Annotated in this window: 46 protein-coding genes; 33 read left to right on the top strand and 13 right to left on the bottom strand. The window is 60.7% G+C overall.

Annotation, left to right across the window (positions count from 1 at the left end; translation table 11 throughout):
- Positions 1–2 precede the first annotated feature (2 nt).
- The 4 genes from soxY to ABJP42_RS16695 form a co-directional block, all read right to left on the bottom strand.
- Positions 3–419 carry a thiosulfate oxidation carrier protein SoxY gene (gene soxY, locus ABJP42_RS16680; RefSeq protein ID WP_348342348.1) on the bottom strand — a complete coding sequence of 139 codons (417 nt, stop codon included), beginning with the start codon at positions 417–419 and terminating at the stop codon, positions 3–5.
- A gap of 49 nt (positions 420–468) precedes the next feature.
- Positions 469–945 carry a sulfur oxidation c-type cytochrome SoxX gene (gene soxX / locus ABJP42_RS16685; protein WP_348342350.1) on the bottom strand — a complete coding sequence of 159 codons (477 nt, stop codon included), beginning with the start codon at positions 943–945 and terminating at the stop codon, positions 469–471.
- A gap of 124 nt (positions 946–1,069) precedes the next feature.
- On the bottom strand, positions 1,070–1,663 hold the full coding sequence (locus tag ABJP42_RS16690) for a thioredoxin family protein (RefSeq protein ID WP_348342352.1): 594 nt from the start codon (positions 1,661–1,663) through the stop codon (positions 1,070–1,072).
- Between the two features lie 41 nt (positions 1,664–1,704).
- Complete coding sequence (locus ABJP42_RS16695; protein WP_348342354.1) at positions 1,705–2,442, bottom strand: cytochrome c biogenesis CcdA family protein; 738 nt, start codon at positions 2,440–2,442, stop codon at positions 1,705–1,707.
- 117 nt (positions 2,443–2,559) lie between these two features.
- On the opposite strand from ABJP42_RS16695, the gene ABJP42_RS16700 reads away from it, so the two are divergent.
- The 11 genes from ABJP42_RS16700 (at position 2,560) to mdoH (ending at position 17,022) form a co-directional block, all read left to right on the top strand.
- On the top strand, positions 2,560–3,006 hold the full coding sequence (locus tag ABJP42_RS16700) for a hypothetical protein (RefSeq protein ID WP_348342356.1): 447 nt from the start codon (positions 2,560–2,562) through the stop codon (positions 3,004–3,006).
- A 64-nt stretch (positions 3,007–3,070) separates the two neighbouring features.
- Positions 3,071–3,412 (top strand): ArsR/SmtB family transcription factor, encoded by a 342-nt coding sequence (locus ABJP42_RS16705; protein ID WP_348342358.1) that lies wholly within the window; start codon positions 3,071–3,073, stop codon positions 3,410–3,412.
- A gap of 189 nt (positions 3,413–3,601) precedes the next feature.
- Positions 3,602–4,660 (top strand): YeeE/YedE family protein, encoded by a 1,059-nt coding sequence (locus ABJP42_RS16710; protein ID WP_348342359.1) that lies wholly within the window; start codon positions 3,602–3,604, stop codon positions 4,658–4,660.
- 156 nt (positions 4,661–4,816) lie between these two features.
- Entirely contained in the window at positions 4,817–6,844 is a 2,028-nt protein-coding gene (locus ABJP42_RS16715) for a PhoX family protein (RefSeq protein ID WP_348342361.1), read from the top strand.
- A 331-nt stretch (positions 6,845–7,175) separates the two neighbouring features.
- The gene (locus tag ABJP42_RS16720) at positions 7,176–7,688 is read left to right on the top strand and encodes a DUF302 domain-containing protein (protein ID WP_348342363.1); all 513 of its coding nucleotides are present in this window, start codon (positions 7,176–7,178) and stop codon (positions 7,686–7,688) included.
- 151 nt (positions 7,689–7,839) lie between these two features.
- Positions 7,840–9,453, top strand: a complete 1,614-nt coding sequence (locus tag ABJP42_RS16725) for a thiamine pyrophosphate-binding protein (RefSeq protein ID WP_348342365.1) — start codon at positions 7,840–7,842, stop codon at positions 9,451–9,453.
- On the top strand, positions 9,440–10,666 hold the full coding sequence (locus ABJP42_RS16730; RefSeq protein ID WP_348342428.1) for a CaiB/BaiF CoA transferase family protein: 1,227 nt from the start codon (positions 9,440–9,442) through the stop codon (positions 10,664–10,666). Before ABJP42_RS16725 ends, ABJP42_RS16730 begins: the two co-directional genes overlap by 14 nt.
- Positions 10,667–10,935: 269 nt before the next feature.
- Complete coding sequence (locus ABJP42_RS16735) at positions 10,936–12,300, top strand: tetratricopeptide repeat protein (protein ID WP_348342367.1); 1,365 nt, start codon at positions 10,936–10,938, stop codon at positions 12,298–12,300.
- Between the two features lie 53 nt (positions 12,301–12,353).
- Positions 12,354–13,631, top strand: a complete 1,278-nt coding sequence (locus tag ABJP42_RS16740) for an OpgC family protein (RefSeq protein ID WP_348342369.1) — start codon at positions 12,354–12,356, stop codon at positions 13,629–13,631.
- Entirely contained in the window at positions 13,628–15,136 is a 1,509-nt protein-coding gene (locus ABJP42_RS16745; protein ID WP_348342371.1) for an OpgD/OpgG family glucan biosynthesis protein, read from the top strand. The genes ABJP42_RS16740 and ABJP42_RS16745 overlap by 4 nt, the downstream gene beginning before the upstream one ends.
- Positions 15,137–15,168: 32 nt before the next feature.
- Positions 15,169–17,022 carry a glucans biosynthesis glucosyltransferase MdoH gene (gene mdoH / locus ABJP42_RS16750; RefSeq protein WP_348342373.1) on the top strand — a complete coding sequence of 618 codons (1,854 nt, stop codon included), beginning with the start codon at positions 15,169–15,171 and terminating at the stop codon, positions 17,020–17,022.
- Between the two features lie 167 nt (positions 17,023–17,189).
- Here mdoH and ABJP42_RS16755 read toward each other — a convergent pair whose 3' ends face one another.
- Entirely contained in the window at positions 17,190–18,053 is an 864-nt protein-coding gene (locus ABJP42_RS16755; RefSeq protein WP_348342375.1) for a CE1 family esterase, read from the bottom strand.
- Entirely contained in the window at positions 18,050–18,538 is a 489-nt protein-coding gene (locus tag ABJP42_RS16760; protein ID WP_348342377.1) for a rhodanese-like domain-containing protein, read from the bottom strand. Before ABJP42_RS16760 ends, ABJP42_RS16755 begins: the two co-directional genes overlap by 4 nt.
- 329 nt (positions 18,539–18,867) lie before the next feature.
- On the opposite strand from ABJP42_RS16760, the gene ABJP42_RS16765 reads away from it, so the two are divergent.
- The 7 genes from ABJP42_RS16765 to selD all read left to right on the top strand — a co-directional run bounded on the left by ABJP42_RS16765 (position 18,868) and on the right by selD (position 27,090).
- A complete protein-coding gene (locus ABJP42_RS16765) occupies positions 18,868–21,738 on the top strand; it encodes a monovalent cation/H+ antiporter subunit A (protein WP_348342379.1) in 2,871 nt (956 codons plus the stop codon).
- A 17-nt stretch (positions 21,739–21,755) separates the two neighbouring features.
- Positions 21,756–22,109 (top strand): Na+/H+ antiporter subunit C, encoded by a 354-nt coding sequence (locus tag ABJP42_RS16770; protein ID WP_348342430.1) that lies wholly within the window; start codon positions 21,756–21,758, stop codon positions 22,107–22,109.
- The gene (locus ABJP42_RS16775; RefSeq protein ID WP_348342381.1) at positions 22,106–23,668 is read left to right on the top strand and encodes a monovalent cation/H+ antiporter subunit D; all 1,563 of its coding nucleotides are present in this window, start codon (positions 22,106–22,108) and stop codon (positions 23,666–23,668) included. Before ABJP42_RS16770 ends, ABJP42_RS16775 begins: the two co-directional genes overlap by 4 nt.
- Positions 23,665–24,162: a Na+/H+ antiporter subunit E gene (locus ABJP42_RS16780; protein ID WP_348342383.1), complete on the top strand. Its 498-nt coding sequence runs from the start codon at positions 23,665–23,667 to the stop codon at positions 24,160–24,162. Before ABJP42_RS16775 ends, ABJP42_RS16780 begins: the two co-directional genes overlap by 4 nt.
- Positions 24,159–24,431 carry a K+/H+ antiporter subunit F gene (locus tag ABJP42_RS16785; protein WP_348342385.1) on the top strand — a complete coding sequence of 91 codons (273 nt, stop codon included), beginning with the start codon at positions 24,159–24,161 and terminating at the stop codon, positions 24,429–24,431. The genes ABJP42_RS16780 and ABJP42_RS16785 overlap by 4 nt, the downstream gene beginning before the upstream one ends.
- A gap of 15 nt (positions 24,432–24,446) precedes the next feature.
- On the top strand, positions 24,447–24,827 hold the full coding sequence (locus tag ABJP42_RS16790; RefSeq protein ID WP_348342387.1) for a Na+/H+ antiporter subunit G: 381 nt from the start codon (positions 24,447–24,449) through the stop codon (positions 24,825–24,827).
- 103 nt (positions 24,828–24,930) lie between these two features.
- Positions 24,931–27,090, top strand: coding sequence for a selenide, water dikinase SelD (gene selD, locus ABJP42_RS16795; protein ID WP_348342389.1), 2,160 nt, complete (start codon positions 24,931–24,933; stop codon positions 27,088–27,090).
- 13 nt (positions 27,091–27,103) lie between these two features.
- Here the strand turns inward: selD and mnmH are convergent, their stop codons facing one another.
- Complete coding sequence (gene mnmH, locus ABJP42_RS16800; RefSeq protein WP_348342391.1) at positions 27,104–28,171, bottom strand: tRNA 2-selenouridine(34) synthase MnmH; 1,068 nt, start codon at positions 28,169–28,171, stop codon at positions 27,104–27,106.
- Positions 28,172–28,411: 240 nt separating this feature from the next.
- Here mnmH and ABJP42_RS16805 point away from each other — a divergent pair, with 240 nt between their 5' ends.
- Positions 28,412–28,894 (top strand): MarR family winged helix-turn-helix transcriptional regulator, encoded by a 483-nt coding sequence (locus tag ABJP42_RS16805; RefSeq protein ID WP_348342393.1) that lies wholly within the window; start codon positions 28,412–28,414, stop codon positions 28,892–28,894.
- Between the two features lie 21 nt (positions 28,895–28,915).
- Here the strand turns inward: ABJP42_RS16805 and ABJP42_RS16810 are convergent, their stop codons facing one another.
- The 3 genes from ABJP42_RS16810 to ABJP42_RS16820 form a co-directional block, all read right to left on the bottom strand.
- On the bottom strand, positions 28,916–29,668 hold the full coding sequence (locus ABJP42_RS16810) for an SOS response-associated peptidase (RefSeq protein WP_348342395.1): 753 nt from the start codon (positions 29,666–29,668) through the stop codon (positions 28,916–28,918).
- Positions 29,669–29,787: 119 nt separating this feature from the next.
- The gene (locus tag ABJP42_RS16815; protein WP_348342432.1) at positions 29,788–30,096 is read right to left on the bottom strand and encodes a DnaJ family domain-containing protein; all 309 of its coding nucleotides are present in this window, start codon (positions 30,094–30,096) and stop codon (positions 29,788–29,790) included.
- Positions 30,097–30,200: 104 nt separating this feature from the next.
- A complete protein-coding gene (locus tag ABJP42_RS16820; RefSeq protein ID WP_348342397.1) occupies positions 30,201–31,787 on the bottom strand; it encodes a bifunctional metallophosphatase/5'-nucleotidase in 1,587 nt (528 codons plus the stop codon).
- A gap of 213 nt (positions 31,788–32,000) precedes the next feature.
- Here ABJP42_RS16820 and ABJP42_RS16825 point away from each other — a divergent pair, with 213 nt between their 5' ends.
- Genes ABJP42_RS16825 through arsC form a run of 4 tightly spaced genes read left to right on the top strand, consistent with a single transcriptional unit; the run spans position 32,001 to position 34,160 of the window.
- Entirely contained in the window at positions 32,001–32,339 is a 339-nt protein-coding gene (locus tag ABJP42_RS16825; protein ID WP_348342399.1) for a DUF952 domain-containing protein, read from the top strand.
- On the top strand, positions 32,336–32,767 hold the full coding sequence (locus tag ABJP42_RS16830) for a DUF1330 domain-containing protein (protein WP_348342401.1): 432 nt from the start codon (positions 32,336–32,338) through the stop codon (positions 32,765–32,767). The genes ABJP42_RS16825 and ABJP42_RS16830 overlap by 4 nt, the downstream gene beginning before the upstream one ends.
- Entirely contained in the window at positions 32,764–33,822 is a 1,059-nt protein-coding gene (locus tag ABJP42_RS16835) for a quinone-dependent dihydroorotate dehydrogenase (RefSeq protein WP_348342402.1), read from the top strand. The genes ABJP42_RS16830 and ABJP42_RS16835 overlap by 4 nt, the downstream gene beginning before the upstream one ends.
- A complete protein-coding gene (gene arsC, locus ABJP42_RS16840; protein WP_348342404.1) occupies positions 33,819–34,160 on the top strand; it encodes an arsenate reductase (glutaredoxin) in 342 nt (113 codons plus the stop codon). The genes ABJP42_RS16835 and arsC overlap by 4 nt, the downstream gene beginning before the upstream one ends.
- Positions 34,161–34,167: 7 nt before the next feature.
- Here the strand turns inward: arsC and ABJP42_RS16845 are convergent, their stop codons facing one another.
- The 3 genes from ABJP42_RS16845 to ABJP42_RS16855 all read right to left on the bottom strand — a co-directional run bounded on the left by ABJP42_RS16845 (position 34,168) and on the right by ABJP42_RS16855 (position 36,488).
- Positions 34,168–35,487, bottom strand: a complete 1,320-nt coding sequence (locus ABJP42_RS16845) for an MATE family efflux transporter (RefSeq protein WP_348342406.1) — start codon at positions 35,485–35,487, stop codon at positions 34,168–34,170.
- Positions 35,488–35,553: 66 nt separating this feature from the next.
- The gene (locus ABJP42_RS16850) at positions 35,554–36,069 is read right to left on the bottom strand and encodes a PaaI family thioesterase (protein WP_348342408.1); all 516 of its coding nucleotides are present in this window, start codon (positions 36,067–36,069) and stop codon (positions 35,554–35,556) included.
- Positions 36,066–36,488 carry a PaaI family thioesterase gene (locus ABJP42_RS16855; RefSeq protein WP_348342410.1) on the bottom strand — a complete coding sequence of 141 codons (423 nt, stop codon included), beginning with the start codon at positions 36,486–36,488 and terminating at the stop codon, positions 36,066–36,068. Before ABJP42_RS16855 ends, ABJP42_RS16850 begins: the two co-directional genes overlap by 4 nt.
- Before the next feature lie 128 nt (positions 36,489–36,616).
- On the opposite strand from ABJP42_RS16855, the gene ABJP42_RS16860 reads away from it, so the two are divergent.
- The 10 genes from ABJP42_RS16860 to ABJP42_RS16905 all read left to right on the top strand — a co-directional run bounded on the left by ABJP42_RS16860 (position 36,617) and on the right by ABJP42_RS16905 (position 46,160).
- Complete coding sequence (locus tag ABJP42_RS16860; RefSeq protein WP_027239887.1) at positions 36,617–36,985, top strand: MerR family transcriptional regulator; 369 nt, start codon at positions 36,617–36,619, stop codon at positions 36,983–36,985.
- A 412-nt stretch (positions 36,986–37,397) separates the two neighbouring features.
- Positions 37,398–37,802 (top strand): MerR family transcriptional regulator, encoded by a 405-nt coding sequence (locus ABJP42_RS16865; RefSeq protein ID WP_348342434.1) that lies wholly within the window; start codon positions 37,398–37,400, stop codon positions 37,800–37,802.
- Between the two features lie 76 nt (positions 37,803–37,878).
- A complete protein-coding gene (locus ABJP42_RS16870) occupies positions 37,879–39,660 on the top strand; it encodes an acyl-CoA dehydrogenase C-terminal domain-containing protein (protein WP_348342412.1) in 1,782 nt (593 codons plus the stop codon).
- Positions 39,661–39,748: 88 nt separating this feature from the next.
- A complete protein-coding gene (locus ABJP42_RS16875) occupies positions 39,749–39,961 on the top strand; it encodes a hypothetical protein (protein WP_348342414.1) in 213 nt (70 codons plus the stop codon).
- A 44-nt stretch (positions 39,962–40,005) separates the two neighbouring features.
- Positions 40,006–41,157: an acyl-CoA dehydrogenase family protein gene (locus tag ABJP42_RS16880; protein ID WP_348342416.1), complete on the top strand. Its 1,152-nt coding sequence runs from the start codon at positions 40,006–40,008 to the stop codon at positions 41,155–41,157.
- A gap of 280 nt (positions 41,158–41,437) precedes the next feature.
- Positions 41,438–42,076: a glutathione S-transferase family protein gene (locus tag ABJP42_RS16885; protein ID WP_348342418.1), complete on the top strand. Its 639-nt coding sequence runs from the start codon at positions 41,438–41,440 to the stop codon at positions 42,074–42,076.
- Positions 42,073–42,261 carry a hypothetical protein gene (locus ABJP42_RS16890; RefSeq protein ID WP_348342420.1) on the top strand — a complete coding sequence of 63 codons (189 nt, stop codon included), beginning with the start codon at positions 42,073–42,075 and terminating at the stop codon, positions 42,259–42,261. The genes ABJP42_RS16885 and ABJP42_RS16890 overlap by 4 nt, the downstream gene beginning before the upstream one ends.
- 1 nt (position 42,262) lies before the next feature.
- Positions 42,263–43,474, top strand: coding sequence for an acetyl-CoA C-acetyltransferase (locus ABJP42_RS16895; protein WP_348342422.1), 1,212 nt, complete (start codon positions 42,263–42,265; stop codon positions 43,472–43,474).
- Positions 43,474–43,959 (top strand): cupin domain-containing protein, encoded by a 486-nt coding sequence (locus ABJP42_RS16900; protein WP_348342424.1) that lies wholly within the window; start codon positions 43,474–43,476, stop codon positions 43,957–43,959. The genes ABJP42_RS16895 and ABJP42_RS16900 overlap by 1 nt, the downstream gene beginning before the upstream one ends.
- A complete protein-coding gene (locus ABJP42_RS16905; RefSeq protein ID WP_348342426.1) occupies positions 43,956–46,160 on the top strand; it encodes a 3-hydroxyacyl-CoA dehydrogenase NAD-binding domain-containing protein in 2,205 nt (734 codons plus the stop codon). The genes ABJP42_RS16900 and ABJP42_RS16905 overlap by 4 nt, the downstream gene beginning before the upstream one ends.
- Positions 46,161–46,424 lie beyond the last annotated feature (264 nt).

Consider the following 46,424-nt stretch of genomic DNA (forward strand, 5'->3'; position numbering starts at 1 on the left):
GATCAGCCGCCGCAGCCACCGATGGTCACTTTTACAGCGGCACTTGCCTTGGCAAAGCTGCCGTCGGCCAGTTTGGCGATGGCGACCACATCCTGGGTGCCGGCAAGGCGGATCCGGGTGGCGGCAGACTGGCTGGCGGCCAGAGGACCAAAGTTGAAGGTTGCAACACCGGGCGTTGGGTTACCGGTGGCCAGAACCATGATCGCCGTGGCGCCGGGGGCGCTCACTTCGATTGGCACGGTATTGCCGTTTTCAGCAATCTCTGGTGCGGTCAGCTCGATGCCGGTGTCGGCCATATCAGCACCACCGGTGAACTCCGCAATGCGATCCTCTGTGCTGGCGCTGACCCGCAGCGGCAGCATGGTCATCACAGCAGCACCCAGGGCCAGGCCCAGGGTCTCACGACGTGAGAACTCCATCATATGTCTCCTTTGACGTTTCGCAAAGCAACGGACATCTACCCGCGCTTTACTCTTCTTTTAGGGTCGCAACAAATGCGATCACATCTTCGATTTCCTGTGCAGTCAGGATTGGCGTCAGCGCCTCGGTGGGGGCCTTGCCGGTATAGGCCGCGCCGGGGCGAATAAAGCCTTCGACCTTGTAGAATGCAGGCATCATGGTGCCCTCAAAGGTCATTTTGGCATTGGTCATCAACCCACGCAGCTCGGCCTCGGTCCAGCGATCCCCTGCCCCATCCAGCGAGGGGCCGATTTCGCCGTGAAACGGCACATCCGCCAGCGCGGTCAGGTGGTGACAGGCGACGCAGTTGCCCAGCGATTTGGTGCCGGCGATCACAGCACCGCTGGCCGCATCCCCCGGCTTGCCGGTCAAGGACATCGCCACGGCGCCATCCTCATCAAATTGCACATCCTTTGGTGCGACCTCTGCCGCCAGGGTTGCACTCCCGGTCAGGCACACGGCCAGTGTCAGAGATAGTCTCTTCATGGTTCCTCCCGTTGGCTGCCACCCGCGATCCGCGGGCTTAGCTGTTGATTACCGTAGGGCACCCCGCCCCAGAAACGCAACAACAAATTCAATAGTGTGAATTATTATATTTGTGCGCCCGACGTCAGTCTGCCGACCCATCATTGCGCTCAGAGATGCGACGGGCGTGGTAGCGCTGAAAATCTTCCCCATTGTCAAGAAGATACCTCTTCTCGCTCACCCAGGTGAACATGTCCAGAGTGGTTCCGGGGCCAAAGGCACCAGGCATCACCGCCACCGCGGCCTGGGTTGCTGTTTGCCCCTCGCCCACCTCTTCGGGCAGGAACAGAATCGTCGGGGTGAACAGCACGCCCCATTTACGCGCCATGTCTTTTTCCGCCAGGGTCTCGCCGTCAAAATCGGTGACTTCGACGTCGCCATAAAGGTTCATCTGCACCACAAAGTAGTGCTCATCAATGTAGCCACCGACCTCGGGACGGGGGAAAACCTCGGTGTGCATTTTGGTGCAATAGATGCAGCCGCGTTGCTCAAAGAACAGCACCAGACGTTTGCCCTCGGCATTGGCTTCCTCCAGATCCTCACGCAGATCCTTAAACGTCTCCCGCATCCAGGGCGTTTTATGCAGCCCGTCATCGCCCAGCTCCGCCGCTGCAACATCCCAAGCCAGCAAGGGCGCCGCCAGGGCCAGGGCCGCCAATCTCGTAATCCAATGCTTCATCTCTTCCCCTCCAGTTTTCAATGCAAATTCAGACCGCAAACTCATCCCAATGTGGCAAAGCCCGGCATCCAGCGGATCATCGCATCGGCAATCAGGCGCACCCCGCCGGTGACAATCAACAGGGCAAAGACGATCAGCATCACCCCCATGATTTTTTCAACCCAGTGAAACGCCGCCCGGTGCCGCGCCACCCAGGCCAGAAACGGCTTGGCAAACAACGCGGCCACCACAAAGGGCGCGGTCATGGCCGCGCCGTAGACCAGCAAAAGCGCCCCACCGCGCCAGATATCCCCAAGCCCCGAGGCCACCATCAGGATCGAGGCTAAGGCGGGACCAACACAGGGCGTCCAGCCAAAGCCAAAGGCCAGCCCCATAAGATAGGCGCCTGCCAGGCTCGACGGATCGGCGCTGCTTTCCATACGTGCCTCGCGGTAGAGCAATGGAATGCGAATGACGCCAAGGAAATGCAGGCCAAAAATCACCAGAATCGCCGCTGCCCCGTAAGACAGAAACTCCATGTATTGGCCAAAAAGCTGCCCCAGCGCCGTGGCCCCCATGCCCATCAGCATAAAGACCGAGGTCACCCCAGCTGCAAAACACAAGGCCGCCAGCACCATGCGCCGCTGCGCCCCCGGTGCGATCTCCCCGTCACTGCGCAGCTCTACCATCGACAGCCCACCAAGATAGGACAGGTAAAACGGCACCATCGGCAGGATGCAGGGGGTAAAAAAGCTCAGCAATCCGGCAAAGGCCGCCCCAAGGTAGGAAATTTCCAGCATAACGGCTTTTTGATCCTCCGCGACCTCAGCCTCATGGGCGCAAGGCTTGTGTTATTCACATATTCAAATTATGTATTATCAAGCCGCAAATTACGGATGCCGTCAACGGTTGAGGTCATGATTCATCATCGCTCCCTTTCTGCGCTGCGCCGCCTAGCCGCGGTTGCCGCCTTTGGTTTTTCAACGGTCCTGCCTGCGCAGGCCTTGGAACAGGCCAGTGAACCTGCGGATGCGCAGGCCCTGGTGAATGAGCTGATCCTGGTCGAACAGGCCGGCTGTGAATGGTGCCTGCGCTGGAGCGAAGAAATCGGCCCGATCTACCCTAAAACCCGCGAGGGCGCTTTTGCACCGCTGCGTCGGGTCGATCTGCGCGCCCTGCCCGATGATCTGCAGATCACACGGCGGGTCAATTTCACCCCGACCTTTCTGATCGTCCAGAACGGTGAGGAACTGGCCCGGCTTGAAGGCTATCCCGGCGAAGACTTTTTCTGGCCCCTTCTGGCGCAGCTGATGCAGCAGCATCTGGGCTTCACCCCCGACAGTTCTGGCCAGCCAGAGAGCTAGCGGAAACGGAAATACTTGGGAGCTGCGGCGTGTTTCAGCGCCGCCACCACAGGAGACAAGACGCATGGCACTACCGCAATTCTCAGCCGATATGGCGCCGGAAGAGCTGGACAATATGGTGGACAATGCCACCAAGGCCTCAAATTTCCTCAAGGCGATCAGCCACGAGGGACGGTTAATGATCCTCTGCCATCTGGTCACCGGTGAAAAATCCGTGACCGAGCTCGAAGATCTTCTGGCCGCCCGTCAGGCCGCGGTGTCGCAGCAGCTCTCGCGTCTGCGCCTCGAAGGTCTGGTGGTGCCGCGCCGCGATGGTAAGGCGATCTATTACCGGCTTGCCGATGACCGGCCGCGCCGGATCCTTGAGGTGGTCTATGATCTGTTCTGCGCCGAAGACAACGCCTGACGCCCAGCGCGCCTGACGGCAATGGAATGCGCGACACGAGGCGGAGGAGAACTGGCTGAGGAGAACTGGGAGGGAGGACACCCGGTTCACGCGACAGGAATCGATGACACCCGCCTGAGGGACCGCAGTGTGCTATACTGCCGGGGACGGATCATCACTCTCCCAACAACCCGCAGGAGGAGGCGGCCGATGTTTGATCTGTTCAGTGATCACCAGCTTGTGGCCGGGGTCGGCCTCTTGGGCGGTGTGCTCTTGGGGCTGGCCGCCCGGCTGGGGCGGTTCTGCACCCTCGGCGCCATCGAAGACCTGCTCTATGGCGGTTCTGCCCAGCGCATGCGGATGTGGGTTCTGGCCATTGGCACCGCAGTGATTGGCAGTTTCACCCTGATCGGGTTGGGGCTTTTTGATGCGACGCAGTCCTTTTATCTCACGGTGCGCTGGATGCCCTTGGCTTCGATCCTTGGCGGGTTGATGTTTGGCTATGGCATGGCGCTGAGCGGCAACTGCGGCTATGGCGCCATTGCCCGGCTCGGTGGGGGAGATCTGCGCAGCTTTGTCATCGTTCTGGTCATGGGTGTCTCCACCTATGTAGTGCTGTCCGGTCCTTTAGCCCCTTTGCGCAATCTGCTGTTTGAACAGCAGGATGTCACCAGCGAGCTGCCCCCCGGCCTGGTCCATCATCTGGCCGATACGACTCAGTTGCCACTCGCAGGCATCGGCATCACGGTGGGCGCAGTCTTTGTGCTCGCCAGCCTTTGGGACGCAGAGTTCCGCCGCGACTACACCAGCCTGTTCTGGTCTGTGATCGTGGGCCTTGCGGTGGTTTCAGGCTGGGCAGGCACCGCCTATGTCAATGCACAGGGATTTGACGCCCTGCCCGTGGTATCGCATTCCTTCTCTGCCCCCCTGGGGGAGACCATTCTCTGGACCATGACCGGCAGTCTGCGCCCCCTGTCCTTTGCGGTAGGGTCAATCACCGGCGTCTGGCTCGGGGCCTTTATCGGCTCGCTCCTGAAGGGGCATTTCCGCTGGGAGGCCTGCGACGACCCGCGCGAACTGCGCCGTCAGATCTTTGGCGCGGCCATCATGGGGGCCGGTGCGGTTATCGCCATGGGCTGCACCGTCGGCCAGGGTCTCAGCGCTTTCTCATTGCTGTCAATCTCGGCGCCGGTGACCTTTCTGGCGATCTTTGCCGGGGCAGCCCTGGGGCTGCGCCAGCTCATTGAGGGCTTTCGCCCCGCAGGGTAGCTGCACACAGGCGAACTACTGCCGGATCAACCCGGACCTTATGACCTTTCAACAAACTCTTGGCCGCGGTCAAACAGCTGTTACAAATCCCCCTGACATAGCCAGGCAACTGCAGGGGTTTCCTGTGGGACCAGACGCAGAGAGAGAGAGCCAGCCATGGACCGCAAGCAAATCATCAACGACCCGGAAATCGGCAACAAGGCCGAGGCCTATGAAGCCTTTGACGATATCCCCACCAATCCCAATCTGGATGCCACCATTGGTGATGTCATCAACAGCCGCTATGGCCGTCGTGACATGCTGCGCGGCATGCTTGGTGTTTCTGCCGTCGCCACCCTGTTTGGCACCTCTGCCCTGATTGCCCCCAACCTGGCAGCCGCTTCCCAGACCGAAAGCCGCTACCGGTTCGACGAGCTGGACTGGGGCAATGATGAGACTCACCACACTGCAACAGGCTATGACGCCGATGTGCTGCTGCGCTGGGGCGATCCGATCACTGCCGATGCGCCAGAGTTTAACGTAATGAACCAAAGCGCCGAAGCCCAGCTCCAGCAGTTTGGCTACAACAACGACTACGTCGGCTTCACCCCTCTAAATGCCGAGGGCACCCGTGGGCTGCTCTGTGTGAACCACGAATACACCAACGAAGAGGTGATGTTCCCGGGCCTAGGCCGTCAGGACAAACAGGGTTTTGCCGGCATGACCAAGGCACTGATCGACATCGAGATGGCCGCCCATGGTGGTACCGTAGTGGAAATTGCCCGCGACGGTGCTGGCAAATGGTCCCTGGTACGCGACAGTCCCTACAACCGCCGGATCACGCCGCTGGACACAGCGATGACCATTGATGGCCCGGCGGCTGGTCATCCGCGTATGCAGACCCATGCCGACCCGACTGGCACCCAAGTGATTGGCACCCTCAACAACTGCGCCGGTGGCATGACCCCCTGGGGCACCTGGCTGATGGCTGAGGAAAACTTCCACGGCTATTTCTGGACCGATCAGCACAACAGCGACGGCAAACCCGATCTGGCCTCCCATGAGGATGCAAAAAGCAAAAAGCGTTACGGCGTCCCCAGTGGCTGGTATGCTTGGGGGCAGTACTACGACCGTTTCAACATCGACAAAGAACCAAACGAGCCAAACCGCTTTGGCTGGGTGGTCGAGGTTGACCCCCGCAACCCCGAAGCCAAGCCGGTGAAACACACTGCTCTTGGCCGGTTCCGCCACGAAGGCTGCGAAACCACGCTCTCAACCTCCGGCCAACTGGTGGTCTACATGGGCGACGACAACCGCTTTGACTACCAGTACAAATATGTCTCTGCGGGTGTTGTCTCCAAAGACACCTCAGAAAACGCCGACCTGCTGAGCCACGGCACGCTCTATGTGGCGCGGTTTGATGCCGATGGCTCTGTCCACTGGCTGCCGCTGGTGCATGGGACAGGCCCGCTGACCGCTGAAAACGGCTTTGCCAGCCAGGCCGAAGTGCTCATCGACACCCGCCTCGCCGCAGATGCGCTGGGGGCCACGCCGATGGATCGCCCCGAAGATGCCCAGCCCCGTGGCGATGGCACCGCCTATATCATGCTGACCAACAACACACGCCGCAAATCAGCGCAGGTCGACGCCGCCAACCCCCGCGCCAAAAGCGCCTTTGGCCATATCATCGAGATCAAGGAAGAAAATGGCGATCATGGCGCCACCAAAGGCAGCTGGTCGATCCTGGTCAAATGTGGCGATCCGAACCTTGCCGAGGTGGGCGCGCAGTGGAATCCCGAGACCAGCGAAAGCGGCTGGTTTGGCTCGCCTGACAACTGCGCCTTTGATGCCGATGGTCGCCTGTGGATCTCTACCGATCAGGGCAGCAAATGGGGCAAGACCGGTAAGTCCGACGGGCTTTATGCGCTGGAAACCGAAGGCACCCTGCGGGGCCATTCCAAACTGTTCTTCCGCTGCCCCGTCGGCGGAGAGCTCTGTGGCCCTTACTTCACCCCTGACAGCGAGACCCTGTTTTTGGCTGTCCAGCACCCCGGCACCGATGGCACCAAGGATCTGAAGGGCTTTGAACGCGCCTCTACCTTTGAGGATCCAGCCACCCGCTGGCCCGATTTTGATCCCAAGATGCCGCCACGCCCCTCTGTTGTTGTGGTGACCAGGCAGGGCGGCGGCCGGATCGCCGTCTAAGATCAAAGGCCTCTTAGGGACTCTCGTTCCATTCGGGCCACGTCGAAACAGGGACCGGTCGCCAGGCCAGTCCCTGACAGGGCAGACTGACCGGTCTGCTCTGTCTGCCCTGTCTGCGCTGGGGTGCAAAGACCTGCCGATGCGCCGTCTTTGCGCCGATCCCCGCCCAGACAATCAACCTAGACGACAGCCCAATGAGCTTTCCACACACACAGCAATGTGAGACCCGCCGCAGCGCCGCTCTGTTAGGCTTGCTTCAGTTTTTGGCCACCGGATCCCTCTCATGCGCGCCCTTCCGACACTGCTCCCCGCACTCACTCTACTGCTAGATATGCGCGCGCCCCGCGTGGTGCGGGATGCCCTGCCAATGATGCTGGCCACCAGGCTTGCCCTGGTCTTTGCCCTCACTCTGGCGCCGCCAACCCAAGCTAGTGAGCTTGGCAAACGGGCCGGGTGGGAGGTCATGGAAAGCCCAAAACCCTATGATCTGCTGTTGCGGGACCTGCTGGCAGCGGTCAAATCCGAAGGCCTCATCGTAGTCACCCAGGCCGGACCAACCAAAGCCGCCGCGGCGCGGGGGATCACCATCCCCGGCAACCGGGTGGTTGGCGTTTTCAACAATGACTACGCGGTGCGGATCCTGGCGCTCTCCACCGCCGCGATGATCGAAGCGCCCATCCGCTTCTATGTGACCGAGGACGCGCGCGGTGGGTCACATCTCTCCTACAAACGCCCCAGCCATGTCTTTGCACCCTATTTTGGCGAAGGCGGCAGCCTGCTCCTGAAAATCAGCAAGGATCTGGATCAACGCTTTGCCGCCATCACCGCAGCAGCCCTGCGCTGATGGCCAGGCACAAAGACGCCCCCAAGGCTCGCCTCAGGTCACAGACCCGTCACAGTTAGCTCACTGTCAGGTCACAGAGCCGTGAGGTATCTTGCGCCGCAGGGCGCAACCCGCGAAGTCTTGCCTCCAGAAACAAATGGATACCCTGCCTATGACCCAGCCCCTTCGCGCCGCAGATGTTCTGGCCCGCCGCCTCTACGAGGCCGGATGCCGCCACGCCTTTGGCATGCCTGGCGGCGAAGTGCTCACCCTCGTGGATGCACTGGTCAAAGCCGGCATTGAGTTCCACCTCGCCAAACATGAAAACGCCGCCGGGTTTATGGGCGAAGGCATCCACCATAGCGACGGCGCGCCGGCAATTCTGGTCGCCACCCTCGGTCCCGGCGCGCTCAACGGGGTCAATGTGGTGGCCAATGCCCATCAGGACCGGGTGCCGATGCTGGTGCTCACCGGCTGCGTCGATGCCGCCGAAGAACAAAGCTACACCCATCAGGTGCTGGACCATCGCGCGGTCTTTGCCCCCATCACCAAAGCCACCTTCCGGCTCGATGCCGAGGCCGCGGATCTCATCGCCGACAAAGCCGTCGCCATCGCAACCCAGCCCCGCAATGGGCCGGTGCATATTGACGTGCCGATCTCGGTGGCAGACAGGCCCGCCAGAGAGCGCAGCGCCCGCCGCGCGCCTGCAGCGCCCAGCCAGCCAGACAGGGCAACGCTGGCGCAGGCGCTTTCCTGGCTCTCCGAGGCCACGCGCCCGCTGGCGATCATCGGCTTGGATGCACTGCAGGAACAGGCCGCGCCTGCGATCCGCGCCTTCCTTGAGGCGCAGCAGATCCCCTTTGTCACCACCTATAAGGCCAAGGGCATCCTACCCGAAGGCCACCCGCTTTGCCTTGGCGGCGCCGGCTTGTCGCCGCTGGCCGACAGCCATCTCTTGCCGCTGGTGCAGCAGGCGGATCTGATCCTGGGACTGGGCTATGACCCGATCGAGATGCGCCCCGGCTGGCGCAATATCTGGCAGCCCGATCAGCAGCGGATGATCGACATCACCCCAGAGGCCAATTTGCACTATATGCATCAGGCCAGCCTGGCGCTGGTCTGCGCCCTCACCCCAACTCTGCAGGCCCTCACCCCTGACCGCCCGGCCCCAGCCAAATGGGCCTGCGACAGCCCGGCCGGGGTGCAGTCTGCCCTGGCAGAGGCCTTTCCCCAGGACGACGATTGGGGGCCCGCCGGGGTGATCGCGCAGTGCCGCAACAGCCTGCCCGCAACTACCCTGGCCACGGCTGACAGCGGGGCTCACCGTATTTTGCTCAGCCAGATGTGGCAGTGCATGGAACCCCGTCAACTGATCCAATCCTCCGGCCTGTGCACCATGGGCTGCGCGGTGCCCATGGCTGTGGGTCGCAAACTGGCCAATCCCGATCGCCCGGTGGTGAGCTTTTCCGGCGACACGGGCTTCCTGATGGTGGCCGGTGATCTGGCCACCGCCGCCGAACTGGGCGTGGCGCCGATCTTTGTGGTCTTTGTCGATGCCAGCCTCGCCCTCATCGACCTGAAACAGCGCCAGCGCCAGCTGCCCAATGCTGGCGTCGATCTGGCCCGGCATGATTTTGCTGCCATCGGCCGCGCCTTTGGAGGCAATGGCGCAACCGTGCGCAATCGTCGCGACCTCGACAAAGCCCTGCAGGAGGCCTTGGCCTCGGATCGCTTCACTGTCATTGCTGCCGAGATCGAACCCGGAGGATATGATGGACGCATCTAACCCAGAGCAGCCTAGCCCAGACCAGAGCCCACTCCCCCATGGCGCCCTGAAAGGCATCAAAGTGCTGGATCTGTCGCGCATTCTGGCAGGGCCCACCTGTACCCAGCTGCTGGGCGACCTTGGCGCCACGGTACTGAAGATCGAAAACCCCAAAAGCGGCGGCGATGATACCCGGCAATGGGGACCACCCTACGTGGTGGGTGCCGATGGCGAGAAGTCCGACCTGTCGGCCTATTTCATGGCCGCCAACCGCAACAAACGCTCCATCGCCCTGGATATCGCCACGCCCGAAGGTCAAGCCGTAGTCCGCCGTCTGGCTGCCGAGGCCGATATTCTGGTGGAGAACTTCAAACCTGGCGGCCTCGCCAAATACGGGTTGGACTATGCCAGCCTGAAAGAGGAACTCCCCGGGCTGATCTATTGTTCCATTTCCGGCTATGGCCAGACCGGCCCCAACCGCTCCAAGCCCGGCTATGATCTGATGGCGCAGGGCTATGGCGGCATCATGTCCCTCACCGGCGAGCCCGAGGGCCAGCCAGTGAAAGCGGGTGTTGGCATCGCTGATGTCATGTGCGGCATGTATGCCACCATCGGCATCCTCGCGGCGCAGCATCACAAGACCCAGACCGGCGAAGGTCAGCAGATTGATCTGGCACTGGTGGACGCCCAGGTGGCCTGGCTGATCAACGAAGGGGTCGCCTATCTCAACACTGGGAATCTGCCGCAGCGCCGCGGCAATGAGCATCCCAGCATCGTGCCCTATGGGCTGTATGAAACTTCCGATGCCCATGTCATTCTGGCCGTGGGCAATGACAGCCAGTTCCGCCGCTTCATGGAATTTCTCAGCCTCGAAGGACTGGCCGACGATCCGAGTTTTGCCACGAACCCGGCGCGGCTGGAAAACCGCGAGGCGCTGAATGACATCCTGATCCCGGCGTTGAAACGCTTCACTATGGATGCGGTCATCGTCGGCATGGAGGCGCGCAAAGTGCCCGCCGGACCGGTGCAGACGCTGGACCGGGTCTTTGCCTCTGATCAAGTCGAAGCCCGTGACATGGCGATTGAAATGCAATCGACAGCCGGGCCGGTCAAACTGCTGGGCAATCCGCTGAATTTCTCCCGCACGCCGGTGACTTATCGCCATGCGCCGCCGCAATGTGGCGAAGGCACCGAAGAGATTCTTCAGGCCGAAGACCCCTTTGCCAAGGCTTGACCCGGCCCCAGAGAAAAACCTCAGCAGCCTAATGTTACAAAACACCCCAAGCATCCGCCATGTCGGCGGGTGCTTGCTTGGATTTTGCCCCAAATCCCTGCAAAGACGCGGAAAACCGCCTGATTTATTGGAGGAAATCCTCGTTTCACCCCGATATCCGCACACATCCAATCACCAAAACGCGAGCGGCGTCGCACGGGCTCTTTGGCTGGTTTAACCTCGGTTCAACAACAGTGACCATGTGAACACAGGCAGAGATTGGACCCCCAATGACGCAAGACATTTTTGGACAAGACACCAGCCTCAGCTGCGCTGCCACCCTCAAAAGCTGGGATGCGGCGCAAATGGGGGTGCTTGCCCATTCCGCCAGCACCGCCGATCACCTGGGTGCTGTCCTAACCGCCGCGCCTGATTTTGCCCTGGCCCAAGCGATCAAAGGCCTGTCGGTGCTGATGCTGGGCCGGTCCGAGCTCTTGCCCATGGCGCAGGATGCACTCAAAGCCGCCAAGCTGGGATATGAGACTGCCCTGCCGCGCGAACGCAAATATGTCGAGGCCCTGCAGGCCTGGCTGATGGGCCGCCCCTCGCGCGCAGTAGTGCTGATGGAACAGGTTCTGGATATCGATCCCGGTGATAGCCTGGCGATGAAACTCAGCCATGGTATTCGGTTTATTCTGGGCGATTGCACCGGCATGCGCGCCTCGGTGGAGCGGGTGATGCCTGCCTATGCCCCCGATCACGCTGGCCGCGGCTATCTTTTGGGCTGTCATGCCTTTGCTCTGGAAGAGACCGGCGCCTATGAAAAGGCCGGCATCACTGGGCGACAAGCGCTTTGGATGGCGCCGGATGACGCCTGGGGCTTGCATGCGGTGGCCCATGTGCATGACATGACCGGCGATGCCGAGGCAGGGCTGACCTGGTTGCAGGGCCGCGAAGAGGCCTGGGCCCATTGCAACAACTTCCGCTACCATGTCTGGTGGCACAAGGCGCTGATGCATCTGGACCTCGGCCAGATTGATCAGGCGCTGATGCTCTATGATACTGAAGTCCGCAAAGACAAGACCGACGATTACCGCGATATCTCCAATGCCACCTCGCTTTTGATGCGGCTGGAACTGGAAGGCGTGCAGGTGGGCAACCGCTGGGACGAACTCTCCGAGCTTTGCGCCAACCGCACCGAAGACGGCAGCCTGATCTTTGCCGATTTGCACTACCTGCTGGCGCTGGCCGGTCACAACCGTCAAGCCGAGACCCGCCGCATGGTGAGCCGCATCCATGCCGATGCCAAGGCCCGCGATACCGAATCCCAGGAGCGCATGGCGGTGCCGGGCTGCGACGCCGCCAACGGGCTGGAGGCCTTTGGCGATGGCAACTACGCCCAGGCCTTCACCCATCTGTCGCGCGCCCGTGGCACCCTGCAGCTGGCAGGCGGCAGCCATGCTCAGCGCGACGTTTTTGAACGCATGACCATCGACGCGGGCCTGCGCGCCGGCGAGTTTGACGCGGTTGAGGTCATCCTCGATGATCGTCGGGCCAAACGTGCGGGCGGCGAAGACAATTATGCTCTGGCGCGGCGCGGCCTGATCTCCCAGGCCCGTATGACCCCGGACGCCCAGAGTATGCCTGCCGAATAACCCAATCCATTCGCAAGACGCCCATTTCAAAGACCAGTAAGGATCAGCCCCCTATGGCGGAGATTTCGCCCTTTCCCAAACCCCAGGCAGAGCCCGGACCAGCGGCCAACCGCAGCGCCTCCCCTGCTGTAGACCCGGCAAAATCCGCCGCGCCGCGCCAACGCGATCCCCGGCTCGATTTCTACCGGGGCATTGCAATGTTCATCATCCTGGTGGCGCATATCCCCGGCAACCGCTGGACCGGCTGGATTCCGGCCCGCTTTGGCTTTTCCGACGCAACCGAGATCTTTGTCTTCTGTTCCGGCATGGCCTCGGCCATTGCCTTTGGCGGGTCTTACGCCAAACAGGGCTGGGCACTGGGGACTGCACGGGTAGTGTTTCGCTGCTGGCAGGTGTTTTGGGCCCATATCGGTCTGTTTTTCTTTGTTGCCATGACTATGGCGGCGCTGGACACCTATGGCACCTTTGAAAAGACCTATATCAACTCGCTGAACCTGCAGCATTTCTTCAACAATCCAGCGCCGCAGCTGGTGGGGCTTTTCACCCTCACCTATGTGCCGAACTATTTTGACATCCTGCCGATGTATCTGGTGGTGCTGGCGCTGATGCCCCTGATGATGGGGGTCGAACGGATTGGCGTCTGGGCCGTGGCGCTCACCTCTGGTCTGATCTGGCTTGCCGCCAACCCCTATCTCATCGGGCTTGGCCCCGATGGTGCCTCCCTCCCCGCCGAACCCTGGTCCGCGCGCGAGTGGTTCTTTAACCCCTTTGGCTGGCAGCTTTTGTTCTTTACCGGCTTTGCCTTCATGAAGGGCTGGCTGCCCAAGCCGCCGGTCTCTGCCCTTCTGGGTGCTGTCGCCGCCAGTTTCCTGATCCTCTCCGCCCCCTTTGGGTCGTGGAAAGTGTTCCTTTGGCTGGACGCCGCCAATGGCGATCTCGGCGATATGATCCGCCCCTGGTGGAAGAGCACCGCCCAATGGCGCGAAAAGAGCGATTTTGGCCTGCTGCGCTACGCGCATTTCCTGGCTCTTGCCTATCTTGGCTGGCTGCTGGCTGGGATTGGTGGCAAACGGCTGATCGCCTCTGGTCATTCCCTGGGCGCCCGGATCTGGGCCCGCCTGCTGCTGATCATCACCAAGGTCGGCCAACAAAGCCTTGCAGTCTTTGTGTTTTCCATGGCACTGGCGCGGCTCATCGGCTTTGCCCTGGACCAAACCGAACGTGGTATCCTGATCACCGCCCTGGCCAATCTCGCAGGCTTTGCCTTGATCATCACCTGCGCCTATGCCGCCGGTTGGTTCAAATCTCACCCCTGGAGGGCCAAGCGATGAACCGCCGTGCCTTTGTCACCGCCGCGCTGTCCAGCACTCTGCTGACCGCATTGCCCCTGCGCGCCACGGGTGGTGAGACGCCCGCGCCTTTTCACCATGACCAGGTGGTGGCCCGCGCCCGTGAGTTGGCTCAGCAAGACTACAGGCCCCGCCAGGAGGTGCCACAGGATTGGCTCGACCTGTCCTATGACGAATACAAGGCCCATCGCTTCCGCACAAAGGACGCGATCTGGTCTAAGTCCGACAGCAGCTACAACGTCGATTTATTCTTACCCGGCCTCTACTTCCGCCATGCGGTCCAAGTGAACACCGTGCAAAGCGGCATGACGCGGCCCTTCGGTTTCGACATGTCGCTGTTTGATCGCGGCGAGATTGCCCCGCCACTCAGCACGACAGGCCCGCTTGGCTATAGCGGGTTGCGGCTACGTACCCAGCTGGATCAGCCCAACAAGAAAACCGAGTTCTGCGTCTTTCAGGGCGCCAGCTATTTCCGCGCCATTGGGGTGGGTCAGGCCTATGGGCTCTCGGCCCGCGGGCTGGCGCTGAAAACCGGCGATCCCATGGGTGAGGAATTCCCGGACTTTATCGAATTCTGGCTTGAGGCCCCCGCACCCAATCAGCGCAGCATGGTGGTGCATGCGCTGATGGACTCGCCCTCGGTCACCGGCGCCTATCGCTTTACCGTCACCCCCGGTGCCACCACGGTGATGGATGTGGAGGCACAGCTCTTTGCCCGCGAGGATCTGGACAATGCCGGGCTTGCACCGCTCACCTCGATGTTCCTGTTTGATCGCACCAACCGCTACCGGTTTGATGATTTCCGTCCCAATGTACACGACAGTGACGGGCTCCTGATCAAAAACGGCAACGGCGAGGTTCTGTGGCGGCCCTTGGCCAATCCGACCCATCTGCAGATCTCCTCCTTTATGGATGAAAACCCACGTGGCTTTGGCCTCATGCAGCGGTCGCGCCATTTGCAAGATTTTGAGGACCTGGAGGCCAACTACCACCGCCGTCCCAGCCTCTGGGTGGAACCACGGGGAGACTGGGGCAAGGGTTCTGTCACCCTGGTGGAAATTCCGGCCGACAAAGAGATCTATGACAATATCGTCGCCTATTGGCGCCCCCGTGACACCCTGCCCGCAGGTGCTGAACTGCCGCTGTCCTACCGGCTCAGCTGGGGAGAGGATCCGCAGATGGATCTGGCCCGGGTGGTTGATACCGCTGCAGGGGCGCGGATCTTTGGCGATCCTGGCCGGTTGATGACAGTGGATTTTGAAGCCCATCCGCTGCTCGAAGGCGACCCTGAAGAGTTTGAAGTACATCTCTCCTCGCCTCATGTGGAGACCAGCGACGGCGTGTTGCAGCGCAACCCCGCCACCGGCGGGCTACGGCTGGCCTTCAGCTTTGCCCCCAATGCGGAAAACCACGTTGAGCTGCGCCTGCAACTGCGCCGCGGTGGCAGATCCGCCAGCGAAGTCTGGCTCTACCGGTGGACCGCATGACAGAGCCGCAACAAACCCCTTCGGAACCATTGATGCCGAAGCAGCAGCCGATGGAGATGCCAGAGCAGGATTTTGCCGCCCCCTTTCGCGATGAAAACGCGCCCGGGTTTGAACCACCGCAAAACCTGGCGCTCTGGCGGTTTCTGGCCTTCTCCCCGGCCATGCTGGCCACGGCGGCGCTCACCTGGGTGATGCAGGGCTGGTTTGCCAAAGGCGGCTTTATGGCGCTGGAGCTGGTGCTGCTGGCCTTGATCGCCTTCAATTTCTTCTGGATCTCCTTTTCGGTCTCTACCGTGCTTTTGGGGCTGTTCTCCCTGTCGCAACGCGGCCAAGTCCGCCCCGCTGGCAAGCCAATACCAATGTCCGTGGCTCTGCTGGTGCCGGTCTTCAACGAGACCCCCTGGTATGTGCTCGGCAATGTGCACTCCATGCTGGAAGAACTGCACCGACGCGGCGGCGCCCATCGCTACGATATGTTTGTGCTCTCTGATACCCGCGACGATGCCCTGGCCGATCAGGAACGAAGAAGCGTCGAGGCCCTGCGCGCGGATCTGCCCGCCGGAGTGCAGCTCTTCTATCGTCGCCGCGCCCAAAACACCCATCGCAAGGTGGGCAATATCAGCGACTGGCTGCGCCGCTGGGGGGCTGGCTACGAGGCCATGCTGGTGCTGGACGCCGACAGCCTGATGACCGGGCGCGCCATTGCCCGGCTCGCGGATGCGCTGTCGCGCGATCCCAGCGCTGGATTGATCCAGAGCTTCCCGCAGCTCATTGGCGCGCAATCTGTTTTTGGCCGCATGCAGCAATTTGCCAATGGTGTCTATGGCCTGGCCCTGGCCGAGGGCCTGGCGCGTTGGACCGGGCATGAGGGCAACTATTGGGGTCATAACGCCATCATGCGCACCCGCGCCTTTGCCGCCTGCGCCGGGCTGCCGCTGCTGCGCTCGCGCCTCACCGGGCGGCAAAGCCTGATCATGAGCCATGATTTTGTCGAGGCAGGCCTGCTGCGCCGGGCCGGCTGGCGGGTGCGGTTTTTGCCGCGTCTCGGTGGCTCCTTTGAGGAGACCCCGCCCACGCTGATCGATCACATCCTGCGCGACCGCCGCTGGTGTCAGGGCAATCTGCAACATCTCAATCTGCTGGGCGCGCGCGGCTTCTTTGCCATCTCGCGCTTCCATCTACTGCATGGCGCCATTGGCTACCTGATGGCCCCCATCTGGTTTGCCCTGCTGGTGATCTGGGCGCTGATTGGCCGTGGCGAGGAAGCCTCGGTGATCCATTATTTCAGCGAGGCCAACCCCTCGCGCCCCTCCTGGCCCGATATGTCAGAGCCGCGCCATGTGCTGGTGATCCTGCTGATCTATGCCATGTTGCTGGCGCCCAAGCTGCTGGCCGTGCTGGCGCTGGCTCTCACCGGCGGGCGGCTCACCGACTATGGCGGCCCGGCGCGCTTTGCCCTCTCCACCCTCTCTGAAATCCTGCTGGCGGTGCTCTATGCGCCGATCCTGATGGTACAGCAGATGATCGCAGTGTTTCGCAGCACCTTTGGGCTGCAACGTGGCTGGTCGCCCCAGGCGCGCGGCGGCGGCCAGTATGGCTGGCGAACCCTGCTGGCCTGCCACGCGCTGGAGACACTCAGCGGCATGGCACTTTGGGGCGGAATTTTTGCCGGATTGGTTTCACTCTGGCTGCTGCCCATCGCCCTGTCGCTGCTGCTGGCGGTGCCGCTCTCGGCCCTGTCTGGCCGCCGCGCCGGCACTTCAGCCCGGGGTTGGATGGCCACGCCCGTTGTCTATGCCGAGCCTAAAATCACCCGCACCGCAGGGGCCTACCGGGCGCAGCTGAAACGCTACCTAGATGCCTCCGCCCGACATCCCGCAGAATAGTTAGCAACCTCAGCCCACGCGACGGTCTTTCAGAACAGCGCAACCGCATCGCTCTGCCCCCCAGGGCTGGGCGATGCCGGGCCCAAGGCTTTGCCTCACATCTGTGATGAGAGGCAAAGGCGCGGGAGCCCGCCTTTTCCAGAAACTCAGCTGAGGCAATTGATCTCTCAGCCGGCACCCGGCTCGACCGTCTCAAACCAATCCAACATCCAGCTGGACCAGCCCTTTGGCACTTGGTGTCCTCCGGGAAACAGCAAAAACTCAATATCTGCGCCAGACCCACAGTGCCAGCTCCGGCGCAGCGTGCCCCCCATGTTCCAGCGCCTGTCCGGCGCCTGCTCGGCGCATTGGTTGGTGTCACGCCAGAGCTCCAGCCCGGCATAGATATCGCCCTGCTGGAAGCGCCCTCCCCCCAGAAACCGCCCTTCCAGCGGCACCACCGCGTCGCTCCAGCCATGGGTGTGAAACAGCCGCACCGGAGCGGCGCAGGCCTCTGGTTGAGGGCGCCAGAAGCCGCCAGCCACCGGCGCATAAGCCGCAAAACTCTCAGGCGCGGCGCAGGCCAGATAGCTCACCATAAAGGCACCAGCGGAAAATCCCGCCAGCACCATGGTGTCACGATCCAGATCAAACTGCGCGGCGGCATCCGCGGCGACCTCTTGCAGAAACGCCGCCTCATCGCGCCCTTCCCAGCCGGGAAAAAACGTCCAGGACCGCGTGCCATTGCGCCGCGGCAGCGCATCTGGCGCAATCACCGCATAGCCGCGCGTCCGCAGCCCCTCAACCATGGTGCGGTTCTTCAATGACCCCGCGCCAGAGCCACCATAGCCGTGCAGAAACAGGACTGCCGGGGCCGGATCCTCGCCCGCGACCCGCTCTGGCATTTCGATATGATAACTGCCCATGGCGGTCTCGCAGGCCGCCTCTGTCGCATCACCACAGCCAGCCGCTGCTGGCCCAACCCACCCCAGTGCAGTCCCCCCCAGAGTAGCGCCCACCAAAGCGCCCAGTGTACGCGCTGCGCGCCTCATCCCTGCCACCGGGCCACCGGCAGGTTGCCGGCGATCCAGCCCGGACCGCTGGCAGAGCCCAGCATGCCTTCGGGCACATCGATCACCGCGCTAAAGCCCGCCGCAGCCAAGGCGCGCGTCATCCGGGCCGAGCGCACGCCGCGGGCACAGATCAGCGCCACCGGCGTTGTGTGATCCCCGGCAACAGCCGCGCTCAGCGCCTGCAGGAAATCTTTGCGCCGCATATCAATAAGAATGGCCCCAACCGGCACGCCTGTCAGCCGCCATTCACGCGGCGTGCGGATATCAATCAGGGTGATCTCTCCGGCCTGGGCGGCGGCAAATCCTTCGGCCGGAGTCAGACGCGGGAGATCATGGGCCACAGGCTGACGCCACTGCCACCAGATGCCACCTAGCCCGGCGGCCAGGCCAATGCCGCCCAGCCCAAGCATCAGCTGCCGCCGGGTGATCCCTGCGCCCGCCTCTGTCACCTCACCCTGCTGCATTGATCTTGCTCCTTATCGTGCCAGGGCCCCCGGCCCCGGTTTTCCAATTGCTAGCAGCTTTGCTCCCTGCAATCAGCCCGCCTCTGGGGCCTGTATCTTCAATTTCCCGTCAGAACCTATGCCGCGCCAGGCGCGGTTGGAAAAACCTCCGCAACGGGCCAATAATTCACCCCCTGCCGGTTCAAATCGCGCTGCACTCTCCCTAGATGCCAGCCAATCGGGCAACAAACCTCATTCTTGAGACACTTACAGGGTCACAGGGCTGGAACAGTTGCAAAAAATTGCCTAAGCCTGTGGCTATTGCCTAAGACCAGTCAGGAGATCTGCACGTGTCCCTGTTTTTGATTGCGGCCCTGCCCTTTCTCGGAGCGGTGTTTCCCGCCCTATTGATCCGCGCCGGGCGCAATGCCTCGGCCTCTGCCGCAGGGTTGACCAGCTTTCTTGCCTTTGTCGGCCTGCTTTTGCACGCTCCTGCAGTGTTTCGCGGCGAGGTTATTCAGGTTGGCATCGATTGGCTGCCCGCTCTGGGACTGAACGCCAATTTCTTCCTCGACGGGCTTGGCTTTCTCTTTGCTGCGATGATCCTCGGCATTGGTCTCTTGGTTATTCTCTATGCGCGGTTCTACCTGTCACGCGAAGACCCGATGGGGAATTTTTACACCTATCTCCTGCTGTTTCAGGGCGCCATGGTGGGCATTGTTCTCTCCGACAACATCCTGCTTTTGCTGGTTTTCTGGGAACTGACCTCACTGTCTTCTTTCCTGTTGATCGGCTATTGGAAACATCTGCCCGAAGGCCGCCAGGGGGCCCGAATGGCGCTGGCCATCACAGGTTCAGGCGGGCTGGCGATGATCGGTGGCATGATGATCCTGGGCAATATCGTCGGATCTTATGATCTGAGCGTGATCCTGCAAAACAAGGATCTAATCCAGGCCTCGCCGCTCTACCTGCCGGCGCTAATCCTGATCCTACTGGGCTGTTTCACCAAATCGGCGCAGTTCCCGTTCCATTTCTGGCTGCCCCATGCCATGGCGGCGCCAACCCCTGTCTCGGCCTATCTGCATTCCGCCACCATGGTAAAGGCGGGCATCTTTCTGATGGCGCGGCTCTGGCCAGTGCTCTCCGGCACGCCCGAGTGGTTCTATATCGTGGCCACCACCGGTTTGGTGACCATGCTGCTTGGGGCGGTGATTGCCCTGTTCAAGGATGATCTGAAGGCGCTTCTGGCCTTTTCCACCGTCAGCCATCTGGGGCTGATCACCATGCTCCTGGGTTTTGGCACCAAGATCGCAGCGGTGACGGCAGTGTTTCACATCATCAACCATGCGACCTTCAAGGCGGCGCTGTTCATGTCGGCGGGCATTGTCGACCACGAGGCCCATACCCGTGACATCAAGCGCCTTGGCGGGCTGCGCCATCTGATGCCGGTGACGGCCACCATCGCCATTGTGGCTGCCCTGTCGATGGCGGGTATTCCGCCCTTCAACGGCTTCCTCTCCAAGGAAATGATGCTGGAAGAGACCGTGCATACGCTTTGGGCTGGCTCGCACTATCTGGTGCCTGGACTGGCGCTGCTGGCAGCGCTGTTTTCAGCCGCCTATTCCTTCCGCTTCATCGGCCATGTGTTTCTGGGGCAAACCCGCGATGACTATCCGGCCAAACCCCATGATCCCGGTTTTGGCATGTGGGCAGGCCCGGCGCTGCTGGTTTCGCTGGTGGTGCTGATCGGGTTGTTCCCGGCCCATCTGGTAGGTCCACTGGTGGCCGTTGCTGCAGGTGCTGTCACGGGAGGCGCGGATCTGCCTTACTACTCGCTGAAACTCTGGCACGGGCTGACACCGGCGCTTTATATGTCGGGTGTGGCGGTGATTGGTGGTCTGGTGCTGCTGAAACTGCACGCACCCCTGATCGCGGCCTGGAACCGCGCGCCGCGCCCTGAGGCCAAGCAGATCTTTGATAGCGCCATGCGCGCCCTCACCAAGCTGTCGCAGATCATCACCGATGGTCTGCACAATGGCGCCATCACCCGCTATGCCTTTTTGATGATGGTTTTCATCATTGGTATCAGCTACTTCGCCTATTCCACCGGCACCATGGTTCCCGCCACGCGCGAGGTGCAGGGCGTCGGCCCCATCACCGTCATCGCCTGGTTCTGCCTGATGGTGGCCACCCTGGCCGTGGTGGCCAAACACCGCCAGCGCCAGCTCTCGCTGGTGCTGATCGGGGTGGTCGGACTGGTGGTCTCTTTGGGGTTCAACTATCTTTCGGCGCCGGATCTGGCGCTGACGCAGCTCTCGGTCGAAGTGGTGACCATGGTGCTTTTGCTTCTGGCGCTGAACTTCATGCCCAAGGACAGCCCCGTGGAGGCGCCGATGTGGGTGCGGCTGCGCGATGGCGGCATTGCCGTGGTCGGCGGTCTGGGTGCGGCCCTGCTGATCTACGCGCTGATGCTGCGTGATTTTGCCCTGCCCAGTATCTCTGAGTTCCATCTGGCCAATTCCTACAAGGGTGGCGGCGGCACCAATGTGGTCAATGTGATCCTGGTGGATTTCCGGGGCTATGACACCTTTGGCGAAATCATCGTGCTCGGCATTGCTGCCCTGGTGATCTACGCCCTGACCGAAGCCGTGCTGGGCTCGCGGGTGCGGGCCTATCTGCTCAACCGCAAACCCGATATGCCTCAGGCCGGCGATGCCCATCCAATGATGATGGTGGTTGCGACGCGGGTGATGATGCCGCTGGCGCTGATGGTGGCGGCCTATATCTTCTTCCGCGGTCACAACCTGCCGGGGGGAGGCTTTATCGCCGGGCTGATCGCCGCCATCGCGCTCTTGATGCAGTATATGGCCTCGGGCTTTAGCTGGGCCTCTGAACGGCAGCGGATGTTCTATCACGGCACCATCGGATCCGGTGTGCTGATCGCCGCCGCCACCGGGCTTGGCTCCTGGTTCAGCGGCAATCCGTTTTTGACCAGCGCCTTTGGCTATCTGCATTGGCCGCCGCTGGAAGAGTTCGAATGGGCCACGGCTGCGCTGTTTGACCTTGGTGTCTTCCTCGCGGTGGTGGGCGCGGTTCTTCTGGCCCTGGAAAGCCTGGCGCGTTTTGCCTGGCAGCCGGGCATTTCCTCGGAACATGCGATGGATATCAACCCGGCCCGCGATGACGCGGCTGAAGCGGCAGCAGCAGAGGGCGAGGCATGACCATGGGCTTTCTCAATATCGAATTCCTGGTGGCCTCTGCGGTAGGGTTGCTGACAGCAGCTGGGATCTATCTGATCCTGCGGCGGCGCACCTTTCCGGTGATCCTCGGCCTGTCGCTGCTGACCTATGGCGTCAATATCTTCCTCTTTGCCACTGGCCGGTTGATGGTCGACGCCCCTCCCGTTTTGAACAAATACGCCGAGGTGCCCTATACTGATCCGCTGCCCCAGGCGCTGGTGCTGACGGCCATCGTGATCTCCTTTGGCATGACGGCGGTGGTGGTGATGATCGCGCTCGCCGCCTATCTGTCGGCCCGCGACGACAAGATTGATATGCCCCATCATCCCGAAGACGAAGGGGAAGACGCATGAACCATTTCCTGATTGCCCCGGTTGTCCTGCCGGCGCTGGTGGCGCCCTTCATCATCATGGTGGTGCGCTACCATCTGGATCTGACCCGGATCTTTTCTCTCGCCAGCACGGTCATGCTGGTGGCGATCTCACTGGTACTGGCGACCCAGGCCGCCAGCGGCGAGGTGCAGGTCTACGAGCTGGGCAATTGGTCAGCGCCCTTTGGCATCGTGCTGGTGCTGGACCGGTTGTCGGCGATGATGGTCCTGCTGACCTCGGTGCTGGCGCTGGTGGTCAACCTCTATGTCATCGGCTCGGGCTGGGACAAACGTGGTGCCAATTTCCATGCGCTATTTCAGTTCCAACTGATGGGCATCATTGGCGCTTTCCTCACTGGAGACGCCTTTAACCTCTTTGTTTTCTTTGAGGTTCTGCTGATCGCCTCTTATGGGTTGATGATCCATTCTGGCGGCACCCGGCGGTTTCAGGCAGGCGTGCAATATGTGGTCTATAACCTCCTGGGCTCGACCCTCTTCCTCTTTGCTTTGGGGACGCTTTATGCGGTGACAGGCACGCTCAACATGGCGGATCTGGCGGTGCGGGTGGCAGAGATCCCACCCGAAGACACCGCCCTGTTGCGGGTTGGCGCGGTGATGCTCCTGTTGGTCTTTGCCATCAAGGCCGCGGTTATTCCGCTGCATTTCTGGCTGCCGGCCTCTTATGCCAATGCGCCGCTGCCGGTGGCGGCGCTCTTTGCCATCATGACCAAGGTGGGGGCCTATGCCATCCTGCGGATGTACACCCTGGTCTTTGGCCCCGACCTGGCGATAACTGAAGGGTTGGCCGGAGCCTGGCTGATGCCCGCCGCGCTGGTCACCCTGATGCTGGGTGCCATCGGCATTCTGGGGTCCTACCGCATTGGCCGTCTGGTGGCCTTTGGTGCCATTACCTCGATGGGGACACTGCTCACCGCCATCGCGCTGTTCTCGCCTGAAGGCGTCGCTGCGGCGCTTTATTACACGCTGCATTCCACCCTGGCGGCGGCCTTCCTGTTTCTGGTCGCCGATCTGGTCTCAGAACGGCAAGGCATCGAGATCACCGCGCAGCGCCTGATGCCCCAGAGTGGCCTGATCGCGGTGCTGTTTTTCACCGGCGCCATCGCTCTTGCCGGCATGCCGCCGCTCTCAGGTTTCCTGGGCAAACTCTTGGTGCTGGATGCGGCCCGCGATCATGATCTGGTCTGGTGGACCTGGGGGGTTATTCTTGTCGGCTCGCTGGTGACCATCCTCGGCATGGCCCGCGCTGGCAGCCTGTTGTTCTGGAAGAGCCACAGCATCACCGCCGAAACCGATCCCACCGCCCCGCAGCCCTATGAGGAAGAGGCCAACGAGCAGGAGGAGGAGACAGAGGACACCAGCACCGCTGCCCTGCCCTTTGTCGCCTGTTTTGCCCTGCTGAGCGGGCTCATTCTGCTCACCATCTTTGCCGGCCCTGCCAGCCACTATGCCGAGGCCACAGCGGCACAGCTCTTTCAGCCTGAGATCTATATCAAAGCCGTGCTTGGAAAGGTCACCCCATGAGACTGCTGCAGCGGCTGGTGCCGCATCCGATCCTGACCCTGCTGCTGACAATTGCCTGGGTGCTGCTCACCAGCACCTGGACGCTGAACTCGCTGGTCTTTGGCGTCTTGCTTGGGATCATGATCCCCTTCCTGACACAGCCCTACTGGCCGCAACAGATGCAGCTAAAAAAGCCGCTGAAGATCGCCGAATACATCCTGATCGTGCTCTATGATATTGTCGTTGCCAATGTCATCGTGGCCTACATCGTGGTGTTCAAACCCAATGCCAAACGCAAGCCCGGCTGGATCGCCGTGCCACTGGATCTGTTGACGCCTGAGGCCATCACCGTGCTGGCAGGCACCATCACCATGACGCCGGGCACTGTATCCGCGGATCTCTCGGCTGAGGGCCACGCCCTGCTGGTGCATTGCCTGGACGCCGAAGACCCCGAAGCCGTCCGCGACGAAATCAAACAGCGGTACGAGCGCCGTCTCATGGAGATTTTCGAATGATCATTACCTATGCCACGCTCTTTGCCTTTACCTGCTTTGCCCTGGCGATCCTGATGAACCTGTGGAAAATCATTTCGGCCGCCGAAATCGCTGATCGCATCCTGGCGCTGGATTCCATGTTCATCAATGCGCTGGCGCTGATGGTGCTCTATGGCATCGCCCTGGGCAGCGAGATCTACTTTGAAGCCTCATTGATCATCGCCATGCTGGGCTTTGTCTCAACCGTGGCCTATGCGCGCTTTATCCTGCGCGGCAATATCATCGAGTGATGGGGAGGCACCGCCATGTTCTTTGAATATATGATTGCAGGCTTTCTGGTGGTTTCCGGCACCTTTGGCTTTGTCGGCTCTTTTGGATTGCTCAAGCTCAACGATCCGATGTCGCGCCTGCATGCCCCGACCAAGGCCACCACATTGGGCGTTGGCGGTGTGCTCTTGGCCTCGATGCTGCACGGGGTGGTGATTGAAGGCCATCTGTCGCTGCACGAGCTGATGATCACCCTGTTCCTGTTTCTCACCGCGCCGGTCACGGCTCTGTTTATTGCCAAGGTGCATCTGCACCGGCATGAAACACCCAGCAGCCTGCCAAAGGCCGGCGAAGACGGCATCTGGGCCACCCATGACGTGGATGAGCATGAGGCCGAGGCTGACAGCGGATCAAACTGAGGTTTTCTGTCTGTTTGCAGCATGCTCTTGCGCTGGCTCAAAGCGCCCGGCTTTGCCCGGGCCTAAACAGGTTCCGACCGACTGAACGACAAAGGCCCGCCCGATGCACAGCCCTCCCCTGCCGCTGACCAAAGACGTTGTTTTGATTGGCGGTGGCCATGCCCATGCGCTGGTTCTGCTGAAATGGGGGATGCGCCCCCTGCCTGGCGCCCGGCTCACGGTGATCAACCCCGGCCCCACTGCGCCCTATTCCGGCATGTTGCCGGGCTTTGTCGCCGGCCATTACCAACGCGAAGACCTGGATATTGATCTGGTAAAACTGGCACGGTTTGCCGGTGCCCGGGTGATCCAGGGGGCCGCCGATGGCTTGGATCCTCTGGCAAAAATGGTGCATGTGCCAGGCCGCCCCCCCATTGCCTATGATCTGGCCTCGATTGATGTGGGCATCACCTCCGAAATGCCCGATCTTCCAGGTTTTGCAGAACATGGCATCCCGGCCAAACCGCTGGGCGCCTTTGCCCGGTCCTGGGACAGGTTCCGGCAGGGCAGCGGCCCGGTCAATATCGCAGTAATCGGCGGCGGTGTTGCCGGGGCCGAACTGGTGCTGGCCATGGCCCATGCCCTGGCACAGCAGGGTCGGCTGGGTCAGGCCACCTTGATCGACAGCGGAGCAGTGCTGGGTGAGGCCAGTGCCGAGGTCGCCAAACGTCTGCGCCGCGCCTTCACCGAACTGCGCGTCTCGCTGGTGGAAAACGCCTCAGTTGCGCGAGTTTCCCCCGATGCCGTTCATCTAGGCGATGGGCGCATGGTGCTGTCAGATTTCACCACCGGGGCTGCCGGCGCCCGCCCGCATGATTGGATCGCTGGCTGCGGCTTGGATCTGCACGAGGGCTTTGTGCGCGTCAGTAACACCCTGCAAAGCTCTGACCCGGATGTTTTTGCCACCGGTGACTGTGCCCATCTGGCATTCTCGCCTCGCCCCAAGGCCGGGGTCTATGCGGTGCGACAGGCGCCGATCCTCTATCACAATCTGCGCGCGCTGCTGACCCAGGACCCGCTGCGCAAATACACTCCGCAAAAGGACTATCTCAAACTGATTACCATGGGCCGTAAAGAGGCGCTTGGTGATCGCTTTGGCCTGCAGTTTTCAGGAGCTCTGGTCTGGCGCTGGAAAGATCGGATCGATCAAAACTTTATGGAAAAATTCCGCGAGCTGCCCAAGATGGATGCCCCCAAACTGCCCGCAGAACATACCCATGACCTGCCTGAGGCGCTCGGCGACAAGCCGATGTGTGGCGGCTGCGGGGCCAAGGCTGGGCGTGGCGCCCTGCGCACAGCCCTGACCGCGCTTGCCCCGTTGCAACGCAAGGACGTCACCGCCCTGCCCGGCGACGACGCCGCAATGGTGCAAACCGGAGGCCTGCAGCAGGTGATCTCCACCGACCATCTGCGGACCTCGGTGCTGGATCCTGTGCTGATGGCGCGGATTGCGGCCGTGCATGCCTTGGGCGACATCTGGGCCATGGCAGCAGAGCCGCAGGTGGCCACCGCCAATCTCATCCTGCCACGGCTCTCGCCGACGCTGCAGCAACGCACCCTGAGCGAAATCATGTCCACCGCTGGTGCGGTGTTTCAGGCGGCCGGGGCCGATATTGTCGGCGGCCATACCTCCATCGGTGATGAGCTGTCGATTGGCTTTACTGTGACCGGCCTGTGCAAACAGCCTCCAGTGACGCTGGCGGGGGCCAAATCGGGCGATGTGCTGATCCTCACCAAACCTATCGGCTCCGGCGTGATCCTGGCAGCCGAGATGTCCGGTGACGCGCCCGGCGATTGGGTCACCGCCTGTTTGGACCAGATGTGCCAGCCCCAAGGCGCGGCCTCGCACATTCTGGCGGGGGCCCATGCGATGACCGATGTCACCGGCTTTGGCCTTGCCGGGCATCTCTTGGGAATCTGCGAGGCCTCAGATTTGACCGCGCATCTCACCCTGTCGGACGTCCCGCTGATGCAGGGCGCCGCGCGCTTGAGCGCCCAGGGCCTGCGCTCTTCGCTTTTTGAGGACAACCGTGCCATTGCCGCATCCCTGGCGCGCGGGGCCAAGGAGGATCTGCTGTTTGACCCGCAAACCGCCGGCGGGCTGCTGGCGGCCGTGGCTCCAGAGCGTGCAGAAAATCTGCTCAAGCAGCTGCACAGCGCCGGTTACCAGGCTGCCCAGATTGGTCATCTGACCGCCGGGCCGCCAGCGCTGACCCTCGGCTAGGCCGCGAAACTGCTCATTCCGGCTTGGTTTTGAAATCAGTCAGCAGATCACAGATCTGCCGAGCTGCGCCGGTCAGGTCGGTATCGTTCATCTGCCCCAGCTCAAGCGTGGCCTTGGCCTCCCCGCCATTGATCCGCCGGGATTTCTGGTAGGAGGGATCATAGTGGTCCTGCATCAGAGACCGGGTCAGCGCTGCTTTGTCACCTGCAGCAATCAGCGCAAACCAGTGGTCGATGATGGCATTGGAGCGATGCCCGCGCAGATAGCCAAGTTTCTCCCGCAACCGCTCTGTATCCGACAAGATATCGTCATAGGCCAGCGTCAGGTAGCGACAGCGCGCTTCAACCGGGGCCTCAACCTCGATCCGGGGAGCCTGTTTCATCGCCGCCCACAGGCTGGGCGGAATGATCCGCGCTCCGATCTTACTGGATTCGGCCTCCACCAGCACCGGACGGGCCGGATCCATCTGCACCAGGGCCTGCGCCAAAGCGGTCTCAAATGCCTTTTGGCTGGGCTGCGGGCCACTCATGCCTCCCAACAGTGAGCCCCGGTGGTTGGCCAGCCCTTCGAGATCCAGCACCTGAGCGCCGATCTGCCCCGCACGCTGCAAAATCTCGGTCTTAGCACTGCCGGTATAGCCATCCAGCGCCACCAGCTGATGCGGCAGCGGCTGGTCATAAAGATAGCTGTGCACCAGCCGACGATAGCTTTGATAGCCGCCCTGAACCCGACCAGACCGCCAGCCAATCTGCTGCAACATCCAGGAAAAACTGCCGGACCGCTGCCCGCCGCGCCAGCAATAGACCAATGGCCGCCAGCCGCCGTCATGATGGCTCAGGCTTTGCTCGATGTGATTGGCGGCATTGCGAAACACCAGCGCCGCCCCCAGCTTGCGGGCGCGAAACGGGCTGTCCTGCACATAGATCGTGCCGACCTCTGCCCGCTCTTCATTGCTGAGCACCGGCAGGTTGATCGCACCAGGCACATGGTCCTCAGCAAATTCGGCAGGGCTGCGCACATCAATGATGGTGTCATAGCCATGGGCCAAAATGTCTTGCAGGGATTTGTAACTCTGGGGCATAGTTTGGCCTTAGCGCGCGGCGTCGAGAGAGGAAAGCGGATTTCGCAGGTTTTCCTGTCCGGCGCGGTCCTGTGACATTTTGCTCTACACCAATAGATTGTATGGATTTTCTTTACTGAATACTTTAGACCGCCCCAAAACGTCATTTCAGCCCGGTCAGTGCCTGCAGCTATGCCAGTTGAAAAGACGTCAAATATCGTAAGAAATGACCTTTTTGATCTAGAACAGGATCACAGATTTATGGCTGAACCGCTGCTTGATATTCATGGCCTCCCTGGCCATCTGATCCGCCGTTTGAACCAAATTGCCGTGGCGCAGTTCATGGAGAAGATGGGGGAGATCGCGGTTGATCTCACCCCGGTTCAATATTCTGCGCTTTGCGCGGTCAAATCCCATCCCGGCATCGATCAGGCCTCCATCGCCGGGCTCATCGCCTATGATCGCGCCACCCTAGGCAAGGTCATTGACCGGCTTGAGGCCAAAGGGCTGGTGAGCCGCAAGGTCAGCCCGCAGGATCGGCGCGCCCGGGTGGTGAAACTGACCAAATCCGGCCAGGAGCTGTTGCAGCAAGTGCATCCGGTAGTACGCGCCGCGCAGGGAGATATCCTCACCGGGCTGGATAACGTCGAGCAGGCGCAGTTTATCGCCCTGATGCAAAAAACCATCCAGATCGGCAATGAAAGCAGCCGTGCGCCGCAGCGCGAGTTGGGCGAAACCGGATGACCAAGCCTGTCGCAGGGTAGTCTATAGCAACCTGAGCTGCGCCACCGGGGCCTCACCTTCTGCTGCAGAGACCTCAGCCTCCTGTTTCACCTCTGACACAGGAGTCTCCTCGGGGTCTTCAAAGGGTTCGATCAGTTCCGGCCCACTGGCCCGATTGCTGTTCACCGCGGGGTCAACCCGGTGCATTTGGTACAGCCCCTCCGGGCCCGGCTGCATCAGTCGCGCCGCGCCACTTCCCCCCTCGCCCAGCCACAGCGCCCAATCCTGCGGCGCTAGCATCAGCGGCATTCGGAGATGGATGCTGGCAAGATCCTGATTGGCCGCAGTGGTCACCATGGCGCAGGTGTTTTGCGCTTCTTCCCCGCCCCAGGCCTGCCAGATCCCAGCAAAGGCCAGCGGCGCTTGATCCCGGCGCTGGATGTACCAGGGCAGACGGTTGCCCTGCGCATCTTTGGTCCATTCATAAAACCCCGTGGCCGGAATCAAACAGCGCCGCTCCCGGCAGGCCTCGGCAAAGGCCGGTTTTTGCGACAGGGTTTCGGCACGGGCATTGATCAGCAGCGGGCCGTCGCTTTTGTGTTTGTACCAATGGGGCAGAAACCCCCAGCGCATCGATACCAGGCGCCGGCTGTCGTCTAGGTTGGTGACCACATGCACCGAATTGGTCGGACAGATATTGTAGTTGGGTACCCGGGGCATGTCATTTGCCGGTGCCGCAGCAAAGAGCTGCGCCATGGCGTCATTGGGCAGGGTCAGGGCAAAACGTCCACACATGGAGGGAGGCTAGCCTCTTTGACAGGCGGGAACCAGTCCTTGCCCCAGTCCTCCTTCCCATGTCCCAGGTCTAGGTCCAGAGGTCCAGGTCCAGAGGTCAGTGCCCCAGGAAGGCTGCGCTATTTCTTATGGCTCTGGCGCGCCATTTCAATACGCACCTCCATCATCGACATCGCTTTGAGGATCTCTTGGCGGCGGCTGCGATCCCCGGTCTCCTGCAGCTCCTGCCGCAGATGTGCCAGTTCCCGCGCCAGCGCCACGAATTCCGGCACTGCACCTGCATCGCGCAACATGCGGTGAAACACAGTGCCTTCCGGGTCTTCGATCTGCGCCAGAGGTTTTCCTGCTCCGGGCAGGTTGTCAAAATCGCCCTCGTCCTGAGCGGCGGCAATGCGGGCATTGATAAGAGCTTCGAGCGGGTGATCCATGGCTGCCATTTTGCCATCATTGGAGGCAAAGAAAAAGCCCCGCCACTGCGGGCGGGGCCTTAAGGCTCTGGTCACCTGTTTCGCGCGCGAAACAACGGCTGGCGTTACTCCTTGCGGGTAATCCGGCCATCCACATAGGGGCTGTAGGGCTGGTTCTTGGCCAAGAATTCAGCAGTGACATCCGCCAGATCGGGGCCAAAGTCATAGGCATTCTTGTCGTCGCCGGCAAAGATCTTGTAGCCGTCACCGCCGTTGCGCACATAATTGTTGGTGACAACGCCATAGGTTTTGGCGGGGTCGATCTGAACCCAGGTATCGCCTTCCAGCACCATAACCTCACTGATGCGACCTTCATTGGGCGACACAGTCAGATCAAAGGTGTATTTCAGGCCGGCCACCTGTGGGAAACGTCCCTTGCCGTCTTCGACCTGGCTGACGCCATTTTCCAGCGCCGCGATCACATCCGCGCCAGCAGCCTCAAAGGTTGAAAGCGTGTTCTGGAACGGCAATACGGTCAGCACCTCGCCCATGGTGACTTCGCCCGCGTCAATAGACGCTCGCAGGCCGCCACCGTTCTGGATAGCGATTGAAACCCCCTGGTCCTTGACCCGATCCAGCATGGCATCCGCCACCAGATTGCCCATGGCACATTCGGTGGCCCGGCAGATGTCGCGCGCCCCCTCAACGGCGTCCGAAGTGGCCGCAACCACCCGCAACTTCATTTCCTCAATCGGGGCGCCCATCTCGGCCACCCGCGCCGCAATGGCTGCATCCGGGGTGACGCTGGCATCCAGCAGGATGGGATCGCCGCTGGCTGCGGTTACGGCGCCGGCATCGTCAAAGCTGACGCTCAGCTCGCCGAGGTATTTGCTATAGGCATAGGCCTGTACCACCGGCACCGCGCCGACCATCGTCGGATAGCTGCCGGCCGCCTTTTCATCACTGTTGGAAAGCAACGTATGGGAATGACCGCCCACCACAACATCAATACCTGGCACGGCCTCGGCGATCTTCAGATCCATCGGCAGGCCCACATGAGTAAGCGCGATGATCTTGTTGACGCCTTCAGCCTCCAGCGCCGCGACATCCGCCTTCAGGCTTTCGATTTCATCCTGGAAGACCACATTGGGACCAGGCGATGAGGTCTCTACCGTATCGGTGGCCAGCACCGAGATGATGCCGATTTTCTCGCCACCGACTTCGATGACCACATGGTTGCCCACATGTCCCTTCAGCTCGGTCGAGGATGAGAGATCGAGGTTGCCGGAGATCACCGGGAATTCTACTGCGTCAATGAAATCGCGCAGCCCCTGGGGGCCGTCGTCAAATTCATGGTTGCCCACAGCCATAACGTCATAGCCGATGGCCTGCATGAATTCGGCCTCAGCCGCGCCTTTGTAAGTGGTGTAGAACAGCGAGCCCTGGAACGGATCACCAGCATCCAGCAGCAGCACATTCTGGCCTTCCAATGCCGCGCGCCGGGCATCAACCATGGATTTGATACGCGCCACCCCACCAAAGCACTTGCCCTCGGCCTCGCCCTCGGCGTTGCAGGTGGAATCGTATTTGTTGATCGATTCAATCCGGCTGTGAATGTCATTGGTGTGCAGGATCGTCAGCTTGTAGTCAGCCGAAGCCATACCAGCTGTCAAACCCAAAGCCGCAACCGAGCTCAGGAAACGCGTAAACATCATAATTACTCCCGTTGTTTTTATTTGTCCCGATGGTGCGGGCAAACCGGTGTTCAGTCAAAGGGGAAAAACAACCCTACCGGTATTCTGGATGACAATCGGCGGAGAAACCTTGGTTTTTGCCCGTTGCCGAGGCATCCGCCAGCGCCTTTCTGACCTGCCATGGGGCGCTTCGGGCTTGATTCCAGGCCCCGCGCGGGGCATCAGACCTCCATGCTGATCTATAAAATCCTTCGCGCCGATGAATGGTCGGCCCTCCAGTCCCAAGGCGAGACCCTTGGCGCGCCCATCGACCTGAGCGATGGTTTCATTCACTTCTCCACCGCCGCCCAGGCGGCCGAGACCGCAGCCAAGCATTTTTCTGCTGTCGAAGGCCTTTACCTGCTGGCGCTGGAGGCCGAGGCCCTGGGCGAGGCGCTGAAATGGGAAGTCTCCCGCGGCGGCGCCGAGTTCCCGCATCTCTATCGCAAAATGCTGCTCTCCGAAGTGCTTTGGGCCAAGCCCTTGCCGCTGGTAGATGGGGAGCATCAGTTCCCGGATGAGATGACATGAGCGCTCATATCGATCCGACCCGCGACCAGTTTGCCGCGTTCAAAGCGCTACCGCGGGGCACCCCGATCGAGATGCTCAATCTGGTGCGGTTCAAACCCGAGGCGACCTATCCGGCGGATCATCCGCTGGCCACAGCGGGCCTGAGCGGCGCCGAGGCCTACAAGAACTACGGGCGGGAAAGCGGACCGATCTTTGCAGGCCTTGGCGGGAAAATCATCTGGCGCGGTGGCTTTGAAGCCACCTTGATCGGCCCGGCAGTTGAGGCCTGGGATGAGATCTTTGTCGCGCGGTACCCGGATGCCCATGCTTTTTTGGCGATGGTGACCAATCCCGATTACCAAAAGGCCGTGGTGCACCGTCAGGCCGCCGTTGCCACCTCGCGGCTGATCCGCAGCAAACCCAGCGATACCGGAGCGACCTTTGGATGAAACTAACTGAAAAACTGGCACTGAAGGCCCTGCACAAGCTGGATCCGGAAGTCGCCCATGGGCTGTCGATCAAGGCGCTCACATCTGGGCTGGCCCCCTGCCCCGGTCCGGTGACATCGGATCGGCTGAAATGTGAGATTGCCGGTATCGCCCTGCCCAATCCGGTTGGCCTGGCGGCAGGGTTTGACAAAAACGCCGAGGCGCTGAAACCGCTGTCGAAGTCCGGGTTTGGCTTTATCGAAGTGGGGGCCGCAACGCCGCGCCCGCAGCCCGGCAACCCAAAACCCCGCCTGTTCCGGCTGAGCGAGGATCGCGCCGCGATCAACCGGTTTGGTTTTAACAACGAAGGCATGGAAGTGATTGCCTCCCGTCTGGCGCAACGTCCAAAGGATGCTGTGATTGGTCTCAACCTTGGGGCCAACAAGGACAGTGACGACCGGGCAGCGGATTTTGCCAAGGTTCTGGCCCATTGTGGAGCGCATCTGGACTTTGCCACCGTCAATGTATCTTCGCCCAATACCGAAAAACTGCGTGATCTACAGGGTAAGGCGGCGCTTTCGGCGCTGCTGAATGGTGTCATTGAAACCCGCAACAGCCTCTCGCGCCGGGTTCCTGTCTTCCTGAAGATCGCGCCGGATCTGGACCGCGCAGGCATCGAAGACATCGCCGCCGTGGCGCAGGAAACCGGCATTGACGCGGTGATTGCCACCAATACCACCCTTTCGCGCGAGGGGCTGCAAAGCGCCCATCGCGATGAGGCTGGTGGGCTGTCTGGCGCGCCGCTGTTTGAAAGCTCCACGCGGGTTCTGGCGCAGCTGTCGGAGCTGCTCGATGGCAAGGTGCCGCTGGTGGGCGTTGGCGGGATTTCAACTGCCGAGCAAGCCTATGCCAAGATCCGCGCCGGAGCCTCGGTCGTGCAGCTATACACTGCCATGGTCTATGGCGGCTTGTCGCTGGGGGCCGAGATCGCGCAAGAGCTGGATGGATTGCTGGCGCGCGACGGGTTTGCCTCTGTGGCAGAGGCCGTTGGCTCAAAACGTGAGGACTGGCTATGATCACCTATTGGCACAATCCCCGCTGTTCCAAATCCCGCGCCGGGCTGACGCTGTTTGAAGACAAAGGCCAAGCCCCCGAAGTGCGGCTCTATCTGCAAGATGCGCCCAGCCTGGAGGAGCTGAAAACCTTGCAGAAAGCTCTTGGCCTGCCGGTGATCCAGATGATGCGCACAGGTGAGAAGACCTTCAAGGAGCTGGGCCTGCAAAAGGACAGCGCCGAGGAGAACTTGCTGGCAGCGATGGCGCAGCATCCTATTCTGCTCGAACGTCCCATTGCGATCAAGGGCGACAAGGCGGTGATTGGCCGCCCAACAGAGGCGTTCGAAGCGCTGCTTTGATTGCGACCTAAGACGCTACCCCTGCTTCGAGCCGGGGGTAGCGCAGCCCCAGGGTCACCCCGCGCGCCACATTCAGCACGATCAGCGCCGCCCAAAGCCCGTGATTACCCAAGAGCGGCACCAGCGCAGCCAGGGCCAGCAGATAGATCGCCACCGACTGCATCATTGCCACCCGCATGTCGCGGGTCCAGGTGGCACCGATGTAAATCCCATCATACATATAGCTCGCCAGCGAGATGATCGGCAGCGCCGCCGCCCAGACCAGATAGCTCCGGGCCTCGATCCGGACCTCGGGCGATTTGGCCATCAGATCAATCAGATAGGGGCCAGCAAGGGCAAAACCTACCGCCAGTAGCAACGCACAGCCCAGGCCCCATTGTGATGAAATCCAGGCTGCGCGACGCAGATTGGCGCGGTGTTTTGCGCCGATGGCGGCCCCCACCAGGGCCTCGGCCGAAAAAGCAAACCCATCCAGGGCAAAGGCAGTGATCTCGACAAATTGCAACAGCACCTGATTGGCGGCCAGAGTGACATCACCAAATTTGGCGCCGATAAACAGGAAGGTGGTAAAAGAACCGGTCAGCAGCACCGAGCGCACCATGATATCGCCATTGACCTCAACCATGCGGCGAATGCGCACCGGGTCAAAAACCCGTGGCCAATCACACCATTGCCGCCCGGCAAAGGCGGCGCGGCACAGCCAGAGCCCCAGCAGCACGCCGGTCCATTCCGCGATCAGGGTGGCAATGGCAACGCCTTCAACACCCCAGCCCAACCCCAGCACAAACCACAGATCCAGAATGATGTTGAGCCCGTTCATCCAGATCTGCAGCATGAAAACCCCGCGGGTGTTTTCCACCGCGATCAGCCAGCCGGTAATGGCATAAAGCGCAATGGTGGCAGGTGCGCCCCAGATGCGGATCTGCAGGTAGCTGCGGGCCAGTTCTTCCACCTCAGAAGAGGTCGGCGCCAGGGCAAAGGCGCCCCAGAACACCAAGGATTGCAACAGGATAAAGAAAACGCCTGCCGCAGCGGCCAACAGCACGCCGCGCATCAGCAGGGCGCCGGTTTCGGCCATGTCACCCGCGCCGCGCGCCTGCGCCACCAACCCGGTGGTGCCCATGCGAAGGAAGCCAAAGATGAAATAGATCGTCGCCAGAATTACGGCACCGATGCCGACGGCACCAATGGGGGCCGCCGTGCCCATCTGCCCCACCACGCCTGTGTCCACCGCGCCCAAGATTGGCACCGTCGCATTGGAGAGCACAATCGGCACAGCGATCTTCAGCACCCGCGCATGGGTGATCTCTGCCTGCATCTCGGCCATGGGCGCGTTTCTTTCTGTTTCCCCCCTGCCCCCTTAAGGGTCCAACGGGTCAGGGATTAGGCTGGCTCAGCTCTTGTCGTCATCCTGCGGCATCAGGAAATGGCCAGAGCCCTGGGCAAAGAGCTTATCCTTGTGATCCTGCCAGGCCTCCACATGCACTGAGGCATAGCGCCGTCCAGCACGGCTGATGGTGGCGCGGGCATAGGCATCGCGCGGCAGGCCGGAGCGCAAGTAATCCACGGTAAAATCGATGGTTTTGGGCTGGCGCGGCAGGATACCCTTGGCCATGTCCTCAGGGTCAAGCGCGCCGCTTTCGATGCGCTCCCACAGATGCGACCAGTTCAACGAGATCATTGCGGTGATCTCCAGAAAAGCCGCTGTCACCCCACCGTGGATGGCAGGAAGGAAGGGATTGCCAATGTGTTTTTCGCTAAAGTTCAACTGCGCTGTCAGCTCATCGCCGCGCCGGTCAAATGTCACGTTGAGAAACTGAATATAGGGCACCGAGTCGAGCAGCGCATTCAGCGCGGCATCGCGGCGTTGTTTCACCACCTGGATGGGTTCGGGACGGGGACGGCTCAAAATCCATTCTCCACTGTAAAGGCGCCAGAGGCTGTGGCGACAGGGCGGTCGGTGTCGTCATCCATCGCAACTGCCCGCACAAAGGCGACATTGCGGGTGATGTGATGACAGGTGGCCTTGGTCGAAATAGTCTGGCCCGGCGTTGCTGCGCGCATATAGTCAATGCGCAGATCAATTGTGGCGGTGCCGCCGGGGGCATCGGGGTGACACATCACCGCCGCGCCGCAGCAGGTATCCATCAGCGCCGAGACCGCGCCACCGGCGATCACACCGCTTTGCGGATCGCCCACCAGCTTTTTGTCATAGGGCATGGAAATACGGGCAACCCCGTCCCCGATCTCGTCCAGCACCAGCCCCAGCTCCTGGGCATGGGGGATGGCCTGAATGAACTGGCGGGCGAGTTTGGTCTTATCTGCCATATGGCTGTTTCCTGTCTTGGCTCGGGCTCATTTGTGGCCTCGCCCGCAACAAAGAGCAAGCCCACAACACGCAGGGTGGTTGCACTGGACAATCCAAGTGCATAGGTTGCGCGCGAGGGAGATGATGGATGACCGAAGCAAGATTGTCATTCAAGGAAATGTGCGCGGCGTTCGACGTTACGCCGCGAACCTTGCGTTACTATGAATATATTGAATTGCTGAAGCCTGACCGCGAAGGGCGGTCGCGTTTCTATGGTGCCCGCGAGCGGGCCCGGATGAAGCTGATTCTGCGCGGGCGCAGGTTTGGCTTTCAGCTGGAGGAAATCCGCCAGTGGCTTTTGATATATGAAAACGAGGGCAACCAGGCCCAGATGCAGGCCTTTATCGAAATGGCCGATCGTCAGATGGGAGAGCTGCAGCAGCAGCGCGAACAGCTGGACGAAGCACTGGACGAACTGGGCAGCCTGCGCGCAACGACACAGAGCCTTTTGAAATAGACAGTACCTAGAGTGAACAGATTGACTGGCCCATCCCGCCCAAGTGCGGGGTGGGCCAGATTCATTCTGGGGCCCTGTTTGATCCCCTGTGCCAATATCACCCGCCCATCCTGCGCCTTGCCAAGGCTCTGCGCCGCACTATCTTAGGGTTGTATTACTTCTCTGCCGATGGGCTCCGCACCAAAGCACTGCCGCCAGCTGGTCGGAGAAACTGCCAAGCCAAAGCCCGCGTCAAAACATATGACCCGGCGTCAAACCCAATGACAGCTACGTCACTTCAAAAAGTGACGCCGCGTTCAGCTTACGTAAACGTCAAGTTGATGTTGTAAATCAGCGCAGACAGTCCCAGCTAGGGCATGCATCCAGACAGGTGCTGCCCCAACTCCGACAAAGAGTGACGACGATGACAGAGATGACCGACGAAGAAACAAAATCGATCCGCGAGATGTGTGATGCCTTTGGCGTCACCCCCCGCACCCTGCGCTTTTACGAGGCAAAGGAATTGCTGTTTCCTCAGCGTGACGGCCAGAAACGCCTGTTCACCAAACGCGACGGTGCGCGGCTCAAGCTGATCCTGCGCGGCAAGCGTTTTGGGTTTAGCCTGGAAGAGATCCGTCAGCTGCTCGATCTTTATCATATTGGCGACCAGCAGGTGACCCAATTGTCGCGCACCTATGAAATCGCCTGTGACCGGCTGGCCGACATGGTGCGCCAGCGCGATGAGCTGAACGAGGCCATCGAAGAGCTGCAGGACCAGTTAAAATGGGGCGAAAAAGTCATCGCCTCGATGAAATCAGAACAGAAGGCTGTCGAGTAACAGCCCTGCCCGCCTTTTCCTCTGCCGCCTCAGGCAGCGGACCACCTTTGAAAATTCTCTACCAACGAGGACCGCGATGCCAGTCTATACAGCCCCCACCAAAGACACCCAGTTCATCCTGCATGACGTGTTGAAAGTCTCTGAGGCCGCCACCCCCGGTTATGATGATCTGGAGCGTGATTTCACCGCCGCCATTCTGGAAGAAGCCGGCAAGATCAGCTCTGAGGTGCTGCACCCGCTGAACGTTGTTGGCGATCAGGAAGGCTGCCGTTTGGAAAACGGTGTGGTCTATACGCCCACTGGCTTCAAAGCGGCCTTTGAACAGGTCAAAGAAGGCGGTTGGACCGGTCTCGACATGCCCGAGCAATATGGTGGCCAGAATATGCCTTATGTTCTGGGCACCGCCGTGGGCGAGATGTTTTCGGCGGCGAACCAGGCCTTTGTGATGTATCAGGGTCTGACCCATGGTGCGGCGGCAGCAATCCTGGCCCATGGTACGGACGCGCAGAAAGACACCTATCTGCCCAAGATGGTCTCCTGTGAGTGGACCGGCACCATGAACCTGACCGAGCCTCATTGCGGTACCGATCTCGGTCTGATGCGCACCAAGGCCGAGCCACAGGACGATGGGTCTTATAAGGTTTCCGGCCAGAAGATCTTTATCTCTGCCGGTGATCATGACATGTCCGACAATGTCATCCACCTGGTGCTGGCCAAGATCCCCGGTGGCCCCGATGGCATCAAGGGCGTATCCCTGTTCATCGTGCCCAAATTCAACCTGAACGCAGATGGCACCCCCGGCGCCCGCAATGGTGTTTCGGTTGGCAATATCGAGAAAAAGATGGGCATCCACGGCAACTCCACCTGTGTGATGAACTATGACGAGGCCACCGGCTATCTTTTGGGCGATGCCCACAAGGGCATGCGCGCCATGTTCACCATGATGAACGAAGCCCGTCTGGGTGTCGGCATGCAGGGCGTGAGCCAGGCCGAAGCCGCCTATCAGAACGCGGTGGAATACGCCAAGGACCGGTTGCAGGGCCGCGATGTTACCGGTGTGAAAAATCCCGATGGCCCGGCTGACCCGCTGATCGTGCACCCTGACATTCGCCGCTCGCTGATGGACCAGAAAAGCTTTATTGAAGGCGGTCGTGCCTTCCTGCTCTGGGGCTCCACCATGATCGACCAATCGCACCGCGACGGCAACAAAGAGGCTGATGGTCTGGTCTCGCTGCTGACCCCGGTGATCAAGGGCTTCCTGTCGGACGAAGGCTACGATATGACCGTCAAGGCCCAGCAGGTCTTTGGTGGCCATGGCTATATCGAAGAACACGGCATGAGCCAGTACACCCGTGACGCCCGCATCGCGCAGATCTATGAAGGCGCCAATGGTGTTCAGGCGCTGGATCTGGTGGGTCGCAAACTGGCCGTGGACGGCGGCAAGCACCTGATGGGCTTCTTTGAACTGGTCAAGACCTTCTGCAAGGACAATGCCGAGCTGAACGAGGACTACGCCAAGAGCTACATCGCGCCGCTCAAAGCTGCCTCCAAGGATCTGCAGGCCGCCTCGATGTATTTCATGCAGAACGGTATGAAAAACCCCAATAATGCTCTGTCCGGCTCCTATGACTTCATGCATATGTTTGGTCATGTCTGCCTGGGCCTGATGTGGGCCCAGATGGGCAAAGCCGCGATCGAAGCCCTTGACGCTGGGGCCGCTGACGCGGCGTTCTATGAGACAAAAATCGCCACCGGCCGGTACTATATGGCACGGAGGCTGCCCGCCACCAAACTGCATCTGGCCCGGATTGAGACCGGCGCCGATACAGTCATGGCTCTGGATGCGGCAAGCTTCTGATCCGTAGGATGACACCGGGTCTCCCCTGCCTCGCGCGGGGGGTGCCCATCCCGGTCCGGGGGCTGCAGACACTAAGTAAGGAGCCCCGATGCCAAAACGATTTCGCCTGACCCGCCGCCTCCCCATCGCGATGACAGAGGATGGCTACCGCAGGCTGAAACGCTTTGCCTCAGAGGCCGGATTGGACGAAGGCGAAGCCCTGTCATTTCTGTTTGAGAATTTCGACAGCGTGACGGACCAAGAGAACCTCGGCCACCGGCTGCGACTGTTCAACAGTGAGCTGGAAGACCGAAAAAGATAAGGGCCCGGCGCCAGAACGCGCCAGACAGGGTCAATGGGAGTGACATGACGATCGAGACGCGTTCCGCCTGGATGACTGACGAGCACCAGATGCTTGCCGATATGACGGCGCAGTTCATCACCAATGAATGGATGCCTAAGTATGAAGCCTGGCGCAAACAGGGCATGATGGATCGTGACACCTGGACCCAGGCCGGCGAGTTGGGCCTGCTCTGCCCTTCAATTCCCGAAGAATATGGCGGTGTAGGCGGCGATTTTGGCCATGAGGCCGCTATCCTGATCGAAGGTAGCCGCGCCAATCTGGCCAGCTGGGGCCATGGCATCCATTCTGGCATCGTGGCCCATTACATTCTGGAATACGGCACTGAAGAGCAAAAGAAACGCTGGCTGCCGCGGATGATCAGCGGCGAGCTGGTTGGCGCCCTGGCGATGACTGAGCCATCAACCGGCTCGGATGTGCAGCGGATCAAGACCAAGGCCCTGCGCGACGGCAATGCCTACCGGCTGTCTGGACAAAAAACCTTTATTACCAATGGACAGCACGCCAATCTTATTCTGGTCGCCGCCAAAACAGACCCCAGCCTCGGCTCCAAAGGTGTGTCGCTGGTGGCGGTGGAAACCGATGGCGCCGAAGGGTTTTCTCGCGGGCGCAACCTTGAAAAGGTCGGGTTGCACGCCGCCGACACCTCAGAGCTGTTCTTTGACAATGTCGAAGTGCCCCCCGAAAACATCCTGGGCCAGGAAGAGGGCAAGGGCTTTTATCAGATGATGCAGCAATTGCCGCAGGAACGTCTGATCATCGCCTGCGGTGCCGTTGGCGCCATGGAGGGTGCGGTGGCGCGCACCATTGAATATTGCAAAGAGCGAGAAGCCTTTGGCGGCCCACTGACTCAGTTCCAGAACACCCGATTCAAACTGGTAGAATGCCTGACCAAGACCAAAGTGGCCCGGGCCTTCCTGGATGAATGTATGGTGGAGCACCTGAAAGGCGAATTGACGGTTGAGAAGGCCGCAATGGCCAAATACTGGATCACTGATACCCAGGGCGAAGTGCTTGACGAATGTCTGCAAATGCACGGCGGCTATGGTTTCATGCAGGAATATGCGGTGGCGGAGATGTGGACAGACGCCCGGGTGCAGCGGATCTATGGTGGCACCAATGAGATCATGAAAGAACTGATTGGACGGTCCCTGTGACCCAGCACCCCACATCACAACTGGAAACCACAGGATGCCTCCGGCGGGAATACTTGAAGAAAGATGATATCGGAAATGCGTCCCTGCCCCCAAGCCTTCGCCAAATGGGCAGGGACGACATCACCTTTCGCGGTCATCGGCTTTCCAGCCTGTACCGCCCCGTCACCTTAGCACGGGATCAGGTTTGGGTTGTAAATTCCTCATCATCTTTCCACAAATATTCCACTGGGGTTTGGGGGGGTGAAACCCCCAATGCGCAGCAGCACAGAGGGAGAAACACGTGAGTATTAAATTGCATTGTTTTGGCGAGTCTGGCCATTCCTACAAGGCGGCACTGGCGCTGGAACTCTCCGGCCTCGCCTGGGAACCGGTCTTTGTAGACTTCTTTGCCGGGCGGCATCGCAGCGATGACTACCGGGATCTGAATGTCATGGCCGAAGCACCGGTTTTGGTGGATGGTGACATTCGCCTGTCGCAGTCCGGTGTTATTCAGCAGTATATCTCTGACAAAACCGGGAAATTCGCAGGCGCACCGGAAGACAAATATGAGGTGCTGCGCTGGGTGTTGTGGGACAACCACAAACTCTCCAGTCAGGTGGGCATGACCCGGTTTTTGATGAATTTCCTGCCCGAAGACAAGCGCCCGCAAGAGGTGATTGGCTTCATGCAGGGGCGCCTGAAGGCTGCCTTTGCCACTTTGGAAAACCAGCTTCAGGGCCGCAACTGGCTGGTGGGCGACGGCATGACCAATGCCGACCTCACTTGCTGTGGCTACCTGTTTTACGACGAGCCCTTTGGCTTTGACCGCAAAGACTACCCCAATATCGACGCCTGGCTGTCGCGCATAAGTGCAACGCCCGGCTGGAAACATCCCTATGACCTAATGCCCGGCAATCCGTCGGAAAGAAACAGATCGTGATGTGGAAACTCATCATCTTCGTAGCCGGAGGCTCTCTTTCAGGTGCCGATGGACTAATATTTTTAGACAAAGAAGAATGCCTGTCAGCTGCCCAACAAGTTGAAGAACTGCATGATGGGCGACAAGGAACATCTATCAAGACGGCCTGCATCAAGGGCCTGTTTTGGAAGTCAAGTGGAGACTGAAATGACCGAAGCTTATATTTACGACGCCATTCGCACCCCGCGTGGCAAGGGCCGCAAAGATGGCTCTTTGCACGAAATCACATCCGTGCGGCTGTCTGCCCTGACATTGAATGCGATGAAAGAGCGCAACAACCTCGAAGGCCATGCCGTTGAGGATGTGATCTGGGGCAATGTCACCCAGGTGATGGAACAGGGTGGCTGTCTGGCGCGCTCTGCTGTGCTGGCCTCTGATCTGGACCAAAGCATTCCCGGCCTTGCTATCAACCGGTTCTGCGCTTCCGGAATGGAAGCTGTGAACCTTGCCGCCAACCAGGTGAAGGGCGGCGCAGGTCAGGCCTATATCGCTGGTGGCGTTGAGATGATGGGCCGCGTTGCCATGGGGTCGGACGGTGCTGCGATCGCAGTTGATCCCTCTCTGGCGATGGATACATATTTCGTGCCGCAGGGCATCTCTGCTGATATTATCGCCACTGAATATGGTTTCACCCGCGAGCAGGCTGATGCGCTGGCAGTCGAGAGCCAACGCCGTGCCAAAGCCGCCTGGGACGATAATCGCTTTGCCAACTCGGTGATCACCGTGCGCGATCAGAACGGCATCGCCATTCTGGATCATGACGAATACATGCGCCCCGGCACCGATATGCAGTCCCTGGGCGGGCTCAATGCCTCCTTCCAGATGATGGGCGAGCAGATGCCTGGTTTCGACAAGGTGGCAATGCTGAAATACCCGCATCTGGAGCGGATCAACCACATCCACCACGCGGGCAACTCCTCGGGCATCGTCGATGGGGCCGCTGCCGTGCTGATCGGCAACAAGGAATTTGGCGAGCAATATGGGCTGAAGCCGCGCGCGCGTATCAAGGCCACCGCCAAGATCGGCACCGACCCCACCATCATGCTGACTGGCCCGGTGCCTGTGACCGAGAAAATCCTCGCCGACAACGGCATGGTGATTTCCGATCTCGATCTGTTTGAAGTCAACGAGGCCTTTGCCTCTGTTGTCATGCGCTTCCAGCAGGCCTTTGATGTCGATCCTGCCGTGGTTAACCCCAATGGCGGCTCCATCGCCATGGGCCACCCGCTGGGCGCCACCGGCGCGATGATCATCGGCACCCTGCTGGATGAGCTGGAGCGTCAGGACAAGGAAATGGGTCTGGCCACGCTCTGCATCGCCTCTGGTATGGGTGCAGCCACCATTATCGAGCGCGTCTGATGCCCAAGCTGGATCTGGCACAAATCCCCTTTCAGGGTGGCTCCAGCTACCCTGGCAAGCTGGCCGAGGCGACCGCAGGTCGTTTTGTCCAGCGCATTGGCGATGCCAGTGGTTTGACCCAATCGGGCATCAATATCGTGCGGATCGAGCCCGGCGGGCTGTCCTCGCTGCGCCACTATCACATGCAGCAGGATGAATTCCTGGTGATGCTGAGCGGTGCGCTGACCCTGATCGATGATGAGGGCGAGCACGAGATGCTGCCGGGCGATTGCGCCAGCTTTCCAGCCGGTGAGGCCAATGGCCATCACCTGAAGAACAATACCGAGGCGCCGGCCACCTTTTTGGTGGTGGGCACCCGGACCCCGACTGAAACCGCTTACTACAGCGATATGGATATGATGGTAAAAATGGACGCCAGCGGCGCCAGTTTTACCCGCAAAGACGGCAGCCCGCTGACGGCTGACCAGATCGGAGACGAGACATGAGTGAGTTTACGCTTTCCAAGGACGCAGATGGCGTCGGCACCATCACCTGGGATGTTCCCGGAAAAACAATGAACGTAATGTCCTTTGACGGACTCGGCCAGCTGGAGGCCTGCATTGATCAGGCCCTGGCGGATGACGAAATCAAAGGCGTGGTGATCACCTCAGGCAAGGAGGGATCTTTTGCGGGCGGCATGGACCTGAACCTGCTGGCAGTGATGAAGGAAGAGGCCGGCGACGAACCCGCCCGTGGGTTGTTCGAAGGCACCATGAAAATGCATGCCCTGCTGCGCAAGATCGAACTTGCCGGCATGGATCTGAAAACCAAAAAAGGCGGCAAGCCAATTGCAGCCGCCCTGCCCGGCACCGCTGCGGGCATCGGCATGGAGCTGCCGCTCTCGACGCACCGGATCTTTGCCGCTGAAAACCCCAAGGCCAAATATGGCTTGCCGGAAATCATGGTTGGCATCTTCCCCGGTGCCGGCGGCACCACCCGAATGGTGCGCAAGGTTGGCGCCATTGCCGCAGCACCGCTGTTGCTGGAAGGCAAGATGCTGGACGTGAAAAAGGCCAAGGGTGCTGGCTATGTTGACGAGATCGCCGCTGATCCCGTCGCCGCCGCCCGCGAATGGGTGCTGAAGGCTTCTGGCGCAGATCTGGTAAAGCCCTGGGATGCCAAGGGCTACAAGATGCCCGGTGGCGCGCCTTACCACCCTGCTGGTTTCATGAACTTTGTTGGCGCCTCTGCCATGGTGCATGGCAAGACCCAGGGCGCCTTCCCGGCCGCCAAGGCGCTGCTCTCGGCCGTCTATGAAGGTGCGCTGGTTGATTTTGACACCGCGCTCAAGATCGAAGCCCGTTGGTTCACTAGCGTTCTGATGAACCCCTCCTCGGGTGCGATGATCCGTTCGCTCTTCATCAACAAGGAAGCGCTGGAAAAAGGCGCGGTGCGTCCCAAGGATGTGCCCGATCAGCGGGTGCAGAAACTGGGCGTTCTGGGTGCTGGCATGATGGGCGCAGGCATTGCGCTGGTCTCAGCCCAGGCCGGTATGGAGGTGGTTCTGATCGACCGCGATCAGGAGGCCGCCGACAAGGGCAAAGCCTATACCGAGGCCTACCTCGACAAGGGGATGAAGCGCGGCAAGGTCACGGCTGAGAAGAAAGAGGCCATGCTGGGTCGCATCACCGCCACTCCGGATCTCGACGCGCTGAAAGGTTGCGATCTGATCATCGAGGCGGTGTTTGAAGACCCGGCCGTCAAGGCCGAGATGACCAAGAAGGTCGAAGCGGTGATCCCCGAGGATTGCATCTTTGCCTCCAACACTTCCACCCTGCCGATCACTGGCCTGGCCGAGGCCTCCTCGCGCCCGGAGCAGTTCATCGGCATCCACTTCTTCTCACCGGTCGAGAAGATGTTCCTGGTGGAAATCATCAAGGGCAAAGAAACCGGCCCCCGTGCCGTCGCCAAGGCCCTGGACTATGTGCGCCAGATCAAGAAGACGCCGATCGTCGTCAATGACGCGCGCTTCTTCTATGCCAACCGCTGCATCATCCCTTACGTGAATGAGGGCGCGCGGATGATCACCGAAGGTGTCTCGCCCGTGCTGATCGACAATGCCGCGCGGCAGCTTGGTTTCCCTGTTGGCCCCATTCAGCTGACCGATGAGACCTCGATTGATCTGGGCGCCAAGATTGCCCGCGCCACCAAGGCCGCCATGGGCAATGAATACCCCGAGAGCCCAGCGGATGACATGATCTTCTGGATGGAAGATCTGGGTCGTCTGGGCCGCAAATCCAACGCCGGCTTCTTTGACTATGACGACAAGGGCAAGCGCAAGGGCTACTGGACGGGCCTGCAGGACAAATACCCGCTGCTGGAAGACCAGCCCGACCTTATCGAGGTGCAGGAACGTCTGATGTTCGCCCAGGTGCTGGAAGCGGTCCGGGCGCTGGAAGAAGGCGTGCTGGAAGACATCCGCGAAGGCGATGTGGGCGCTGTTCTGGCCTGGGGTTTTGCCCCATGGTCCGGCGGCCCCTTGAGCTGGCTCGACATCATCGGCACGCCCTACGCGGCTGAACGGTGTGATCAGCTGACCGCGGCCTACGGCGACCGTTTTGCCTGCCCGGATCTGCTGCGCGACATGGCCGCCAAAGGCCAGACCTTCTACGGTCGCTTCAACCCGGATGCCGCCTCGGCAGCCTGATCAATCTGAAAAGACACAGAAGAAAGCCGCCTCCCATGAAAATGGGGGGCGGCTTTTTTGCGGCCTGCAAAGCAGTGTTGTCTTGGCGAACCAAACAGGGTTTTTGGAGATTTTTAGCGCAGCAGGGCTTTGTTGCACCAATCGGGGTCTGAGCGTTCTTCCCCTTTCCCCGGACGGATTTATCCTAGGGGCACTGTGACGGGTATGCCAAGAACTGTGTAACGGTTTAGCACGGCGATGCGGATTTGGATCTCCGCGACCTGC

Source organism: Pseudophaeobacter sp. (assembly GCF_039971195.1).
GTDB lineage: Bacteria > Pseudomonadota > Alphaproteobacteria > Rhodobacterales > Rhodobacteraceae > Pseudophaeobacter.

Coding starts and splice junctions, on each gene's coding strand:
- ABJP42_RS16735 (WP_348342367.1), top strand. CDS start 10,936: ATGACGCAAGACATTTTTGGACAAGACACCAGCCTCAGCTGCGCTGCC.
- ABJP42_RS16700 (WP_348342356.1), top strand. CDS start 2,560: ATGATTCATCATCGCTCCCTTTCTGCGCTGCGCCGCCTAGCCGCGGTT.
- ABJP42_RS16740 (WP_348342369.1), top strand. CDS start 12,354: ATGGCGGAGATTTCGCCCTTTCCCAAACCCCAGGCAGAGCCCGGACCA.
- arsC (WP_348342404.1), top strand. CDS start 33,819: ATGATCACCTATTGGCACAATCCCCGCTGTTCCAAATCCCGCGCCGGG.
- ABJP42_RS16690 (WP_348342352.1), bottom strand. CDS start 1,663: ATGAAGCATTGGATTACGAGATTGGCGGCCCTGGCCCTGGCGGCGCCC.
- ABJP42_RS16775 (WP_348342381.1), top strand. CDS start 22,106: ATGAACCATTTCCTGATTGCCCCGGTTGTCCTGCCGGCGCTGGTGGCG.
- ABJP42_RS16905 (WP_348342426.1), top strand. CDS start 43,956: ATGAGTGAGTTTACGCTTTCCAAGGACGCAGATGGCGTCGGCACCATC.
- ABJP42_RS16780 (WP_348342383.1), top strand. CDS start 23,665: ATGAGACTGCTGCAGCGGCTGGTGCCGCATCCGATCCTGACCCTGCTG.
- soxY (WP_348342348.1), bottom strand. CDS start 419: ATGGAGTTCTCACGTCGTGAGACCCTGGGCCTGGCCCTGGGTGCTGCT.
- ABJP42_RS16865 (WP_348342434.1), top strand. CDS start 37,398: ATGACCGACGAAGAAACAAAATCGATCCGCGAGATGTGTGATGCCTTT.
- ABJP42_RS16755 (WP_348342375.1), bottom strand. CDS start 18,053: ATGAGGCGCGCAGCGCGTACACTGGGCGCTTTGGTGGGCGCTACTCTG.
- ABJP42_RS16860 (WP_027239887.1), top strand. CDS start 36,617: ATGACCGAAGCAAGATTGTCATTCAAGGAAATGTGCGCGGCGTTCGAC.
- ABJP42_RS16790 (WP_348342387.1), top strand. CDS start 24,447: ATGTTCTTTGAATATATGATTGCAGGCTTTCTGGTGGTTTCCGGCACC.
- mnmH (WP_348342391.1), bottom strand. CDS start 28,171: ATGCCCCAGAGTTACAAATCCCTGCAAGACATTTTGGCCCATGGCTAT.
- ABJP42_RS16825 (WP_348342399.1), top strand. CDS start 32,001: ATGCTGATCTATAAAATCCTTCGCGCCGATGAATGGTCGGCCCTCCAG.
- ABJP42_RS16855 (WP_348342410.1), bottom strand. CDS start 36,488: ATGGCAGATAAGACCAAACTCGCCCGCCAGTTCATTCAGGCCATCCCC.
- ABJP42_RS16785 (WP_348342385.1), top strand. CDS start 24,159: ATGATCATTACCTATGCCACGCTCTTTGCCTTTACCTGCTTTGCCCTG.
- ABJP42_RS16805 (WP_348342393.1), top strand. CDS start 28,412: ATGGCTGAACCGCTGCTTGATATTCATGGCCTCCCTGGCCATCTGATC.
- ABJP42_RS16845 (WP_348342406.1), bottom strand. CDS start 35,487: ATGGCCGAGATGCAGGCAGAGATCACCCATGCGCGGGTGCTGAAGATC.
- ABJP42_RS16820 (WP_348342397.1), bottom strand. CDS start 31,787: ATGTTTACGCGTTTCCTGAGCTCGGTTGCGGCTTTGGGTTTGACAGCT.
- ABJP42_RS16810 (WP_348342395.1), bottom strand. CDS start 29,668: ATGTGTGGACGTTTTGCCCTGACCCTGCCCAATGACGCCATGGCGCAG.
- ABJP42_RS16725 (WP_348342365.1), top strand. CDS start 7,840: ATGACCCAGCCCCTTCGCGCCGCAGATGTTCTGGCCCGCCGCCTCTAC.
- ABJP42_RS16895 (WP_348342422.1), top strand. CDS start 42,263: ATGACCGAAGCTTATATTTACGACGCCATTCGCACCCCGCGTGGCAAG.
- ABJP42_RS16900 (WP_348342424.1), top strand. CDS start 43,474: ATGCCCAAGCTGGATCTGGCACAAATCCCCTTTCAGGGTGGCTCCAGC.
- ABJP42_RS16720 (WP_348342363.1), top strand. CDS start 7,176: ATGCGCGCGCCCCGCGTGGTGCGGGATGCCCTGCCAATGATGCTGGCC.
- ABJP42_RS16880 (WP_348342416.1), top strand. CDS start 40,006: ATGACGATCGAGACGCGTTCCGCCTGGATGACTGACGAGCACCAGATG.
- ABJP42_RS16695 (WP_348342354.1), bottom strand. CDS start 2,442: ATGCTGGAAATTTCCTACCTTGGGGCGGCCTTTGCCGGATTGCTGAGC.
- ABJP42_RS16705 (WP_348342358.1), top strand. CDS start 3,071: ATGGCACTACCGCAATTCTCAGCCGATATGGCGCCGGAAGAGCTGGAC.
- ABJP42_RS16835 (WP_348342402.1), top strand. CDS start 32,764: ATGAAACTAACTGAAAAACTGGCACTGAAGGCCCTGCACAAGCTGGAT.
- ABJP42_RS16815 (WP_348342432.1), bottom strand. CDS start 30,096: ATGGATCACCCGCTCGAAGCTCTTATCAATGCCCGCATTGCCGCCGCT.
- ABJP42_RS16745 (WP_348342371.1), top strand. CDS start 13,628: ATGAACCGCCGTGCCTTTGTCACCGCCGCGCTGTCCAGCACTCTGCTG.
- ABJP42_RS16830 (WP_348342401.1), top strand. CDS start 32,336: ATGAGCGCTCATATCGATCCGACCCGCGACCAGTTTGCCGCGTTCAAA.
- ABJP42_RS16710 (WP_348342359.1), top strand. CDS start 3,602: ATGTTTGATCTGTTCAGTGATCACCAGCTTGTGGCCGGGGTCGGCCTC.
- ABJP42_RS16760 (WP_348342377.1), bottom strand. CDS start 18,538: ATGCAGCAGGGTGAGGTGACAGAGGCGGGCGCAGGGATCACCCGGCGG.
- selD (WP_348342389.1), top strand. CDS start 24,931: ATGCACAGCCCTCCCCTGCCGCTGACCAAAGACGTTGTTTTGATTGGC.
- soxX (WP_348342350.1), bottom strand. CDS start 945: ATGAAGAGACTATCTCTGACACTGGCCGTGTGCCTGACCGGGAGTGCA.
- mdoH (WP_348342373.1), top strand. CDS start 15,169: ATGCCGAAGCAGCAGCCGATGGAGATGCCAGAGCAGGATTTTGCCGCC.
- ABJP42_RS16870 (WP_348342412.1), top strand. CDS start 37,879: ATGCCAGTCTATACAGCCCCCACCAAAGACACCCAGTTCATCCTGCAT.
- ABJP42_RS16875 (WP_348342414.1), top strand. CDS start 39,749: ATGCCAAAACGATTTCGCCTGACCCGCCGCCTCCCCATCGCGATGACA.
- ABJP42_RS16730 (WP_348342428.1), top strand. CDS start 9,440: ATGGACGCATCTAACCCAGAGCAGCCTAGCCCAGACCAGAGCCCACTC.
- ABJP42_RS16715 (WP_348342361.1), top strand. CDS start 4,817: ATGGACCGCAAGCAAATCATCAACGACCCGGAAATCGGCAACAAGGCC.